This is a genomic window from Ruegeria sp. AB9, from assembly GCF_056542585.1.
This window is the reverse complement of record NZ_JBQGAA010000015.1, coordinates 54796-100374: the sequence shown is the minus strand read 5'-3', so window position 1 is coordinate 100374 and position 45579 is coordinate 54796. Positions and strand designations below refer to the sequence as shown.

General features: G+C 57.8%; 45 protein-coding genes. 15 read left to right on the top strand and 30 right to left on the bottom strand.

Annotated elements, in window-relative coordinates:
• The first annotated feature begins 121 nt into the window (after positions 1–121).
• The 4 genes from pta (at position 122) to ACR0K5_RS21370 (ending at position 5770) form a co-directional block, all read left to right on the top strand.
• Positions 122–1129 carry a phosphate acetyltransferase gene (gene pta / locus ACR0K5_RS21385; RefSeq protein WP_480631570.1) on the top strand — a complete coding sequence of 336 codons (1008 nt, stop codon included), beginning with the start codon at positions 122–124 and terminating at the stop codon, positions 1127–1129.
• A 90-nt stretch (positions 1130–1219) separates the two neighbouring features.
• Positions 1220–4039 (top strand): molybdopterin oxidoreductase family protein, encoded by a 2820-nt coding sequence (locus ACR0K5_RS21380; protein ID WP_480631569.1) that lies wholly within the window; start codon positions 1220–1222, stop codon positions 4037–4039.
• Between the two features lie 109 nt (positions 4040–4148).
• Positions 4149–4898: a 4Fe-4S dicluster domain-containing protein gene (locus tag ACR0K5_RS21375; RefSeq protein WP_480631568.1), complete on the top strand. Its 750-nt coding sequence runs from the start codon at positions 4149–4151 to the stop codon at positions 4896–4898.
• The gene (locus ACR0K5_RS21370) at positions 4898–5770 is read left to right on the top strand and encodes a dimethyl sulfoxide reductase anchor subunit family protein (RefSeq protein ID WP_480631567.1); all 873 of its coding nucleotides are present in this window, start codon (positions 4898–4900) and stop codon (positions 5768–5770) included. Before ACR0K5_RS21375 ends, ACR0K5_RS21370 begins: the two co-directional genes overlap by 1 nt.
• A gap of 133 nt (positions 5771–5903) precedes the next feature.
• Here the strand turns inward: ACR0K5_RS21370 and dapA are convergent, their stop codons facing one another.
• On the bottom strand, positions 5904–6776 hold the full coding sequence (dapA, locus tag ACR0K5_RS21365; RefSeq protein ID WP_480631566.1) for a 4-hydroxy-tetrahydrodipicolinate synthase: 873 nt from the start codon (positions 6774–6776) through the stop codon (positions 5904–5906).
• A gap of 133 nt (positions 6777–6909) precedes the next feature.
• Between dapA and ACR0K5_RS21360 the strand changes: the two genes are divergently transcribed.
• Positions 6910–8883, top strand: coding sequence for a lytic transglycosylase domain-containing protein (locus tag ACR0K5_RS21360; protein ID WP_480631565.1), 1974 nt, complete (start codon positions 6910–6912; stop codon positions 8881–8883).
• On the opposite strand, the gene ACR0K5_RS21355 is transcribed toward ACR0K5_RS21360, so the two are convergent.
• Both ACR0K5_RS21355 and mnmC2 read right to left on the bottom strand, forming a co-directional pair.
• Positions 8857–9726: a DMT family transporter gene (locus ACR0K5_RS21355; protein WP_480631564.1), complete on the bottom strand. Its 870-nt coding sequence runs from the start codon at positions 9724–9726 to the stop codon at positions 8857–8859. The two genes, ACR0K5_RS21360 and ACR0K5_RS21355, sit on opposite strands and share 27 nt — an antisense overlap.
• The gene (mnmC2, locus tag ACR0K5_RS21350) at positions 9723–10388 is read right to left on the bottom strand and encodes a tRNA (5-methylaminomethyl-2-thiouridine)(34)-methyltransferase MnmC2 (RefSeq protein ID WP_480631563.1); all 666 of its coding nucleotides are present in this window, start codon (positions 10386–10388) and stop codon (positions 9723–9725) included. Before mnmC2 ends, ACR0K5_RS21355 begins: the two co-directional genes overlap by 4 nt.
• Before the next feature lie 55 nt (positions 10389–10443).
• Here mnmC2 and ACR0K5_RS21345 point away from each other — a divergent pair, with 55 nt between their 5' ends.
• Complete coding sequence (locus ACR0K5_RS21345) at positions 10444–11478, top strand: NAD(P)/FAD-dependent oxidoreductase (protein ID WP_480631562.1); 1035 nt, start codon at positions 10444–10446, stop codon at positions 11476–11478.
• Here ACR0K5_RS21345 and ACR0K5_RS21340 read toward each other — a convergent pair.
• The 4 genes from ACR0K5_RS21340 to ACR0K5_RS21325 all read right to left on the bottom strand — a co-directional run bounded on the left by ACR0K5_RS21340 (position 11470) and on the right by ACR0K5_RS21325 (position 14442).
• Positions 11470–12261, bottom strand: coding sequence for an HTD2 family dehydratase (locus ACR0K5_RS21340; protein WP_480631561.1), 792 nt, complete (start codon positions 12259–12261; stop codon positions 11470–11472). The two genes, ACR0K5_RS21345 and ACR0K5_RS21340, sit on opposite strands and share 9 nt — an antisense overlap.
• Positions 12262–12276: 15 nt before the next feature.
• The gene (locus tag ACR0K5_RS21335; protein ID WP_480631560.1) at positions 12277–12819 is read right to left on the bottom strand and encodes an NADPH-dependent FMN reductase; all 543 of its coding nucleotides are present in this window, start codon (positions 12817–12819) and stop codon (positions 12277–12279) included.
• Positions 12820–12951: 132 nt separating this feature from the next.
• Positions 12952–13623 (bottom strand): YiaD family glycine zipper/OmpA-like lipoprotein, encoded by a 672-nt coding sequence (locus ACR0K5_RS21330; protein ID WP_480631559.1) that lies wholly within the window; start codon positions 13621–13623, stop codon positions 12952–12954.
• 126 nt (positions 13624–13749) lie between these two features.
• Positions 13750–14442 carry a helix-turn-helix transcriptional regulator gene (locus ACR0K5_RS21325; RefSeq protein ID WP_480631558.1) on the bottom strand — a complete coding sequence of 231 codons (693 nt, stop codon included), beginning with the start codon at positions 14440–14442 and terminating at the stop codon, positions 13750–13752.
• A gap of 105 nt (positions 14443–14547) precedes the next feature.
• Here ACR0K5_RS21325 and ACR0K5_RS21320 point away from each other — a divergent pair, with 105 nt between their 5' ends.
• The gene (locus tag ACR0K5_RS21320; protein WP_480631557.1) at positions 14548–14739 is read left to right on the top strand and encodes a hypothetical protein; all 192 of its coding nucleotides are present in this window, start codon (positions 14548–14550) and stop codon (positions 14737–14739) included.
• A gap of 2 nt (positions 14740–14741) precedes the next feature.
• On the opposite strand, the gene ACR0K5_RS21315 is transcribed toward ACR0K5_RS21320, so the two are convergent.
• Positions 14742–15389 carry an RluA family pseudouridine synthase gene (locus tag ACR0K5_RS21315; protein ID WP_480631556.1) on the bottom strand — a complete coding sequence of 216 codons (648 nt, stop codon included), beginning with the start codon at positions 15387–15389 and terminating at the stop codon, positions 14742–14744.
• A 96-nt stretch (positions 15390–15485) separates the two neighbouring features.
• Here ACR0K5_RS21315 and ACR0K5_RS21310 point away from each other — a divergent pair, with 96 nt between their 5' ends.
• Positions 15486–15896: a nuclear transport factor 2 family protein gene (locus tag ACR0K5_RS21310; RefSeq protein WP_480631555.1), complete on the top strand. Its 411-nt coding sequence runs from the start codon at positions 15486–15488 to the stop codon at positions 15894–15896.
• 2 nt (positions 15897–15898) lie between these two features.
• Entirely contained in the window at positions 15899–16609 is a 711-nt protein-coding gene (locus ACR0K5_RS21305) for an SGNH/GDSL hydrolase family protein (protein WP_480631554.1), read from the top strand.
• Here the strand turns inward: ACR0K5_RS21305 and rarD are convergent.
• From rarD to ACR0K5_RS21240, 13 genes are all read right to left on the bottom strand, one after another.
• Positions 16600–17505: an EamA family transporter RarD gene (gene rarD / locus ACR0K5_RS21300; protein ID WP_480631553.1), complete on the bottom strand. Its 906-nt coding sequence runs from the start codon at positions 17503–17505 to the stop codon at positions 16600–16602. The two genes, ACR0K5_RS21305 and rarD, sit on opposite strands and share 10 nt — an antisense overlap.
• Positions 17506–17767: 262 nt before the next feature.
• A complete protein-coding gene (locus ACR0K5_RS21295) occupies positions 17768–20221 on the bottom strand; it encodes a GcvT family protein (protein WP_480631552.1) in 2454 nt (817 codons plus the stop codon).
• Between the two features lie 90 nt (positions 20222–20311).
• Positions 20312–21289: a GlxA family transcriptional regulator gene (locus tag ACR0K5_RS21290; RefSeq protein ID WP_480631551.1), complete on the bottom strand. Its 978-nt coding sequence runs from the start codon at positions 21287–21289 to the stop codon at positions 20312–20314.
• Positions 21290–21297: 8 nt separating this feature from the next.
• Positions 21298–22191, bottom strand: coding sequence for a homocysteine S-methyltransferase family protein (locus ACR0K5_RS21285; RefSeq protein ID WP_480631550.1), 894 nt, complete (start codon positions 22189–22191; stop codon positions 21298–21300).
• 11 nt (positions 22192–22202) lie between these two features.
• Positions 22203–23255 carry an alcohol dehydrogenase family protein gene (locus ACR0K5_RS21280; RefSeq protein WP_480631549.1) on the bottom strand — a complete coding sequence of 351 codons (1053 nt, stop codon included), beginning with the start codon at positions 23253–23255 and terminating at the stop codon, positions 22203–22205.
• Position 23256: 1 nt separating this feature from the next.
• Entirely contained in the window at positions 23257–23733 is a 477-nt protein-coding gene (locus ACR0K5_RS21275) for a cupin domain-containing protein (RefSeq protein WP_480631548.1), read from the bottom strand.
• A gap of 18 nt (positions 23734–23751) precedes the next feature.
• Positions 23752–26202, bottom strand: coding sequence for a GcvT family protein (locus ACR0K5_RS21270; RefSeq protein ID WP_480631547.1), 2451 nt, complete (start codon positions 26200–26202; stop codon positions 23752–23754).
• A 15-nt stretch (positions 26203–26217) separates the two neighbouring features.
• A complete protein-coding gene (locus tag ACR0K5_RS21265) occupies positions 26218–26598 on the bottom strand; it encodes a GFA family protein (protein WP_480631546.1) in 381 nt (126 codons plus the stop codon).
• Between the two features lie 4 nt (positions 26599–26602).
• Positions 26603–27226 (bottom strand): LysE family translocator, encoded by a 624-nt coding sequence (locus ACR0K5_RS21260; protein WP_480631545.1) that lies wholly within the window; start codon positions 27224–27226, stop codon positions 26603–26605.
• Entirely contained in the window at positions 27226–27795 is a 570-nt protein-coding gene (locus ACR0K5_RS21255; protein ID WP_480631544.1) for a helix-turn-helix domain-containing protein, read from the bottom strand. Before ACR0K5_RS21255 ends, ACR0K5_RS21260 begins: the two co-directional genes overlap by 1 nt.
• Before the next feature lie 333 nt (positions 27796–28128).
• Positions 28129–28878, bottom strand: a complete 750-nt coding sequence (locus ACR0K5_RS21250; protein WP_480631543.1) for a hypothetical protein — start codon at positions 28876–28878, stop codon at positions 28129–28131.
• A 141-nt stretch (positions 28879–29019) separates the two neighbouring features.
• A complete protein-coding gene (locus ACR0K5_RS21245; RefSeq protein ID WP_480631542.1) occupies positions 29020–29475 on the bottom strand; it encodes a GAF domain-containing protein in 456 nt (151 codons plus the stop codon).
• Positions 29476–29551: 76 nt separating this feature from the next.
• Positions 29552–30724, bottom strand: a complete 1173-nt coding sequence (locus ACR0K5_RS21240) for a thiolase family protein (protein WP_480631541.1) — start codon at positions 30722–30724, stop codon at positions 29552–29554.
• Between the two features lie 103 nt (positions 30725–30827).
• On the opposite strand from ACR0K5_RS21240, the gene ACR0K5_RS21235 reads away from it, so the two are divergent.
• The 3 genes from ACR0K5_RS21235 to ggt all read left to right on the top strand — a co-directional run bounded on the left by ACR0K5_RS21235 (position 30828) and on the right by ggt (position 33430).
• On the top strand, positions 30828–31166 hold the full coding sequence (locus ACR0K5_RS21235) for an STAS domain-containing protein (RefSeq protein WP_480631540.1): 339 nt from the start codon (positions 30828–30830) through the stop codon (positions 31164–31166).
• Positions 31167–31187: 21 nt separating this feature from the next.
• Positions 31188–31637 (top strand): ATP-binding protein, encoded by a 450-nt coding sequence (locus ACR0K5_RS21230; protein ID WP_480631539.1) that lies wholly within the window; start codon positions 31188–31190, stop codon positions 31635–31637.
• 215 nt (positions 31638–31852) lie between these two features.
• Positions 31853–33430, top strand: coding sequence for a gamma-glutamyltransferase (gene ggt / locus ACR0K5_RS21225; RefSeq protein WP_480631538.1), 1578 nt, complete (start codon positions 31853–31855; stop codon positions 33428–33430).
• Between the two features lie 35 nt (positions 33431–33465).
• Here ggt and hspQ read toward each other — a convergent pair whose 3' ends face one another.
• Positions 33466–33792 (bottom strand): heat shock protein HspQ, encoded by a 327-nt coding sequence (gene hspQ / locus ACR0K5_RS21220; protein WP_050604943.1) that lies wholly within the window; start codon positions 33790–33792, stop codon positions 33466–33468.
• Positions 33793–33871: 79 nt separating this feature from the next.
• Here hspQ and ACR0K5_RS21215 point away from each other — a divergent pair, with 79 nt between their 5' ends.
• The gene (locus ACR0K5_RS21215; RefSeq protein WP_480631537.1) at positions 33872–34753 is read left to right on the top strand and encodes an AEC family transporter; all 882 of its coding nucleotides are present in this window, start codon (positions 33872–33874) and stop codon (positions 34751–34753) included.
• 61 nt (positions 34754–34814) lie between these two features.
• Positions 34815–35396: a transglycosylase SLT domain-containing protein gene (locus ACR0K5_RS21210; protein ID WP_480631536.1), complete on the top strand. Its 582-nt coding sequence runs from the start codon at positions 34815–34817 to the stop codon at positions 35394–35396.
• Between the two features lie 15 nt (positions 35397–35411).
• On the opposite strand, the gene ACR0K5_RS21205 is transcribed toward ACR0K5_RS21210, so the two are convergent.
• The 4 genes from ACR0K5_RS21205 to ACR0K5_RS21190 form a co-directional block, all read right to left on the bottom strand.
• Positions 35412–36008, bottom strand: coding sequence for a LolA family protein (locus ACR0K5_RS21205; RefSeq protein WP_480631535.1), 597 nt, complete (start codon positions 36006–36008; stop codon positions 35412–35414).
• Between the two features lie 39 nt (positions 36009–36047).
• A complete protein-coding gene (locus ACR0K5_RS21200; protein ID WP_480631534.1) occupies positions 36048–38978 on the bottom strand; it encodes a DNA translocase FtsK in 2931 nt (976 codons plus the stop codon).
• A gap of 14 nt (positions 38979–38992) precedes the next feature.
• Positions 38993–40174: an aminotransferase class I/II-fold pyridoxal phosphate-dependent enzyme gene (locus ACR0K5_RS21195; RefSeq protein ID WP_480631533.1), complete on the bottom strand. Its 1182-nt coding sequence runs from the start codon at positions 40172–40174 to the stop codon at positions 38993–38995.
• A 108-nt stretch (positions 40175–40282) separates the two neighbouring features.
• Complete coding sequence (locus tag ACR0K5_RS21190) at positions 40283–41611, bottom strand: amidase (RefSeq protein ID WP_480631532.1); 1329 nt, start codon at positions 41609–41611, stop codon at positions 40283–40285.
• A gap of 52 nt (positions 41612–41663) precedes the next feature.
• On the opposite strand from ACR0K5_RS21190, the gene ACR0K5_RS21185 reads away from it, so the two are divergent.
• Positions 41664–42926 (top strand): FAD-dependent monooxygenase, encoded by a 1263-nt coding sequence (locus tag ACR0K5_RS21185; protein WP_480631531.1) that lies wholly within the window; start codon positions 41664–41666, stop codon positions 42924–42926.
• On the opposite strand, the gene ACR0K5_RS21180 is transcribed toward ACR0K5_RS21185, so the two are convergent.
• The 4 genes from ACR0K5_RS21180 to ACR0K5_RS21165 all read right to left on the bottom strand — a co-directional run bounded on the left by ACR0K5_RS21180 (position 42923) and on the right by ACR0K5_RS21165 (position 45552).
• Entirely contained in the window at positions 42923–43108 is a 186-nt protein-coding gene (locus tag ACR0K5_RS21180; RefSeq protein WP_480631530.1) for a Trm112 family protein, read from the bottom strand. The two genes, ACR0K5_RS21185 and ACR0K5_RS21180, sit on opposite strands and share 4 nt — an antisense overlap.
• Positions 43105–43746, bottom strand: coding sequence for an LON peptidase substrate-binding domain-containing protein (locus ACR0K5_RS21175; RefSeq protein ID WP_480631529.1), 642 nt, complete (start codon positions 43744–43746; stop codon positions 43105–43107). Before ACR0K5_RS21175 ends, ACR0K5_RS21180 begins: the two co-directional genes overlap by 4 nt.
• Positions 43747–43773: 27 nt before the next feature.
• Complete coding sequence (gene trxA, locus ACR0K5_RS21170; protein WP_480631528.1) at positions 43774–44688, bottom strand: thioredoxin; 915 nt, start codon at positions 44686–44688, stop codon at positions 43774–43776.
• A 75-nt stretch (positions 44689–44763) separates the two neighbouring features.
• Positions 44764–45552 (bottom strand): exodeoxyribonuclease III, encoded by a 789-nt coding sequence (locus tag ACR0K5_RS21165; protein WP_480631527.1) that lies wholly within the window; start codon positions 45550–45552, stop codon positions 44764–44766.
• Positions 45553–45579 lie beyond the last annotated feature (27 nt).

The window sequence follows — 45579 nt, the reverse complement described above, 5'->3', positions numbered from 1 at the left end:
AACCAGGAACTCGGCGAACCCTTCCGCCGCGACGCTATGAAAAAACCCGTCGCTGTCGCGGGCGTCTCCGCAAACGACATGCAGGCGCAAGAAGTATAATTTCAGGACGAGGCCGGAGCGTATGACCCTGACACCTATTGAGCTGTTGCGTCAGAACGCCCCGGCCAACCGCCCTGTAATTTCCCTAAGCGAAGGCAGCGATCCCCGCGTTGTTGCGGGGGCGCTTGCCGCCCATCAGGCCGGTCTGGCCGATGTCATTCTGGTCGGTCCACAAGCCGAAGTTGAAGCCGCCCTGAAGGAACAGGGTGCTGCTCCCTCTCAAGGCGTTGCGGTTCACGACCCGGCAACCTCAGAGCTGACCGACGAGTTTGCCCAAACCTATTTCGAACTACGCCAGCACAAAGGTGTCGATCCGGCCAAAGCCCGCGCCGCCGTCGAAACACCGCCAGTCTATGCCGCCATGCTGGTCCGCAGCGGACGTGCCACAGGTACCGTTGGTGGCGCCGTCCACACCACTGGTGATATCGTCCGCGCGGCCATTCAGGTGATCGGAATGGCCCCGGACGCCGGAATGGTTTCGTCCTTTTTCCTGATGTACCCGCCGGAAAACCCTCGGCCCGGAGCGCGGGCAATGCTCTATTCAGATTGCGGTCTGGTCATCAATCCCACCGCTGGCGAGTTGAGCAAGATTGCCATCGCCTCGGCTAACTCGGCGCGGGCACTGCTGCAGGTTGACCCAAAAATCGCCATGCTCAGCTTTTCGACCATGGGCAGCGCAAAGCATCCCGATATAGACAAGGTGATCGAGGCCACTGAAACACTACGCCAGACTGCACCTGATCTGGAGGTCGATGGCGAGCTGCAGTTCGACGCAGCTTTCGTACCTTCGGTCGGGAATCGTAAGTCTCCCGGATCTTCGGTGGCCGGTCAGGCCAACGTGATGATTTTCCCCAATCTCGACGCCGGAAATATCGGCTACAAAATCACGCAACGGTTGGGTGGTTACGCCGCTATTGGCCCGGTTCTGCAGGGATTGGCGCAACCCGCCAATGATCTTTCCCGTGGATGCAGTGCCGAAGATGTGACCCAGATGATCGCCGTGACCGCGCTGCAAGCAACCAGAACGTAGCGCTCAGAATTCGTGTCGTTTCCAGAACGATGTTCTCAAATCGGAAGGAAAGTGACACAGTCCTCCCGACATAACCGACAGGACCCGCCAATGACCCATCAGCAGCCGATCCTTGATACGTCTCCGAAAGTCTCGGACGAGGTCCGCAAAACCACCTGCTATATGTGCGCCTGCCGCTGCGGCATCAACGTTCATATGAAAGATGGCAAGGTTGCCTACATCGAAGGCAACCGGGATCACCCGGTAAACAAAGGTGTATTATGTGCCAAGGGCTCTGCCGGTATCATGCAGGTCAATGCACCATCCCGACTGCGCAAGCCCCTGATGCGGGTTGGGCCGCGCGGCTCGGGCGAGTATCGTGAAATCGAATGGGACGAAGCGCTCAGCACCGCCGTTGGCTGGCTGAACGAACTGCACGAAACGGCACCTCAAAAGCTGGCATTCTTTACTGGTCGGGACCAGAGCCAGAGCTTCACGTCTTTCTGGGCCCAGAATTTCGGCACTCCGAACTATGCAGCCCATGGCGGTTTCTGCTCGGTCAACATGGCTGCAGGTGGCATCTATACAATGGGTGGCGCCTTCTGGGAATTCGGACAGCCAGACTGGGATCACACGAAGCTGTTTATGCTGTTCGGCGTGGCCGAAGACCATGACAGCAACCCAATCAAGATGGGCATTGGCAAAATCAAGGCACGTGGCGCGCGGGTGATCGGCGTGAACCCAATCCGCTCGGGCTACAACGCGGTTGCTGATGACTGGGTTGGGATCACACCTGGCACCGATGGGCTGTTCATCCTGTCGCTGATCCATGTGCTGATGAAAGCTGGCAAGATCGATCTGGATTACCTGAGCCGCTATACTAACGCACCTGTTTTGGTGAATGCTGCTGAGGGTCCGGAAAAAGGCCTGTTCCTGCGTGACGCCGACGGCAAGCCACTGGTCATCGACCGTGAAACAGGGGAACCAACGGCCTTTGACAAACCCGGCGTACGCCCTGACCTGTCGGCCACCTATGAAAAAGACGGGGTGACCCACCGCCCCGTTTTCCATCTGATGGCTGAGAAATATCTCAGCGACGAAAATGCTCCCGAGGCCGTTGCCGAGCGTTGTGGTATCCCCGCCAAACGCATCCGGGCCATCGCCGCCGAAATCGCCCGTGTCGCCTTTGACGAAGCTATCGAGTTGGATCACGAATGGACCGACTTCCGGGGCGAGACACACAGCAAGATGGTCGGTCGCCCGGTCAGTTTCCATTCCATGCGCGGCATCTCGGCCCATGCAAACGGGTTCCAGACCTGTCGCGCGTTGCATGTGCTGCAAATCCTTCTGGGAACGGTCGAGGTGCCAGGTGGATTTCGATTCAAGCCGCCCTACCCCAAACCGGTAGAAGCACACCCGACCCCTCATGGTGACCGCCGTCCCGGTCGCCCTCTGAACGGCCCCCATCTGGGTTTTCCACGTGGACCCGAAGATCTGCTGCTGGATGAAGAAGGCAATCCACAACGCATCGACAAGGCGTTTACCTGGGAAAACCCGATGTCGGCCCATGGGTTGATGCACATGGTGATCTCGAATGCAGCTGCGGGTGATCCCTACAAGATCGATACACTGTTCATGTACATGGCGAACATGTCGTGGAACTCTTCCATGAACACCAAGGGTGTGATGGAGATGCTGACGGCCAAGACCGAAGATGGCAAATACGTCATCCCGCGTATCATCTATTCAGACGCGTATTCATCTGAAATGGTTGCCTATGCCGACCTGATCCTGCCCGACACCACCTACCTGGAACGGCACGACTGTATCTCGCTGCTCGACCGTCCAATCTGCGAGGCTGACGCCGCTGCCGACGCCATTCGCTGGCCGGTGATCGAACCGGACCGGGACGTGCGCGGGTTCCAATCGGTACTGATTGAACTCGCCAATCGCATGAGCCTGCCGGGCTTTACGAATGAAGATGGCACTGCCAAGTGGAAAGACTACGCAGATTACATCGTCAACCACGAGCGTCGCCCCGGCATCGGCCCGCTGGCTGGCTTCCGGGGCCCGGAGGGTGACAAGGAAGGCCGTGGCGAAGTCAATCCGGACCAGCTGAACCGGTATATCGAAAATGGCGGGTTTTATGTGGCCCATATCCCGGAAGGCGCGGATTACTACAAGCCGTGGAACACCGCCTATCAGGATTGGGCCGTCGGGATGGGCATCTATGACAGCCCTCAGCCCTATCTGTTTCAGCTCTACTCCGAACCAATGCGCCGTTTCCAGCTGGCTGCCGAAGGCCATGGTGACCGCCAGCCGCCAGAGCACCTGCGTCAGCGCATCAAGGACACCATGGATCCGCTGCCGATCTGGTACGAGACCGACCAGCAGGGCAATGAAGGCTTCACCGTCAACGCCCTGACCCAACGCCCAATGGCGATGTATCACAGCTGGGGCACGCAAAATGCGTGGCTACGTCAGTTGCACGGTCGCAATCCGCTATATGTTCCGACCAAGCTGATGCGCGAACACAATTTGAAAAACGGTGACTGGGCCAAAGTCAGCTCTCCGCATGGTGAGATCACCGTACCGGTGATGGAAATGGCCGCGCTGAACGACAATACCGTCTGGACATGGAACGCGATCGGCAAGCGCAAGGGCGCATGGGCCCTGCAGGACGACGCGCCAGAGGCGACCAAAGGTTTTCTGCTCAACCACCTGATCCACGAATTGCTGCCATCCAAAGAAGACGGAATGCGTTGGGCGAACTCGGACCCAATCACAGGTCAGGCCGCATGGTTCGACCTGAAGGTCAAAATCGAAAAGGCTGATGCGCCTGCTGACGCGCAAAGCCAGCCGAATTTCGACCCAATCAATTCCCCCGTCGGCACTGGCCCTGGGAACTTGGCATGGAAGGTGGGAAAATGACCCGGATCCGCACTTCATCTGGCCAAAAATATCCCGGGGGTGAATTGAGCCGCAGGCTCAAGAGGGGGCTGGCTCCCTCACCCGCCTTCCACAGCAGAGGTTCAATGACATGACCCAGCTACCAAATTCCACCGACCGCAAGATGGGTTTGGTCATCGATCTGGACACCTGTGTTGGCTGTCACGCCTGCGTGATTTCCTGCAAGGGCTGGAACACCGAAAACTATGGTGCACCCCTTTCGGATCAGGACGCCTATGGCAGCAACCCTTCGGGCACATTCCTGAACCGTGTGCATTCTTACGAAGTGCAACCAGCCGACGGTCACGCGCAGCTAATCCACTTCCCCAAGTCCTGTCTGCATTGTGAGGACGCGCCCTGCGTTACCGTCTGCCCCACCGGGGCCAGCTATAAGCGGGTCGAAGATGGCATCGTGCTGGTCAATGAAAGTGACTGTATAGGCTGCGGCCTTTGTGCCTGGTCCTGCCCCTACGGAGCGCGGGAACTGGATGTGGCCGAGGGTGTAATGAAGAAATGCACGCTCTGCGTTGACCGTATCTACAACGAAAACCTGCCCGAGGTGGACCGTATCCCGTCCTGCGTTCGAACCTGCCCTGCGGGTGCAAGGCACTTTGGCGATCTGGGCGATCCTGACAGCGACGTCAGCAAGCTGGTTGCCGAGAGGGGCGGTATGGACCTGATGCCCGAGATGGGCACCAAGCCCGTCAACAAATACCTGCCCCCGCGCCCCAAGGACACGGTGGAAGACCAGATCGACATACTGGCCCCTCTGCTGGCACCCGTCGCTGAAGAGCCCAAGGGCTTCCTCGGCTGGCTTGACAAGACGTTGGAGAAACTCTGATGCATCCCGCACCCTCCGTCATCATATTCACCACCCTGTCCGGCCTGGGCTTCGGGCTGCTCTTTTTCCTCGGCCTCGGGTTGCCGACCGTCTCGGGTTGGGTGGCCTTCGTCTTCTTCGCCATCGCCTATGGTCTGGCCGTTGGTGGATTAATGGCCTCGACCTTTCATCTTGGCCACCCAGAACGGGCATTGAAAGCCTTCACTCAATGGAAAACCAGCTGGCTCAGCCGTGAAGGCTGGTGCTCCGTACTCGCGCTGATCATCATGGGGATTTATGCGACTGGCGTTGTGTTTCTGGGCCAAACGTGGAATCTGCTGGGTTGGTTCGGCGCTCTGTTGTCGCTGTTGACCGTGTTCACGACCTCCATGATCTACACACAGCTTAAGACCATTCCGCGCTGGAACATGAACCTGACCCCTGTCATGTTCCTCAGCTTCAGCCTGGCTGGTGGTGCGTTGCTGGCAGGTCAGACAAGCGCAGCTTTACCTCTGCTGCTGATCGCGGCGCTGGTACAGATGCTGTACTGGCGCAAGGGCGATCAGGCTTTTGCATCCTCAGGAACAGATCTGGGAACGGCCACCGGGCTTGCCGCACGCGGGTCCGTTCGCGCCTTTGAGCCACCGCATACCGGAACTAACTATCTGCTGCGGGAATTTGTTCACGTGGTGGGTCGCAAACACGCCGAGAAGCTGCGTATAATCTCGTTTGTTCTGGCCTTTGTGCTGCCGGTTCTGCTTCTGGTATTGCCGTTCAATCACTTCTTCGCCCTGTTGGCCGTGGTATCACATCTGGCAGGCGTAGCAACGTCGCGCTGGTTGTTTTTTGCGCAGGCCGAACATGTCGTCGGACTTTACTACGGGAAACGGTAGAGGGGGCTCTGCCCCCGCCGCGGCAGGCCGCAACTCCCCCGAGGTATTTTGGGCCAGATGAAGTTTGGATCAATCTATTAGAAAGGGCGGGCCTCGGAGTTCGAGGCCGCCCTTTTTTAATTTGGTTTCCTGATCAGATCAGATCGGCATGCGACATTGCTGTCTCAATCGCTGCCTTGGTGCTGTCTTCCAGCTCGGTCAGGGGAGAGCGGACTTCGGTGCTGCAGAGGCCCAGTTTGCTGAGCGCATACTTGGCACCGACAAGGCCCGGCTCGATGAAGATCGCTTCATGCAGCGGCATCAGTTTGTCCTGATACGCCAGCGCCTTTGCATAGTCTCCAGCCAGCGTGGCCTGCTGGAACTCGGCGCATAGCTTGGGGGCCACGTTTGCGGTTACCGAGATGCAGCCGACACCGCCATGAGCGTTGAACCCGAGGGCCGTGGCATCTTCGCCGGACAGTTGGCAGAAATCTGCGCCGCAGGTCGCGCGCTGCTGGCTGACGCGGGCCAAATCTCCAGTTGCATCTTTGACCCCGACAATGCGGGGAAGCTTGGCCAGTTCACCCATTGTGGCAGGCGCCATATCGATGATCGACCGGCCCGGAATGTTGTAGATGATGATCGGAATATCCGCGGCCTCGTGAAGAGCCTCGAAATGCGCGATCAGGCCGCGTTGCGTCGGCTTGTTATAATACGGTGTGACGACCAGAGCCGCATCCGCACCCACTTTTTCGGCGAACTGAACGAAACGAATAGCTTCGACCGTGTTATTCGACCCGGCGCCGGCAATGACCGGAACGCGGCCTGCAGCCGTTTTGACGACCTCTTCGATCACCGTCTCATGCTCATCATGGCTAAGCGTCGGACTCTCGCCTGTGGTTCCCACTGGTACCAGCCCGGTCGAGCCTTCTGATATCTGCCATTCCACAAGGTGTTTGAGCGTCTTCAGGTCCAACTCGCCGTTATTGAACGGGGTGACGAGGGCTGGCATAGAGCCTTTGAACATGACACGCTCCTTAAGGTGCAGTTTGCAAATTTAACGCTCCGGCACATCACATATCTTGCTTTGTGTGTTGATCCCGGCGGCGCACGGTTTATCCTCACAGGCTCTATCCTCGGTTGGTTGGGAAATGCAAGGGATGACACGCTTTCTAGCATTGATGACGGTTGTGATTCTGGTTTCAGTGGCAGCATCACAACCAGCGCGAGCAGATGCTGCGGCTGATTTACGCGCGGGGCTTTACGAAATGCGCAAGGGCGACTGGAATGCCGCATTGCGAGTTTCCGGCCAGCGCGGTTCCGTGTCGCGCGATATCATCGTCTGGCACTGGCTGCGCGAAGGCTTTGGCAGTTCGGGTGATGTGCTGGTGTTCCTTGAACGCCGACCGGACTGGCCCGGCCTTGCCTGGCTGCGCCGCAAGAGCGAGCCTGTCTTTACCGGTGCTGACCCCGACAGAGTTCTGAATTTCTACGCTGACATGCCCCCCCAAACTGCGGAAGGCGCGCTGAACTACGCAGTTGCCTTGAAAGCCAAGGGCCGCAATGGCGAAGCTGAGGCTGACATTGTGACTGCCTGGCGCACCATGCCAATGGGGTCGGGGCTGCAGAAGAACTATCTGGAGAACTTTGCCAAACTGCTAAAACCGCACCACGCGGCCCGACTGGACCGGATGTTGTGGGATGGTCATTTGGTGAGCGCCGGGCAGATGCTGCCTTTGGTCAGTGCGGATGAACGTAAACTGGCAGAGGCGCGGATCGCGTTACAGAAACGCCAACCAGGTGTGGATACCAAGGTGGCGGCAGTTCCCAAGTCATTGGCAGAGGCGCCAGGGCTCGCGTTCGATCGGTTTGTCTGGCGCGACAAAAAGGAACTGGATGACAGCGCCGTCGATCTGATGCTGGCGCGTTCAACCGGGCCTGACGCTTTGGGCGAGCCAGACAAATGGGCCGAGGGACGACGCCGTCTGGCGCGGCTTGAGCTGCGGTCCGGACGTGCGGCGCGCGCCTATGACGTGGCCGCCAATCACCACATGACCCCTGAAATGGGATACGGCTATGCCGATCTTGAGTGGCTGGCCGGATTTCTTGCCTTGCGCAAACTGAATGACCCGGCCACCGCCGTTCGCCATTTTCAGAACTTTTCGGACGCGGTCAAATCTCCGATCTCCAAAGGGCGTGGCGGATATTGGCTCGGGCGCGCTTACGCCGAACTGGGTGATGCGGACAAGGCTTATGACGCCTATGCGACGGGCGCTGATTACCAAACCTCATTTTACGGCTTGCTGGCTGCGGAACGGATCGGGCGACCGTTTGACACGGAACTGGCCAATCCGCGTCGCGCACCGCATTGGCGTCAGGCGGAGTTTGCCGATTCCAGCGTTCTGGAAGCTGGATTGCTGTTGCTGAAAGCCGGAGAAGCCAACCTGTCCGAAAGGTTCCTGACCCATCTGGTCGAAACCCTTGATCCTGTGCAGGCCAATCAGTTGGGCGATCTGGTGATTGAACTGAAACAGCCGCATCTGGCCGTGATGATCGCGAAGCGGGCGGCGACCACCGGTACTGTCCTACCTGCAGCCTATTACCCGGTCCATCCGGTGGCCGACATGCGCCTGCCAATGGCCAAAGAAATGACGTTGGCCATCGCGCGCCGCGAAAGCGAATTTGATCCGGTTGTCGTAAGCGGAGCGGGCGCGCGCGGTCTGATGCAGGTTATGCCTGCGACAGCCAAGCTGGTCGCGGGTGAGCTGGGTATTCTCAGCGGTCATCAGACGGGACGATTGACAAAGGACTGGCAATACAACGCAAAGCTTGGGGCCAATTACCTTTCGGGTCTGGCTGCCGATTTCAACGGCAACGTGGTCATGATGGCTGCGGGGTATAACGCCGGCCCAAGACGCCCGATCTCGTGGATGGAACGTTATGGTGATCCGCGTGCGGGCGAGATTGATATCGTCGACTGGATTGAGACCATACCGTTCAGCGAAACGCGCAATTATGTGATGCGCGTAACCGAAAGTCTGCCGGTCTACCGCGCCCGGCTGGGGCAGCCTGCCCTTCCGATCCCGTTCTCGCAAGAACTGATTGGATCATCTCTGGCGGCGTTCGCGCCATAGGGTGAACAGGCCTGCGGCCACGACAATGGTTGCGCCCGCCACAACTTCGGGGCGCAACGTTTCACCAAAGATTGAAATTCCCAGGATCGCGCTCCAGACCAGGTGGAAATAAGCAAAGGGCTGAACCGCACTGGCTTCGGCCATCTCATAGCATTTGATCAGCAACCAGTGCCCGAACGCTCCACTGACGCAAAGCAGCCCCATCCAGAGCCAGTCGCCGCGCGCCATCGGCTCCCAAAACCACATGCCAAACAAGGTCATCGCCACGGCACCGGCGACACCGGTCCAGAAAAAACTGGTCGCCGCGCTGTCCTGACGGGCGACGTATCGAGTCAACAAACCATAGATCGCAAACAGCAACGCAGAGATCAGGGGTATGACGGCCCATGGGTTAAAGACCCCGGCACCCGGTTGCAGAATGATCAGAACGCCAATGCATCCGACACCGATGGCAGCCCACCGCCGCCATCCGACCTTTTCGCCCAAAACAGGCCCGCTCAGCGCGGCGACAAGCAAAGGGTAGCAAATGAAGACAGCCATACTGTCGATCAGGCCAAGGACCGTAAAGCCAAACACCGCGATGCAGATTTCGGCGGCCAGCAACACGCCACGCACGATCTGCAGACCCAACTGGTTTGTTTTTGTGGCCGCTTTCAATCCTCCTGAGGCCCGCGCAGCCAGTGCAATGACAAAGGCTGCGAAGAACCAATAGCGGATCATCACCACCATATAGGTGTTGTAGGTTCCCGCCAGATGGCGTGAGATACCGTCCTGCAGGGCAAAGACAATTGTCGCGCCCACCATCAATGCGATGCCCGCACCCACATTGTTCTTCTGCGTCATGCTTTTTGTGCCTGCGTCATGTGACGCTTACGGCCATAGCCGGGCGTGCGGGAAACGTTGAAACCGGCACACTCCAGCCCCCGGCGCACAAAGCCTGCGGCCGTGTATGTTGCCGCCGTGCCCTCCGTGGCAGTGTGGTTTGCCACCTCCTGCATCAGGTCCGCGCCCCATAGTTCAGGGTTCTTGGCAGGCGAGAAACCGTCGAGGAACCAGGCATCCGCCAAACCTGTCCAATGCGGTAGAGTCTCGCGCGCGTCGCCGATAACCACCTCAAACTGAAGCGAGTCCAATGTACATGTGCGTCCCGTCCAGTGCGCCAGAAACCGGCTGCTCCACGGATGCAATTCTGGAAAAGCCTTGAGCGCGTGTTGCATGTCTTCCGCGGCCATGGGAAAGGCTTCGAAACTGGTGAAACGCAGTGGCCCCCGCTGACCGGACTTCTCCCACTCCGACCAGACTGTCAGCAGGTTCAGGCCGGTGCCGAAACCCAGCTCGGCAATGTGAAAACCAGGCGTGAATCGCGCAGGCAGATCATTTCCTGCCAGAAAAACATGGCGCGTCTCTTCCAGCCCGTTCTGCAACGAGTAATAAGGGTCATCGAACCGATCCGAGACCGGTATCTGATCCTCGGTCCACGTCAGTTTGGCGCGCTGGTCTGGCATCGGGGAATCCTGTAGCTAAGCGGCGCGACACTGAACAAGGAAAAGGAAATTTGCAATGGTCGATGTGACGGTTCGCGGGGCAGGAATTTTCGGCCTGTCCATCGCCTGGATTTGTGCGCGTCGCGGCGCAAACGTGCAGGTTGTTGATCCGTTCGGACCGGGCGCAGGATCCAGCGGAGGTCTGGTTGGCGCATTGGCCCCGCACGTGCCGGAAAACTGGAACGCCAAGAAAGCTTTTCAATTTGACAGTTTGATCATGGCTGAATCGTTCTGGCGACAGATCGAAGACACGGGCGGGGTTTCGCCCGGCTATGGCCGTCTGGGCCGTCTTCAACCGATCCAGGACGCGCGTGGTCTGGATCTGGCCCGACAGCGTGAAGGCACGGCAGATGAGCTGTGGCAAGGCTGCGCAGAATGGCGTGTTATCACCACGACACAGGCCGGTTCGTGGTGTCCACCCAGCCCCACCGGCTTTGTCATCCGGGATACGCTGACGGCACGAATGCAACCCCGGCGAGCCTGTGCCGCGCTTGTCGCGGCCCTTGAAGTCATGGGCGTCCATATTGTCAGCGACGCCGATGATAAGGGGCAGGTCGTTCACGCCACGGGCCTTGCAGGATTGCAGGAACTAAACGACGCCTATGGAAAAATCATTGGGAACGGCGTCAAAGGGCAAGCCGCCCTAGTGCGCTTCGACGCAGGAGAAGTGCCGCAGTTATTCGCCGACGCGATTCACATTGTGCCTCATGCAGACGGAACCCTTGCGATAGGATCAACCTCGGAACGGGATTATGACGACCCGACCAGTACGGACGAGGCTCTGGACGATGTGATCGACCGGGCCACGCGCGCCCTGCCGGTGTTGCACGGGGCCGAGGTGATCGAACGCTGGGCCGGTGTGCGCCCCCGCAGCAGAAGTCGTGCGCCGATGCTGGGGGTACATCCGTTGCATCAGGGTCAGTTCATCGCCAATGGCGGGTTCAAAATCGGTTTTGGCATGGCCCCCAAAATCGCCGAGGTCATGGCTGATTTGATTCTGGAAAACCGGGATGCAATCCCTGATGAATTCCGACCCGCAGCCTCATTGTGAAATGGCCACGGCTACCATGCACTGGCGGCCGTCCAAGCCACGCACCCACATGTCCTGACCGTCCCGGCACAGCTGGGCGGTCTCAAAGTGCATAAGCGGCGAGGTCGCACGGAAGGAAAACGACGTAAGCGGACCGCTCAGCTCAACCGCAAACAACATGAGAAGTTGCGCCAGCAACGGGCCATGCACAACCAGACCGCCATATCCTTCGACATCGCGGGCGTAGTCCAGATCATAGTGAATTCGATGGCCATTGAAGGTCAACGCCGAGTAACGGAACAACAGGGTTGAATCGAAGGTAACCTCGCGCAGGTCTGTTTCATCCGAACGCGCCTTGGGCGGCTGCGGGCTTTTCGTATCCGGCGCAGAATCTTCGCGATAGACGAGGTCCTGCCATTCCGTCAGGCACAACTGACCCCTCTGCCAGATCTCATGCCGCAAAGTGACAAAACCCAGCGGGCCGGACCGCCCCACCTTGGCGCTTTGCTTCTCGAGAACCGATATCTTTTCTGCGTCATTTCCAGCTACCAGAGGAGCATGGAATTCCAGTTTGCCCCCGGCCCACATTCTGCGCGGCAAACCCATATCCGGGATCAGGCCACCAACCTTGGGATGCCCGTCCCGCCCCAATGCTGAAGGCGGTTGTGGAGTCCAGAAATAGAGCTGATGAAAAAATGGCGGCAAAGCCGAGCCACTGGTTATTGTAGGCTCGGTGCCCAGCGCCACCTGAAATGCAGCCGCCCTGGCGGGGTCCAAAAGATCGGTCTGTCGCTCTACCTTCATTTCTCCGGCCCGAGTTCAGAAACCGGTCTCAGCCCGAAGTTTCTGCATCAACTTGTGCAATGACTTTTCGTAATGCTCTGAGAGTAACTTTCCCTGATCGTCAAATTCATTCGAACTGTTTGCCAGATGGATTTCAGGACCTTGCAGGATGCGCGGCTGAAAAGGAACCATAAAAGCCCGCAGGATCATCTGTGCCCGCTCTCCTCCGGCACGACCAGCGGCGGCCGACATCACGGCAACGGGCTTGTCGGCCCACGGATTGCCTTGCGTGCGGCTGACCCAGTCCAGCGCGTTCTTGAGAACACCCGACGGCCCTTTGTTGTATTCGGGGGTTGAGATGATCACCGCATCTGCCTGCCCGATTTGATCCGCCAGAACCTGAACGACTGCCGGAATTCCTTCGCCTTCTTCCAGATCACCATCGTAAAGCGGCAGGTTCAAATCCGCTTCGACAAAACTCACCGGATCGAACAACCGCGCTGCCTCGCGCAGAAGCTTACGGTTGGTCGCGTTCTGGCGCAGGGAACCGGACAGGCCGAGAAGGGTCGGTTGGGACATCAGGGAAACTCCGTTTCAGTGGTTCCCGCAAGTTAGACCGAGATCGCGCTGATCCAAACCCCATTTGACGCACAGTCAATATGCAAACAGGGCCGCCCTTTGGGCGACCCCGCACATCCAAGAAAACAGAAATTATGCGTTGCCGCTGGGTACAACTACAATCTCGACCCGACGGTTTTGCGATTTACCTTCCGGCGTCAGGTTAGACGCGACCGGGTTGTCTTCGCCCTGCCCGATCGTGCGGATACGGTTATAGCTGACACCGTTGGCCTGAAGGATGTCGGCCACCGCGTTTGCGCGGCGCTCGGACAGACCTTGGTTGTAGGTCGCGTCGCCGTCACTGTCGGTATGTCCAATGATCTGCACGTTCGAATTGGGATAGTTGACCAGATTTTGGCCAACCTTCACCAGATCAGACCGCAATGCCGGGCGCACTGTCGAACTGTCGGTGTCAAAGGTGATGTCATTCGGGACCGTTACAATCAGGCGGTCGCCCGCGTTGACAATTGTAATCCCGTCATTTGCCAGTTGCTGACGCAATTCCGCGGCCTGCTTGTCCAGTTGGTTGCCGACCAGGCCACCACCAGCTGCACCAATTGCAGCACCGGCCAATGCACCTAGGCCCGGATTGGAGTTATTGGCAATCGCCCCGATACCTGCGCCGACCAGACCGCCCAAAACAGCGCCCTGTTTGGTATTTTTGTTCGGGTCGTTCTGTATTGTCAGTGTGCCCGGGTCGGTACAAGCCGACAACACAAGGGCTGAACACAGTCCTGTGGCCACAAAAAACTTGGAAATCGTCATGATATCACCTTCTGCTCCAGCACCCGTTATTCGGGTGTGCTTCGTTTTTCTCAGTATATCACCGTGCATGCTTGCAGGCTCAAGCAACAATGCAGTGAGATAGGCGAATACTCGCCAAACGTGTTTTCACACCATTTCGACCAAGGTTTCAGCATTCTGCTGCTCTTGCCAGAGATCGCGCAGCGACCTGCTCTGTCCTGAAAAGCTTTCTTCTGTGCATTCGCTGGACCAGATACGGTCGGTGCGGAAATGGCGAAACCCGTTGCGCAGTTCGCACCAGCCTGCCAGCATCGTGCATTCGATATGATAGATCAGCGCCAGAGGACGCACGACACGAACCGTACGGTCGCCTTCGCCATCTTCATAGGTGATACGGATTTTCTGTTCTGCCCTAATGGCTTCGCGGTAGTGCGCGATTGAAACACAGCCCTTATCCGGATCGTCGCTGGGGGCACCCCATGGGGCAACCTGTAACCAGTCCGCAGGGCAATGCAGCGCATCGATCTTCTGACATATCCGACTGGCAGCCCGTTGAAGATGGCTGTCGCCCGTACGGGTCAGCAAGGACAGTCCAACCCACAAAGCCTCGACCTCTTCTGCGTCGAAATTCAGTGGCGGCAGATCGTAGCCGCGCCGCATCATGTACCCAATTCCGGCCTCGCCTTCGATGGGTGTCCGCTGGGCCTGCAACTCGGCAATGTCACGATACACCGTGCGTGTGGACACCTCTAGCTTGGTGGCCAGCGCCTCTGCCGTGACCGGAGCACCGGCCGCCCGCAGGATCTGGATGATTTCGAATAATCGGGTCGAACGGCGCATGGCATTCTCCTGTCAACATGCTGACACCCTAGCACACCCCACTGACAAGAGGGTGTCAGGAGTGATGGGGCAATTTGGAATGGCATCGAAAAAGGAACAGGAAAAATGCCATACCTCGACAACCACGTCATGATGACACTGAAACTTGGACGTTGGTCTCAGGATCACACATTGCGCGCCTTCGAGATTGAGCGCGAGATCGCACTAGAACGCCAACACAGGCAGCCCGTGTCGAAGAAAAGAACAAAACGGTTTTCGCTGGGCAACCTGAAGGTGCTTTGGACCAGCACAGCCTGAGATCAGAATTCGGGTCGGGCCTTGAACTTCATTGAAAGCCCGCCATCCGGGTGTTTCAGCCGCAGCTCTTCAGAGTGCAACATCAATCTAGGGAAATCCGCCGCTGCGCCGGTTGCATAGAACGGATCACCCAGGATCGGATGACCCAGCGCCTGCATATGAACACGCAGCTGATGAGATCGTCCCGTTTTAGGAAACAGACGAACGCGCGTTGTGCCGCCTTCGTATTTCACGACTCGCCAATCGGTGATCGCAGCCTTACCTGTGTCATGACACACCATCTGTCTGGGTCGATTGGGCCAATCAACGATCAGCGGCAGGTCAACGGTACCGGTCTTGGGTTCCAGCAGCCCCCAGACACGGGCAACATAGGTTTTACGGGTCTGGCGCTGCTCGAATTGCATGCTCAGATTGCGCTGTGCGTGCGGCGTTTGGGCAAAAACCATGACACCGGACGTGTCCCGGTCCAGCCGGTGCACCAGCAGTGTTTGCGGAAAAGCCTCCTGTACACGGGTCAAAAGGCAATCGGAAAGATACTCTCCTCTCCCCGGAACAGAAAGCAAACCCGAAGGTTTGTTTACCACAATCAGCTGTGCGTCTTCGTGCAACACATCCAGCGGGGTTTGAGGGGGATCATAGGTTTCGCTCATACGGGGTGCCTATCCCAGCTCGTGACCTCCCGCAACGTCGTCCTTGCGTACCCGCCCATGTTCGGTGACCTTCTCCCCAAAAGCGGAGGAGATGCCATGCACCCGACAATTGAACGCATGCAAGAGGTTGTCGCGAAGGGCGATGAGGCCTTGATCCACGAGCTCTTGGCCGAAGATGTGCAGTTCCTGCCACCAACCTACTACAGCACCTGGACAGGGCGCGCTCCGGTCGCGGCCGTTCTGGGGCATGTCGGGCAGGTGTTTTCAGATTTTCGTTACAGGCGCGTCATGGGCAACGGAAACGATTGGGCGTTGGAGTTTCAGTGTAAAGTCGGCGATCTGGATGGCATCGGCGTGGATCTTATTACGCTAAACGGCGACGGATTGATTCAGACTTTCGAGGTCGTCATGCGCCCCTACAAAACAGTGGGTGCATTACGAGAAGCGATGATGGCGCGGGTCATGACCGACGCCCGTTTTCTGGAATTCAAAAACGCGCTGAGCTGACAATGCCTCGTTCTTTAGCTGCTGATCAAATTCTGCGGGTGCCGTTGCTGCCTGTGCTCGCCGCGCAGGGTCTATCGGTGCGGCGGAACGCTCAGTTGCTGCCGGAACCGACTGGCCCGCGTGAGGGCCGCACGGGGCGCGGTCCGCGTCTGCGGCTTCTGATCGCCGGGGACAGTTCAGCGGCCGGAGTGGGCGCAGGTACGCAGGATCAGGCGTTGTCCGGTCATCTGGTCAACCGGCTGGCCAAGCACTACTCGGTCGAATGGCGGTTGGAAGCAACTACCGGACACACGACCCAGGACACAATTGATCGCCTGTCGGAAATTACTGGCGAGTTCGATGCAGTGGTTACGGCATTGGGAGTGAATGACGTCACCCGCGCCGTGACAGGTCGGCAATTTGCAAGCCGCCAAACCCGCCTCATTCGCTTACTTTCAGAAGACTTGGGGGCTCGGCGCATCGTCCTCACCGCCGTCCCGCAGATGAACAGGTTTCCGGCCTTACCTCAGCCGCTGGCCTGGGTTCTTGGACGCCAGGCTGCGCGGTTGGATCAAGGGCTGCGAGAGGTTGTATCGGCATTTCAGCATGTTCAACACCTGCCGCTCGAGCTACCGGACGACCCGGCGCTGGCTGCGCCGGATGGCTACCATCCCAGCCCCCAGGCGTATGCGCTTTGGGCGGATGCAGCGGCGCGTCTGTTGCTTCAGGCGTGACTGCGTGCCTGTCGGATCATAGGGATCGAATACACGACCAGAGCCGCCCAGATCAGGGGGAATGCGATCAGCCGGCCTGTGTCTATCCTTTCACCGAACAGGGTTATCGCGGTAATGAAAATCATGGTCGGCGCGATGTATTGCAGAATGCCCATGGTCGATAAACGCACCAGCTTGGCGCCGTTTGCATAGACCAGCAATGGCACCGCGGTCACAACTCCGGCGCAAGACAGCAATAGAGTGTCTGACATCACCACGCCGAAATGTCCGGTTCCCTGAACGCCTAGCCAGGTGACATAGACCAAGGCCGGGATCAAAAGGATCAGGACCTCAAGCAGGAATCCCTGGTTTGGCCCAATCGGAAGCGAGCGCTTGAAAAACGCGTAGAATCCCCAAGTGACCATCAGCCCAAGGGCCGCCCAAGGCAACCGACCGGCTTCCACCACAAGTACAACCACACCCAGTGCAGCCAGCCCAACCGCGAACAGTTGCGTCCGTGTCAGGGGTTCCCTCAACAGGATCGCCCCCAGCGCAATACTGAACAGAGGGTTGATGTAATATCCCAGCGCCGCATCCAGTGCGTGACCCGTGGAGATGGCCCACACGTAAATTGCCCAGTTCACGGAAATAAGTGCGGCTGTCAAAGCGGCCATGCCCAACATTTTCGGGTTGCCAAGCGCGGCCTTCAGATCTCGGGTTCGTCCCAATACGATCAGCAACAACCCGGCGACGGGCACTGACCAGATAACACGATGCGCCACAACCTCGACCGGACCCATATGATCCAGCGCTTTCATGTACAGAGGCAGAAACCCCCACAGGACGTAAGCCGTGACTGCCAGCGCAAGCCCTTTTGGTGTGTCCGTATTCTGAGAAGGTAAAGGCGCGTCTGCCACATCGGGTCTCCGGTTGATACCGGTTCGGTTTACGGCAGAACTGAACGGGTTGAAAACTCTGAAAACAGTGAAGTGTCACATAACGATGTTTGATGAGTTACCAGACCGCTCCTCTTTGGTGCCGTCGGAAAGGCGAGGCCCTGCCTCGCGCTCCGAGGTATTTTGGGCAGATGAAGAACGGACCCTCTGCTTCATCTGGCTCAAAATACCTCGTGGGAGCCGCCCGGCACGGGCGGCGGGGACAGAACCCCTGCCCTGTGTGTCAGACTTTCACCCGTTCGGATTTCGGGTCGTACATGGGTTTGAGAGACGCTTCGGCTTTGACCTTCACACCACAAACGTCGATCTCGTATGTTGAGGCCAAAACGTCTGCGGCCTTCTCGCCTTCGCAGGGCACATAGCCCAAACCGATAGCACCACCGAGAGTGTGGCCATAGTTGCCGGAACTCAGATAGCCAACATATTCCCCATCGCGCACGATCGGTTCATTGTGGAACAGCAACGGCTCGGACTCCGTCAGGCGGAACTGCACCAGTCTGTTCTTGGGACCGCTTTCTTTCCGTGCGATCACGGCCTCACGCCCAATGAAATCGCTGCCCTTATCCACCTTGACGGCAAAGCCCAGACCAGCGTCGACGACATGATCTTCGCAGGTAATGTCGTGACCGAAATGGCGGAAACCTTTTTCGATCCGGCAGCTGTCCATCATGTGCATACCGCAGAGCTTTAGCCCTATGTCCTGCCCGGCTTCGTACAGAGTTTCGAACACGTGGCCTGCCATGTCGGAAGAGACATATATTTCCCATCCAAGCTCACCCACATAGGTCACACGATGGGCTCGGGCCAGGCCCATACCGATCTCAATCTCTTGCGCGGTGCCAAACGGATTGGTGGCGTTCGTGAAATCGTTGGGCGAGACTTTTTCCAGCAGCGCACGTGCGTTCGGACCCATAACGGCCAAAACGCCTTCACCGGCAGTCACGTCGGTGATGACCACGTTAAAGTCACCTGCGTGACGCATCATCCAGGTTTGATCCGCCAGACGGGTCGCCGCCGGAGTTACAACCAGATACGCGGTTTCAGTCAAGCGCGTCACGGTCACGTCCGCTTCAATCCCGCCGGTACGGTTCAGGAATTGGGTATAGACGATCTTGCCGTTGGGCACCGAGTAGTCGCCGCCGCCGATGTAGTTCATGAACTTCTCAGCATCGGGGCCTTCGACACGGATTTTCCCGAAGGACGACATGTCATACATGCCTACATTCTCGCGCACGGCCTTGTGTTCGGCGGACGAATTCTCGAACCAGTTCTGGCGTTTCCAGCTGTACTGGTACTCGCGCTCCTGCCCTTCATTCGCGAACCAGTTGGCGCGTTCCCAACCGGCTAGCTCACCCATGACAGCGCCCTGTTCCAGCAGGTAGTGATGGAACGGCGTCCGGCGCACACCACGCGCGGTGGCTTTCTGGCGATAGGGGTAATGGTCGGCGTAAAGCAGGCCCAGCGTCTCTTTCGAGCGTTCGAACAGATATTGTTTGTTACCCTGAAACGGCTGCATCCGGCTGACGTCCACGTCGCCAAGGTCAAAGGGCTTCTCGCCCGTGTCCATCCATTCGGCCAGCGCCATTCCCGCGCCACCGGCGGACTGAATGCCGATCGAGTTGAAACCCGCCGCGATCCAGACGTTGTCCATCTCAGGCGCCAGACCCAGATGGTAAGCGTCGTCCGGGGTGAACGATTCCGGACCGTTGAAGAAGGTGTGGATACCGGCCTCGGCCAGCATCGGCATCCGTTCACAAGCGGCTTCGAGGATCGGTTCAAAATGGTCGAAATCCTCGGGCAGCTGGTCAAACTCGAACGTGTCAGGGATACCATCCATTGCCCAGGGCTTTGCGTTGGGTTCAAACGCGCCCAGCAGAATTTTCCCAGCATCTTCCTTGTAGTAAGCACATTCATCCGGCACACGCAGCACTGGTAGCTGTGTCAGGCCATCGATGTTTTCGGTCACGATATAGAAATGCTCACACGCATGAAGCGGTACGTTTACACCAGCCATCCGGCCGACCTCGTGACCCCACATACCAGCGCAGTTTACCACCATGTCACATTCGATGTGACCCGAGGCGCTACCGTCATCCGCGACCCAATCCACGCCGGTCACTGACCGGCCCTGCTTGACGATGTCGGTAACCTTCACCCTCTCTTTTACCACACCGCCGCGCTGACGCGCGCCCTTTGCAAGGGCCAGCGCAATGTTGGCGGGATCGCCCTGCCCATCCAATGGCAGGTAAACGGCGCCTTTGACGCCCTCGAGATTGATATGCGGATACAGCTCCTGCACGCGCTCGTTCGAGATTTCTTCGACCTCGACACCAAAAGCCCTTGCCATCGCAGCCTGGCGATAGATCTCTTCCTTGCGTTCTTCGGTCAGGGCCACGGTGATCGACCCGCAGCGCTTGAAACCCGTCGCGACGCCAGTTTCCTCTTCCAGCGAGCCATACAGTTCCTGGCTGTACTTCGCCAACTTGGTCATGTTGGCGGTGGCGCGCAGCTGCGCAATCAGACCAGCCGCGTGCCAGGTGGTGCCGCTGGTCAGCTGCTTGCGTTCCAGAAGTACGACATCCTTCCAACCTTTCTTGGTCAGATGATACGCGACCGAGCATCCGATGACGCCGCCGCCGATGATGACCACTCGGGCCTTGCTGGGAAGATCAACCATTGTGACGACTCCGCTAAAGTTAGATTTTGGGCAGAATGCCACGAAGGATCGACAACAAATGCATCAAAAGCGTCATGACATCTGGGAAAATCATCTTTGTGCGGTTTGGCGCTTTTCCCGTCTCATGACGAAGGGCGTGACGCCGAAAAAGCTTTTGTAGACCGACGAGAATCCGTTTGGAAATCCGCAGGCCATGCCGATTTCACGTACGCTCATGGTCGTGTTCATCAACAGATTGTTGGCCTTGGCCAGTCGCATTTCACGGTAGAAGCCGTTTGGAGTGGTGCCGAAGACAGATTTGAACTTCCGCTCGAGCGAGCGATTCGACAGGTTCAGATCCTCGACAATATGGCGGATTGGCAGCGGGTCTTCGATATTCTCCTGCATCAATTTGATGCACTGATCCAGCTTAGCGTCTCCGGTAGCGGTGGTTTTAGCCCCGGAAAATGGCTGCATCGATGAGAAGTCGCGGATTTGTTCATGCAGCAGAATATCCGCGACGGTCATCTTCGCTGGCCCCGAGATATGCCGCCCGATGACGGCCAGCGCGATGTCCGCCGTGGCACCCATTCCTGCGCAGGTCACGACAGGTCCGTTTTCCGTAGCGATCAAAAGCTTTGCCTCAAACCGCGCGCCGCGTTCCCGCAAAAACGACGCGTTCTCCCAATGCGTTGCCAAATCATCGGTGCCCTGTTCATCTATGTACCGGCTTGCTGCCTCGGCCAACAGAAAGACCTGTGCGCCGCGATAGGTGTAGTCAGAAACAATCCGACCGAGCGACAGATCAGGCTGATCCGGGTCGCTATTGCCGATAACGAAAAGGTAATCGGCTTTGGGTTGCGCAGCGACCGGTTCGGTCGAAACAACCGCGTCACTACTGCTGGCAACAGGGCCACCTCGCCGCGATCTATATGTGTAGGTGAAAGGCGGTGACGGGCAAACACGGTTGGCCACCCGCAGAACATCCACAAGCGATGCCAGCTCTAACAGCACAAAGCCCGGCGCGACGAGGATGTCGAAATGCCGGACGGCCTGTTTTAGTGGTGCATGGGTTGGTTTTGCGGCCATTTTCCTGCTCAGACGATGTTATATCCGGCGGCCCGCAATCGGATTGCCAGTTCTTCGATATGATCCGGTCCGATTTCGCAGCATCCGCCGACAATCGTTGCCCCTTGATCGACCCACCGCATTACCTGATCCGCGTACGCGCTGGGGCCGAGGTCATGGCGTTGTTCCAACGCGTCCACGGTCGGCGCATCCTCAAGGAACCCATCCGAGATATGCGTGAAGCCATTGGCATAAGCGCCATAAGGTCGGTTCATGCCCGACAGGATTTCCAGCGCCGCCGGAATCGCCTCGGGGCGCGAGCAGTTGATCAGCAAGGCGTCCGGCCCATGCTGCTCAACCAGCGGCGCGATGTCGTCCAGCGACTCGCCAGACCGCAGCCGTGTGCCGTCTTCATCCATCACGGTCAGCGCCAGCCAGACCGGTTTTTGGCACCCGGCCGTCCCCAGCAATGCACCCTCAGCCTCCTGTACCGAGGACACGGTTTCGATCAGGAACAGATCGACACGGTTTTTCATCAGCGCGACCAGTTCGCCGTATTTCGTCGCGGCGTCTTGCGGGTTGGGGTTCAGATCGGGTCGGTACGAGGCCAGCAGCGGCCCGAGCGATCCGGCAATACGGCCGCTGTGACCCACGCACGCGCGATCCGCCTGCGACAGGGCAGTGTCGACCAGCGTGCCTATCTGATCCTCCATCCCCGCGCGGGCAAGGCGCGAGCGATGGACGGCATAGGTATTTGTCGTGGCAATCGTTGCGCCGCGGCGGAAATACTCGCCGTGAACCTCACCGACCAGATCGGGATGATCGATCATCACGCGCGTCGACCACAGCGGTGTCGCCCGGTCACCGCTGCGCTTGACCAGTTCCTGCCCGATCGAACCGTCCAAAAGTGTGATATCTGTCATGTCATCGCTCCTCAGGGCACCAGCACCAGTTTGCCCGGAAGGGTCTTTTCCTGAAAGTCCGCCTGTGCAAGGGCAATATCCTTTAACGGATAGGTCTGGGAAACCAGCGGCTTGATCCGTCCTGTGTTCACCAGTTCAACAAGACGACCAAAGACTTCGGGCGCCTGATGCGTGCACCCGTGAATGGTGATGTCGCGCAGGTAAATGTCGCGCAGATCAGCCTCGACAACCGGGCCTGCTATTGCCCCCGAAACGGCATAATGCCCACCAGATTTCAGGGCAAGGATCAGCGATGCCCATGAGGGTCCACCTACAACATCTATGACAACGTCGAACATGTTCTTCGGCAGCGGTTCGTTCCGGTCAAACGTACCCTCTGCCCCTTGCGATCTGACGACCTCTGCTTTCGCAGCCCCCGTTACCCCCCAAACCGACGCTCCCCGCAATGCGGCAAGTTGCACTGCTGCGAGGCCGACGCCTCCTGACGCGCCGGTGATCAGTACTTTTTGCCCTGCGGTCGCACCGGCGCGGGTCAGCAGGTTCTCGGCCGTGCCAAAGGCGCAGGGGATGGCCGCTATCTCCACGTCTGACAGGGGTGAAGCGCTGACATCATAAAGGTCATCCGCATCAATCAGGCAGTATTGAGCAAAGGCCCCGTCGATTTCGGACCCGAGTGCGATGAAGCCCTGAGGGTTTCCGGGGCGCGGGCGCGGCAGGTTGATCGGACAGGTCACACGTTGACCCAGTTCGAAACCTGATCCTTCACCTACTGTCTCTATTATTCCGCACAGATCCCCACCCTGAATGCGGGGGAAGTTCAGTGCTCCACCCCAACCACCGGCTTCTACGTCCTGATCGACGGCATCTGTGGTCCCGGTCACATCCGATGAGTACCAACCTACCCGTGTATTGATATCCGTGTTGTTCACACCCGCAGCGGCGACCCGGACAAGCGCCTGACTTGGCCCCGGTTCAGGAATCGGAATATCGTCACGCCAGTCCAGAACCTCGGGCCCACCGTGACCTGTCAGGTAGACGCCCGACATGGTTTTAGGAATGGCCATCTCAGACCTCATCATCCGGATGTGGTGGCATGGGCCCTATGGGAACGATGTCGTACCGCGCATTGAGCTCAGCCATCTTCGCCTCGTCCGCAAAATCCGCCTCGCTCATCGTCGCGAGTTCGGCAAGGAACTCATCGAACCCCGACGGTTGAAAGATCATAAGCATCCTGGCCGGCGCATCACCTGCAACTCGAGAAGCGTGGGGCACTCCGGGCGGCACATGTAGTGTCGTGCCCTGCCCGCAACGATGCCAATCGCCATCGACAAAGAAATCAACCTCGCCTTCCAGAAAATAGAACGTCTCGGCATGGGTATCATGACGATGAAGGCCAAGCGCGAAGCTGGCCTTCAGGTTGTCTTCCATGAGCGTATATGCGCCATCTGTATCCTGACCCGACACCTTCACGAAGGTATGGTCATTTTCCCAGTCATAGTTGGGGCCTTCGCCAGGCCCCAGTTTAGCGTATCGTTTGCTCATGGCAGTCTCCGTGAGAAATTAAGCGCGCAACCGCTCGTTCTCGGGGTCCCAGAGCGGCTGATCCTGCTCTACCACAGCGCGGCACTTTTGGCCGTAGATTTCGACCTCAAGCTCGGTGCCAGGGTTGGCAAGTTCAGCCTTGATCATGCCCAGCGCGATGGATTTCCCGACGCGATAGCCCCATGCCCCCGACGTGGTCTCGCCCACGATCTCACCATTCCGCCAGATGCAGGACATGTACGGCGCGTCGCAATCACCAGCCTCAACAGTCAGGGTGACGAATGACTTCTTCACGCCTTGCTGCTTTTCGTTGAGGATCGCGGCCTTGCCGGGAAAGTCCTGTGGCTTGTCCAGTTTGACGAACCGCTCCAAACCTCCTTCGAGCAGCGAGTAGTCGGTCGACAGATCGCCCTTCCACGCGCGATACCCTTTTTCGATCCGCAGCGAGTTCAGAGCGTACATCCCGAACGGTTTGGCACCAGCGTCAATGATCGCCTCATAGATCGCTGGCATGTGCTCGTTCAGGGCGTGTACTTCCCATCCAAGCTCGCCAGCGAAGGACACGCGGATCAGATGGACGGGCTGGCCAGCGACGGTTGCAGACTGATGCGTCAACCATCCCGAGGTCAGATCGGCATCCGTCAGACCTGACAGGATCTCACGCGACTTAGGCCCTGTAACGATTAGGGTATCACGTGTGGTGGTGACATCTTCGATTGATACCCCAATGGGCATTGCCTTCATCAGGATGTCGCGATCATGCCACTGCGCAGTTGCCGCCGTGATCATCATGAACTCATCCTCACCCAGACGGATGCAGGACATTTCGGTCAGGATGCGACCGCGGTCGTCAGAGACGTAGATGAGGTTCATCCGACCGACCTTAGGCAACCCTCCGGTTGCGAGGCCGCGCAACGCCTCGGCGGCGCCGTCTCCCTTGACCATGAAACGCGAGAAGCCAGGCAAATCCAACACGCCACAATGGTCTCTCACAGCCTCGCATTCTTCTTGGATCCGCAGCTCCCACGGGCCGGAACGACCCCAGGTATGGGTCGTCTCAAGCGACGTATCATCGCCCGGCTGCGCGAACCAGTTGGCACGCTCCCATCCATTGTAGGCACCCATCACGCCGCCCAGCCCTTTGACCTTGTCATGCACCGGCGACAGTTTCATGTCGCGGGCTGCAGGCCATTCGTGATGGGGGAAGTGCATGGCGTATTCGTTGCCGTAAACCTCCATGCCCTTTTGGTTGCAGTAGTCCTGGTCAGTGTAATCAGTATAGCGGCGCGGATCGACCGCCCACATGTCCCACTCGGTCGCACCATCGACGATCCATTCGGCCAAAACCTTGCCAGCGCCACCACCTTGAGCGATGCCAAAAGTGAAGGTGTGCGCCTCGAATGCGTTTTTCACACCGGGCATCGGGCCGATCAGCGGCAGACCATCCGGCGCATAAGGGATCGGCCCGTTAATGACTCGCCCGACGCCCGAAGTGGCCATCAGCGGCACACGCTCCATTGCGTCGGTCACGATGTCTTCGATCCGGTCCAGATCGTCATTCCAAAGCTGGAAGCTGAAATCCTCGGGCATCGGGTCATCTTCGGTCATCCAGTGGCCCTTGCAATTCGGTTCATACGGACCGAGGTTGAAGCCGTTCTTTTCCTGCCGCAGATAGTACGAGACGTCCACATCGCGCAGCAGCGGGAGTTTCTTGCCTCCGTTCGCCTTGGACCACTCCTCAATTTCTGGCACTTCATCCGTCAGCAGGTACTGGTGGCTCATCACCATTGCAGGAACGGTACGACCGCCAAAGGGCTTGAACCACTCACCCACGCGCTGGGCGTAATAGCCAGCTGCGTTCACCACATAATCACAATCGATGTCGCCCTTGTCCGTGTGAACCGTCCAGGTGCCATCGTCGTGCTGGGTTACGCCGGTCGCCGGGCAGAAGCGAATTATTTTCTGCCCCATGTCCCGGGCGCCCTTTGCCAGCGCCTGCGTCAGCTGGGCCGGGTCGATGTCACCGTCACTTGGATCGAACAGCACACCTTCAAGATCATGGGTTTCAAGGAATGGATACTTCTCTTTGGCCTGCTCGGGCGTCCACATCTCCATCTCGATGCCCTGATAGCGACCCATCGCACATGCGCGTTCAAACTCCTGCATCCGTTCCTTGCTGTGCGCCAGACGGATCGATCCCGAGACGTGGTAGTTCATCGGATAATCGACCTCTTCACCCAGACGCGAATACAGCTCGGTCGAATACCGCTGCATGTTCATGATCGCCCAAGAGGTCGAAAAGGTCGGAACGTTACCCGCCGCGTGCCAAGTCGAGCCTGCGGTCAGTTCGTTCTTTTCCAGCAGAACACAATCGGTCCAGCCTTTCTTGGCTAGGTGATACAGTGAGGAAGCCCCCACTACACCGCCACCGATAACAACCACGCGGGCTTTTGTCGGAAAATCACTCATGTGTCTTGATCCCTGTTACTGTGCCTCTTGAGGCAGATCGTCCGTGATGTCGTAGTAATCGCCCTTGTCAGCCACGAAGATGTGCTTTGAGAGCTTAAGGCCCGTGGGTGCATCAAATGCGCCCATGGAAATCGAAATTGTGTCCTCTTCGTTATGTTGCCAGAAGAGAAACGAGCCACATTTGCTGCAGAACCCGCGCCGTGCGATGTCTGACGCCCGAAACCAGCTCAGCGTGTCACTGGCCGAAAAACTCAGGTTATCCTGATGGGTCGAGGTCGAAGCCCAGACATGGCCGGATTGTTTTCGGCACTGTCCGCAATGGCAGACCGAAGGCGGTGAGAGATTTCCGTCGACAGTGAAAGCGACTGAACCGCAAAGGCAGGACCCTTTGTGCATCTGACTACCCCCTTGCTGTGGGCGTGGTGCTGGTGCCCAACAACACGCCGTAGATTACAAAACAAGCCGCCATCACCCGGCGCACCCAGATATTGAACACCGCACCCAGCGCCGCCTTGCCCATCAAGGCGCCGAGCACCGTAAAACCGGTATAGCTGAGTGTCGTGATGATCAGCGCGGTTGGCATGATCACACCCATCTGCTGCCAGATCGGAACCTCGGGCTGAACGAACTGGGAAAATGCGGCCAGATACCCGGCGACGCTCTTGGGGTTGATCGCGGCCACCGCCAGCGCGTGCAAATACACGTGCCTGGCCGGGCGTTCAGAGGCCGGTGCGGGCTTTGTTGCGTTCATCCAGCCACGAATGCCCAGCCAGATCAGAAAGCCCGCTCCGAGTAGCTTGGCCACGAAGAAACCGGTGGGAAAAGCGGCAATCAGAGCTGTGATGCCCAGCGCAGACAGGATCAAAAAGACGCTGGCCTGTGTCAGGATGGCCAGAACACCCAGCATGGCCTTCGGAAACGGCAGGCTCATCCCGTTCGAGATGCAATTGACCGCATTCGGTCCCGGTGTGGTGACGAATACCATCCAGAACAGCGCGAATATGGTCCAGGCCTCAAACGACATCAATACACCGGCGGGGCGATAACCCAGATGGCCACGGCAGGCTCATCATAGGGGTTCGCCCATTGATAAGGTTCATGTTTGATCCGGAAGCTGTCACCTGGCCCAACCAGAAATTCACGCGACCCGATCATCAGGTTCAATCGGCCCGAGATCATGTAACCCACTTCCTGCGTCGGGCGATTGGCTGGTGTCTGCATCCGCGAGTTTGGCTCGAAAGTGGAATGTACCATTTCGAAATCGTCGGTCAGATCCGGCGAGAGCAGCTCTTCGATCAGCCCTTCTTCACCCGAACCCATCGGGCGACGCGACCCGGCACGCACGATATACCCCTGTTCGTCTGCGGGGGCCGCTGTATGCGCAAACAGCATCGACATGGGTACGCCAAGGCACTCGGCAATCTGACGCAGATCCGAAATTGAGGGGTCTGACAGGTCACGTTCAACCTGGCTCAACCACCCGACAGAACGATCCAGTCGCGCCGCAATCTCGGTCAGGGTCAACCCTCGGGCTTTGCGCAAGGCCCGCAGGTCAGCACCGAGTGTCGCGCTTTGGGGGGCCTGGCTGTTCAACGGTCACTCCGAATCTCGTGAAATTTTCTTCTCGTTTTTCACGATGGAGCAAGTTGGTGAAATTTCCAAGCGATTTTTCACGTCCAGCTTTCGCTTGGATATTGACCAGTACAGTTTACCAAAAACAGAATGAATGGCCTGCAGGCGCGCAAGGCCATGAAGCACCACATGTCGCTGATTTTCAGAAGTTAGAGTTCATTGATTTTCGCGCAGTGATTTCATTTCGGAAAGACATCACACGCCGCCCCCCGCCATGCCTCGACGGGATCAACGATTCTTCACGCCAATGGTATTTCTTGAAGATTCCCTTAATCTCGGAAACTCTATTTAGCTTTAGAATTCCAGGCCTGCAAAAATCTTCACCTCATCCAACACATGTTGCGGCCAACGACGGGTGAAACTGTCAGCAATCGTTTCACGCTTCTCCGGCTCCAGTCCGGCGAGCAAGCTGGGAAAGCGGCGTCGGTTTCTGGGCAACGTCCACAATTCAATGTCATTTTCGAAACAATAGCGGGCAAAACGCACGTCGACAAACTTCTCGCTGCCCTCCATGTAATCCAGGCTCGGGAACAGCGAACCGGACAACATAACAGTTCCGGTTCCCAGCTGGTGCACTCTCGTCGAGTAGTCCAGCCGCTGATTCATGCGTAACAACGTGCGCTGCCGTATCGACTTGGGCGTCGGGTTTGTGAACGTCGTAGCGTGATATCCGAAGGCGCGCTTATCCAACCCGACACCTCGTGCCCGGCGTATGGTCTGGCGGACATAGTTGTCAGCATATTCGATATCGTCGTCGACAAGAAAAACGGTATCTTCAGGATCAGGTTGGAAAATAAATTTGCCGACATCCTTATAATCCCGCTCGGGTATCACCGCCATCACATTGTCGAATTCGTTCAGAAAGTCGGGCACATCCTGATATTCGTTCAGGCAAATGAAAACCCTGTCGACCTGCGGCGCGATGCTTGCCACCGCATGGGGCAACACGCCGACGCGATCCGGGAATGTCGCCATATGCGCGCGTCTGATCCCTTTTTTGGGCGCCTCATCCGTGACCGCCGGATTGATTTCAGACTCTTGCATCCCTGAGAAACACCCTGAAAAGAAATTTCGCTATGGATTTTGATAGGAGATCGCTGCGAAGCCTGCAAGGCGAAGTCAGCCGGGCCGATCAATCGCCTGAAATTCCTCGGTTTTGATGCAAGACCGCAACGACGCCGACGGCTAGTGCCCTGCAAACACGGCGGTCAGAATGTCTTCCAGGTTTTGCGCATCCTGCGGTGTGAAAGCACCTGGCTGGTCGCTGTCGATGTCAAATACGGCTATGATTTTACCCGACGAATCCCGTACTGGCAGAACAAGTTCAGATCGCGTTGAGCTGGCGCAGGCAATATGACCCGGAAAAGCGTCTACATCCGGCACCAGTTGAGCCTCGCCTGTTCTTGCAGCGGCACCGCAGACGCCCCTTTCGAACGGGATAACCAAACAACCATGTCCACCCTGATACGGGCCGATTTTCAGAACTCCCGGTTCGGTGACACGATAGAACCCGGTCCAGTCAAACCGATCGTCAGAATGGTGAACCTCGCAAGCGACGGTGGCCATGAGTGCGACCTGATCCCTTTCGCCTTCCGTCAGGGCTGCAATGGTTTTGGCAAGCGTTTCGTAATCGGCAGTCATTGATTTCAATCCCATTGGAATGCTCGGGGGCGGCGCGGCCCCCGAACCCCCGAAATATTTGGAAAAAGATGAAGGGTCAAACGCGTTCGATGGCAATGGCTGTGCCTTCACCCCCGCCAATGCAGATTGCCGCGACGCCCCGCTTCAGGTTACGTTTTTCCAGCGCATTCAACAACGTAACGATGATACGGGCACCAGAGGCACCGATGGGATGGCCCAGAGCACAGGCACCGCCATTCACATTCACTTTGTCACGCGGCAAGCCCATTTCGTGCATGAATGCCATCGGCACAACGGCGAAGGCCTCGTTAACTTCCCACAAGTCGACATCATCTTTGTTCCAACCAATGCGTGACAAGAGCTTCTGCGCCGCCGGAACCGGAGCCGTCGTGAATAGGCCGGGTGCCTGGGCATGGCTCGCGTGACCCAGAATCCGGGCCCGAACAGTCAGATCTTGCGCCTGGGCCGCTTCTGCCGACGCAAGGACAAGCGCGGCGGCACCGTCTGAAATTGAGGAAGAATTTGCGGCCGTTACCGTGCCGTCCTTGCGGAACGCCGGTTTCAACGTCGGAATTTTCTCGGGACGGGCGGATTTCGGTTGCTCGTCCGAGTCCAGCAAGATTTCGGCCTTGCGCGTCCGGACTGTAACAGGCGCGATTTCCTGATCGAAGGCACCGCTTTCCTGAGCGGAAAGCGCGTTGGACAGTGATTGCAGCGCGTATTCATCCTGCGCCTCGCGGGTGAACTGATAAGCCTCGGCACAATCTTCGGCAAAAGTCCCCATCAGACGCCCCTTGTCATAGGCATCTTCAAGACCGTCGAGGAACATATGATCAACCACCTGGCCATGGCCAATGCGGGCACCGCCGCGCATCTTGGGCAGCAGATACGGCGCGTTGGTCATGCTTTCCATGCCACCGGCGACCATCGTGTCTGCGTGGCCCAACGCGATCTGATCAAAGGACATCATTGCTGCCTTCATCCCCGACCCGCACATCTTGTTCAGCGTTGTGGCCGGAACCTCTTCGCCCAATCCCGCCGCGAATCCGGCCTGCCGCGCTGGTGCCTGGCCTTGCCCAGCGGGTAAAACGCAACCCATCAGAACTTCGTCAACCGTTTGTGCCCCAGCCTGCTGCAGTGCCACGCGAATTGCTTCGCCCCCAAGGTCAGCTGCTGCAACACCGTCAAACATGCCCTGAAACCCGCCCATCGGTGTACGCGCGGCTCCTGCAATCACAACATCTCTCATCCGGGTTTTCCTCCTGCTTTCCGGCTCTTGAATACCGAATGGTAAGAATTGCCGTCTAGCGTATTTCTACGACTTATTTTTCAGTTTGGAGGGCGGCCGGATCATGGGGCTGACCAGCAAGACGACCGGCGCAACTCAGGTCATCACCGTTCATTCTGACCGGATCGATGCCGCAATGGCCATTCAGTTCAAAGAAGACATGCGTGCCAATACCAAGGACAGCGCAGATCGTATCGTTCTTAATCTGTCCGGCGTCCAATTCATTGACTCCAGCGGTCTGGGCGCAATCGTGGCGTCGATGAAACAATTGGGGAAGCACCGGAGGCTCGATCTGGCCGGGCTGCAGCCAGTGGTCGAAAAGGTCTTCCGCCTGACGCGCATGGATACGGTGTTCAGACTGTTTGCGACGCTGGATGACGCGTTGTCAGACACGGACGCGTGACTGCAGCAGGGGATAGTTGGCGTGGAGCCCATTTGCAACAAGACCTGTCTGGAACTGACCTTCCCCGCAACAGAATCAGAAGCAAGTGCAGGTATTGCACAGCTCAGCACCGGTCTGTCGAAACGGGGGTTGCCGCCCCGAAAGGCCGATGATGTGAAAATTGCATTGGCTGAAGCCATCAACAACGTCGTGGAACACGCATATAACGGCGTCGCCTCTGCCAAGGTTCAGGTCACCTGCCGATTGGATCGGGACCGACTGGACATCCTGATCTCGGATACGGGCCGCCCGCTGCCGGGATATCAGCCACCGGATGGCACCCTTGCTCCGCTTGGATCTGAACTCCAGGACCTTCCTGAAGGCGGGTTTGGTTGGTTCTTGATACAACGCCTCACCAGCGGCATCCGGTATGAACGACGCGACGGATGCAATCGGCTCTCCTTACGGTTTAACTTTGACCCGAATGAGTGACTTGTCGCAATTGGTCACAATAAGGCCATTATCGAAACATTGTCGCGCCGCAAACAACCATCATATAGTGACTCGTAGCTCAGATAGCTTCCCTCGGCGCCTCATATCACAGCCCCCACCCAGTGAATGGCGCCGAGGAACTTCTCTCCTGAAATCGCTGGACAATCGCTGATCAAGGAATAGCTTTCCCTTGTTCAAAAGAGAGAGAATTCGCCATGCGTGATCTGCATAGCCCCGGCCGGTCTGAAGTTTTCGCAACGCAAGGAATGTGCGCGACGTCGCACCCGCTGGCGGCCAAAGTGGCAATCGATATCTTAGGCCAAGGCGGTAACGCAATGGATGCTGCGATAGCCGGGGCTGTTCTTTTGGGGATCTGCGAACCACAGATGACCGGATTGGGCGGCGATTGTTTTGTTCTGTTCAATCGCGCAGGCGAAAACCAGATACGCGCGCTCAATGGATCCGGCCGCGCGCCGGCTGTCGCGCAATCACAGATATTACGAGACAAGGGTCTGTCGACTGTCCCTTTGAACGGGCCGGATGCCGTGACCATACCCGGTGCGGTGGATGCCTTCTGCCATCTGGCGGAAAATGAAGGGCGCTTGGGATTGGACACGATCCTGCGCCCCGCGATTCACTATGCAGAACAGGGCGTTCCGGTGGCACCCAGGGTCGCTTTCGATTGGAAGACCGGGGCGGCATCCCTCCAAGGTACCGCGCGTGATCACTATTTGATCAATGGGCAAGGTCCAACAGTCGGGCAGGTCTTTAGCTCTCCCGGGCAAGCTGAAGTTCTGCGACAGATCGCCAGCCATGGTCGCGACGCGTTTTACTCTGGCGATATCGCGGAAGACATGATTGCTGCGCTTTCAGCAATGGGCGGCGTTCACACGGCCGATGATTTTCAAAACACGAAATGCACGGAAACGGAGCCGATGCGTGGGGACTATAACGGCGTAGATCTGGTGGAGCATCCACCGAATGGTCAGGGCGCAACCGCAATTTTGCTGCTGAACATCCTCAAACACTTCGATCTGGCCAATATGGATCCGGTCGGAGCAGACCGGATCCATATCGAAGCAGAAGCGACCAAACTGGCGTATGACGCACGCAACCAATTCATCGCAGATCCGGACCATATGGCCAGAACAGAGCGCTTCCTTGACGCCAATATCGCCGCCAAGCTTGCCGCTCTCATCGATCCCAAAAAGGCGATGCCAGCGGCGGCGCCTTTGACGGAAGCCATCCACAAGGACACCGTGTACATCACTGTTGTCGACCGCGATCAGATGGCCGTATCCCTGATCTATTCGATCTTTCACAGCTTTGGTTCCGGTATCGCGTCGGAAAAGTACGGCATCTTGTTGCAAAACCGCGGGGCAGGATTCACCTTGCAACCCGACCACCCAAATGAGCTTGGCGGGGGTAAACGCCCGATGCACACTATCATTCCGGGAATGCTGACCGAGAACGGTCGCGTCACGATGCCTTTTGGTGTCATGGGCGGGGCCTATCAACCAACCGGCCACGCGCGTTTCGTTTCAAACCTCACCGACTTCGGGATGGAGTTGCAGGAAAGCATCAATGCGCCGCGCGCTTTTTTCGACGGGTCGGTTCTAAAACTCGAGCGTGGGTATCCCGAGGATATCGCGAAACAATTATCCGAGATCGGCCACAATATTGAAATACCGGAAACGCCACTTGGCGGAGCGCAAGCGATACGAATCCGAAAGGACGGTGTTTTGGAAGGTGCCAGCGATCCACGCAAGGATGGCTGCGCCCTTGGATATTGATCAGCGGCAGACCTATGCCCGCCGGTTTGGCTCACCTAGTTCAGGTGGAAATGCAGGGGGTACGCACCGTCTTCGAACGGTCCGAACATATTGGGTATATCCGGATGCTCGACGGGTTCTCCGGAATAGTCGGCAACAAGATTTTGTTCTGAAACATAAGCAACATAGAAGGATTGGTCGTTCTCAGCCAACAGGTGGTAGAACGGTTGCTCTTTCCTTGGGCGGCTGTCTTCTGGAATGGCCTGATACCATTCTTCGGTATTTGAAAACTCAGGATCCACGTCAAAAATCACCCCTCGAAAAGGGTGTTTCTTATGACGGACCACCTGGCCTAAGCCGTATTTTGCACGTGTCTTCAGCATTGTTTCAGCCCCCATGGCTTTTTTACCCGTTTCCGGGCCGAAAAGCCAATCATTGATATGAATTTCAGGGAAACAGTCTGTGAACCTTATACTGACAGTATTCGAAATCGTGGCGCCGGTTTTTCTGCTGGCGGGCATTGGATTTACCTGGGTTAAGCTGGGGTTTGAATACCGTCTGCAATTCGTGACGCGTTTTGCAACGACTCTGGCAATGCCCAGCCTGATCTTTGTTGCCCTCATGCAAACCGAAATCCCGGGCGGAGATCTGTCGCGCTTTACAATGGCAACTCTGGTCGCAAATCTTCTGCTGGCAGTACTATTCTGGCTGATCGTTCGAGGCTTGAAACTGGACCAGCGAACGTATCTGTCACCTTTGATTTTCGGCAATACCGGCAATCTCGGCCTGCCGCTGTGTATCTTTGCCTTTGGTCAGATTGGCCTGGGGTATGCGGTCATCTTTCTTTCTGTAACCGCACTGTTTTCTTTCACCTATGGGATTTATCTGGTCGCCGGTAAAGGTGCATGGAGGCAGGTCCTGCGCCAACCAATGGCCTGGGCGACGATCCTTGGCGCAGTGTTTCTGTGGCAAGGGTGGCGGACACCGACATTTCTGACCAACACGCTGGAGCTTCTTGGGCAAATGGCTGTCCCGCTGATGTTGGTTACGGTGGGTGTGGCAATCGCCCGCCTGACGTCGCGCAGCCTGGGTCAGGCGCTCTGGTTGTCGGCATTGAAGCTGACAGTGTGCTTTGCGCTGGGTTGGGGGATCGGGGAATGGTTTGATCTGGATACGATCGCATTTGGCGTTCTGGTGCTGCAGATCTGCACGCCGGTTGCCGTGACCTCTTACTTGTTGGCAGAACGCTTTGGAGCCGATTCCGATGCGGTCGCCGGAATGGTCATGGTGTCCACCGTGCTTTCCGTAGCGGCGTTACCGGTTATTCTGGCTATTGTTTTATAGCGATTGTGATTTCCTCAGCGCTCAATCTGCGCTAGAATGCTCAAAAAAAGGCACGAGGCACATGAGCAGAATTCTATTCGTACTCCTAGGGGTGCTGCTTCTGGCATCCTGTGGGGGCGGTTCCAAGCAGCCGCCCAGCAGATTAAATGACGCGTGCAGTATTGCGCGTGAAAAGCCTGACTATATCAAGGCTTTCAAGAACACCGAACGCAAATGGGGCGTTCCCGTTCACGTTCAGATGGCCACCATCTATCAGGAAAGCCGCTATCGTCACGATGCACGTACGCCGCATCGGTATGTTCTGGGTGTCATCCCCATGGGTCGCCAAAGCAGCGCTTACGGATTCAGTCAGGCCCTGGATGGCACATGGGATCAATATCAGCGTGAAACGGGCAAGCGGCGGGCCAAACGGGATCGCATCCGCGACGCGTCGGACTTCATTGGCTGGTACATGAACAAAAGTTACGAACGCAACGGCATTCATCCGGCCGACACGCGCAACCAGTACTTAGCTTACCACGAAGGCCATACCGGGTACGCACGGGGTAGCTACAACAGCAAATCCTGGTTGCTGAATGTGGCCAGTGATGTGGACGCACGCGCCAAGCTTTATCAAGCGCAGCTGGCAAACTGCCGGTACTGAAAAACCCACGGCGGGTCAGCGATTGCCTGACCCGCTTCTTTTTCTGTTCGAGAACAGGCCCTGGTCAAGGCGACCGCCTTCGTTCAACGCGCCCAAAAGAACCGTGGTCTGGCTTCCGGCATTGTCGTGAATCACCCATTTGCGCAACTCGACCGGATCATCCGTAAACATCAATTCGATCCGGCCCGACTCAGGGTTCTTGGGGTCCTGCGCGGTGACCACGGTGGCGGTCCCGTCAAAACTGTGACCTACAACCATATTAGCTTGACTCAGGTTCACGTTGCGCGCGAGTACGAGGGAAAGTGGTGTGCGCTTCAGCGGGTATTGCTCGGGCGGTTGGTTTGATTTGGGATCAAATATCTGAACGGTGCCGGACCGCGCCAGTACAACGGCGCTGTTGGGCGGATCATATTCGAACCGCATTTTTCCCGGACGTTGTATCCACAATTTTCCGGTGCTCAGCGAGCCGTCATCATTTACCTGCGTGAAGGTCGTCTGAACTGTTTTCAATCCGTTCAGGTAATTGGAAATCTGCGAAAGCGGCAGCTTGTCCGCCGCCCAAGCGGCAGGTGCGGCCAGTGTCAAAGCAAGGGCAAAAGCAATCTGTTTCATGCCGTACAGATAGGTCTTCTGCCCTTGTTATTAAATATCCTATTGCTCGGGGACGAGGATTTCACGTTTCCCGACATGATTTGCCGCAGAAACAACACCTTCGTCCTCCATTTGCTCAACAAGCCGCGCAGCTTTGTTGTAGCCGATGGCGAGTTTCCGCTGGATATACGACGTCGAACACTTGCGATCCTTGATCACGATCGCCACGGCCTGATCGTACAAGGCGTCCTCTCCGTTGGTGTTGCCACCTGTGTTCAGGCCCAGAACGGCGTCGATATTGTCGGCCTTTTCCTCGGCCGGGCCATCGACCACGCCGCTCATGTAATCCGGCGGGCCAAACTGCTTCAGGTGGTTGACGATTTCCTCGACTTCCTCATCCGAAACGAAGGGTCCGTGGCAGCGGGTGATCTTTGCCCCGCCCGCCATATAGAGCATGTCACCCTGCCCCAGCAGCTGCTCGGCCCCCATTTCACCCAGAATGGTGCGGCTGTCTACTTTCGAGGTCACCTGGAACGAAATCCGCGTCGGGAAGTTCGCCTTGATCGTACCAGTGATCACGTCGACCGAGGGGCGCTGAGTGGCCATGATCAGGTGAATACCCGAGGCCCGTGCCATTTGCGCCAGACGTTGGATGCAGGCTTCGATCTCTTTACCTGCGACCATCATCAGATCAGCCATCTCATCGACGATCACGACGATATAGGGCATCGCTTCGGGCGCAAATTCCTCAGTTTCGAACGTCGGTTCGCCGGTTTCGTCGTCAAACCCGGTCTGCACCGTGCGGCTGAACATCTCGCCTTTGTCCAGCGCGTCTTTCACGCGGCCATTGTAGCCCGCGATGTTACGGACGCCCATTTTGGACATCTTGCGATAGCGATCCTCCATCTCGCCCACGACCCATTTCAGGGCCACAACCGCCTTTTTCGGATCGGTTACAACAGGCGAAAGCAGATGCGGGATGCCGTCATAGACGGACAGTTCCAGCATCTTCGGGTCGATCATGATCAAACGGCATTCATCCGGGGTCAGCTTGTACAGCAGTGACAGGATCATCGTATTAATCGCCACCGACTTACCTGACCCGGTGGTACCCGCGATCAGCAGGTGAGGCATCTTTGCGAGGTTCGCCACAACGGATTCGCCGCCGATATCCTTGCCAAGCGCTAACGGCAACGCGTGGTTGCCATCCCCAAAGTCCCGGCTGGCGAGGATTTCGCGCAGAACGACCATTTCCCTGTTTTCATTGGGCAATTCAATGCCGATCACCGAACGCCCCGGCAGGGTCGAAACACGGGCTGAAAGCGCCGACATCGATCGGGCAATATCGTCGGCCAGGCCGATCACGCGGCTGGCCTTCAAGCCCGGAGCCGGTTCCAGTTCGTACATGGTAACTACCGGGCCGGGGCGGACGCTGACGATCTCACCCTTGACGCCGTAATCGTCCAGAACGTTTTCCAGCATCCGCGCGTTTTCCTCCAACGCTTCATCGCTCAGATGGTGGCGCTGAATGGCGGACGGGTTGGACAGCAACCCCAGCGGCGGCAATTCGAAGTCAGAATGCCGTTCTTCAAAGGACAATGCCGGCTGCGCTTCGGCTTGTGCGCGGCGTGAAGGTTGCGGCGTGCGGCGCACCGGTTGCGCGACCACGGGCTTTCGCGGTTCGGCCACTGGGATTTTCATCGCCGGGCGTGGTTGAGGTGCGGGCTCTTCAACATCTTCGAAGACCAGGTCGTCCTCGACTTCCGACTCAGACGCATAATGATCCCGTATCGGTTCCGGCGCATATTCCGTTGGCCTCGAATCTTGCCACTCTGTAGCGACATCCGCTGAAACCGGAGCCGGAGGCTCGGGCGGCAGGCCCGCAGCTGTCACCGGCGGCTCCATCGGCAGACCATCCGGCTGGCTTGTATTCAGGATCAGCGGACCGGGGCGGCGGCCACGGCCTTTGGTCAGCGGCAGGTTCGGATCCGGTTCGGGCGTCACCTCACCTGTGGCCACTTTACGGTTGCGCACGGCGGCCGAAATTTTCGACCGGATACGATCTTCGCCCGGCATTTCGTCGAAACCCGCGATCGGTTCGGGATCGACCAGCTCAGGTTCGGGCATAGGGTCAGGGCGGCGGATAAGCGACGGCATGCGCGACAGCAGGCCGCCTTTTACAGCAGGTTCCGGGCTTTCCAGCTCGGGCTCTTCAAAGATTGGATCGGCAAAAGCCAGATCGTCTTCAAACACGGCCTCAGCCGCCTCGGTACGCGCAAGTTTGCGTTCTTCCCACTGCGTTCGGCGATCTCGCGCAGCCTGCGCAGCCGAGGCCGCACCACGCCCCATCAGGGTCATCAGCATGTCGTATGACATCACAAGCCCCAGCAAGAAGGCTCGGAAGCCTTGCTTCACGTCAGCTTTGGTAAAGCCCAGCACAAAAATGCCCAGCGCAATCATCCCGACCGCCATAGCCAGAGACATCAGTTTCACCAGAAAATGTGATGAAATCGGCAACAACGTCAGCAAAGCGCCCATGACCGTATCGCCAAACAAACCACCCAGACCATAGCTGTGGGTTGCACGCCAGTCAGCATCAGGAACAAGGGTCGCTGCATAAACCGAGACGACGGCAATCCAGATCGGAGCAAAGATCAACCGCGCAATTGCCCGATCTTCCCCGAAATGACCGGCAAACCGAATACCCCAGCCGATCAAGACTAGCGCGATGCCCCAGCTTCCCCAACCGACGATCATGAACAAGGGTGCAGCAATCGAGGCTCCAATCCGCCCCATCCAGTTCTGTACCGGCGCGTCGGTTGACACCATCCAGTTCGGATCGTCGGGCGTGTAGGACCAGATCATCGCGGCGGCGGCCAAACCCAGCAGGATCAGGGCAATACCGATCAGTTCCTTACTGCGTCGTTCCAAAGCGGCCTGTGTTGTGCTGTCCAGCAATGGATCGCGGTTGCGCGCGTTATATGATGCCATTTTGCCCTCGTACCTCACGAATAGATGCTGTCGCGGAGTGTGATCAGACCACGCTGCAACTCTTTTTTTGGGGCCACCAATGCAGCCCGGATAAAGCCTTCGCCCGGGTTATTCCCCGGATCACCTTGTGAAAGATATGCGCCCGGCAGGACCCGAACCCCGGTATCCTTCCAGACCTTCAATGCGGTGTCTTCGCCATTCTCGACTGGCAGCCACAGAAAGAACCCAGCCTCTGGCGACATGTAACCCTGCACGCCCGCGAATACCTCATCCGCGATCGCATATTTTTCCTGATACAGCGCGCGGTTTTCGCGGACATGCTCTTCATCTGCCCAAACCCTGGTTGCGGCAGCCTGCAAGGGCAGCGGCAAGGGGGAGCCGGCATAGGTTCGCAATTGCTTGACCTGTTTGATCGTCTCAGGCCCACCCGCGATTAGGCCCGAACGTAAACCGGCCAGATTCGAACGCTTGGACAGCGAGTTGAACAGCGTGATCCGCTCAGGGTCTGCACCCAACTCTTGCGCGACGGTCAGAATACCTGTCGGGGCCTTGTCACGGTAAATCTCCGAATAGCATTCATCCGCGAAAATGCGGAAATCGTACTGCTCGGCCAGACGGATCAGTTCGGCCCAGTAATCACGCGAGGCAACAGCCCCCTGCGGGTTTGCAGGCGAACAGATATAGGCCACGGCGGTGCGGTTCAGCACATCCGCAGGCAGGCCGGTATAATCCGGCAAATGGCCCGTCGCGGCAGTGGCGGGCACAAAATAGGGCTGCGCACCGACCGAAAGCGAGGCGACCATGTAAACCTGATAAAACGGATTCGGGCACAGGATGATCGGCTGCTTGCCGTTCTTCTGTTCCGGACACAGCGCCATGGCGGCGTTGTACAACCCTTCACGGGTGCCGTTTAGCGCCATAACATTGGCATCTGGGTCCATCTGAACCCCGTAACGCCGGTGAATCCAGCCAGTGATTGCACCGCGCAGTTCGTCCGAGCCTTCATTCGGAGGATATCCCTGAAACCCGGCGGCGTTTTCCATGATGACACCTGTCACCCAAGCTGGAAAGTCATGCGTGGGTGCGCCAATGGTCATGTGAACGACGTCACCGCCCGGCTGATGGTGATCCAACAGGGCGCGCAGACGCGGGAATGCATAAGCCGGTAGGTTCGAAAACCGCTCGGGGAAATCCATAATACTGCCTCAATATCGGGGTCATTTGCGCCCCGTTTTTTTGGCAGATTACAGCCCGAGCACCTCTTCGTCCAGACAAAGAGGTTCCGAATCAGGGGATTGTGGCATTCAGGCCAGCACCGATTCTGCGACAGAACCCAGCCGCAAAAGCGCTTCTTCCGAGCCAGGGTAGCCGAGCATCATCAATCCGCAACTGGGGGTTCCGGTGGGCAGGCTCAGCGCCGCGAGCCCCATCAGATTGCCGATCCTTGTGTTGCGCAGGGCCAGCAGATTCTCGGTCACGTAATAGTCATGATCGCTCATCAAACGTTCCAGATTGGGCGGCAGAATCGGGGCTGTGGGTGCCAGAACCGCATCAAACCCGGCGGTTGCTGCGTCCCACGCGGTGCGGCAAGCCTTGAGCTTGGACCAAGCGGCCACATAGTCAGGGCCGGAAAACTCCATTCCGATGCGGAAACGTTCAAGAATCTCTGGATACATCGCCTCGGGGTTGGCCTCGATCACATCGCGCCACAGCCCATAGGCCTCGGTTGTGTATACGATGCTGGTCAGGGTCATGGCCTCATTCAGCTCGGGCACTTCCAAAGGCACGATCTCGGCCCCCGCATCCGCTAGTTTCGCAACGGCTTCGTCGTACGCTTTGCGCGGCGTGTCCCGCAGATCGTCCTTGGCAATGTTTTGCAAATCAGCAAAGCGACGTCCTTGCAGCGAAGCGCCGCGCAGATCAGCAGGCGTTCCGCCCTCGAGCAAAGCCAGCATATGTGCTGCGTCCTCGACGGACCGCGCCAGAGGCCCGACTGTATCGAATCGTAGGCAGAGCGGCACCACCCCCTCCAGGCTCAGCCGCCCGGCAGTGGTTTTCAGCCCCACCAGATCGTTCCATGCCGCCGGGATACGCACCGACCCGCCTGTATCCGACCCAATCCCGCAAGCGGCGAGACCCCAAGCAACCGAAGCCCCGGCCCCCGACGACGATCCGCCCGGTACCGCAGCTTCGTTGTGAATGCAGGGCGGGGTTTCGGTGATCGGGTTCAGCCCAAGGCCGGAAAAAGCCAGCTCACTCATGTGCGTCTTGCCCAGACAGACCGTTCCCATCTGGGTCGCATTGCGCAAAACAAGCGCATCCGCGTCCGGCACACGGTCCTTCAGCAAGGCCGAACCGGCTTCGGTTACAGATCCGGCAGTGTCGAACAGGTCTTTCCAACTGATCGGAACGCCGTCCAGCAAAGACCGACGCAGACCCAGTTTCGCGCGCTGCTGTGCAGCTTCAGCCTCAGACCGGGCGCGGTCATGGGTGACACGGGCATAGATGCGGTCGCGATGTGGATGGGCGTCAATAGCGGACAGGTAGGTTTCCGTCAGTTCGACCGGATCAATCTGACCCATCCCAATGCCACGGCCCAAATCACACGCGGTCATGGTCAACCAGTCCTGCATCTCACCCCTCCTGATTTTTTGGCTTTGGGTGACGGTAGCGACAGGACTGCACATGGACAATCCCGAAAGGGCGCGCATATTGCAGGGCATGACACAGGCATCTGACATTCTGATCGTGGGTGGCGGGCTGAACGGCCCTGCTTTGGCGCTGGCACTGGCACAAACCGGTCATACGGTCACGGTTATCGATGCGTTGGCTGAAAAGATGCGTAAAAACGCGGCATTCGACGGACGCGCGTATGCCCTGGCCTTAGCGTCACAGCGGTTGCTGGCTGCTATCGGTGTCTGGGGCCGCGTCGCCGAACATGCCCAGCCAATGCTGGAAATCAAGGTCACCGACGGTCATGCGGGCGCAGGACCATCACCATTTTTCATGCATTTCGACCATGCCGAGATCGAAGAAGGCCCCATGGGCTATATGATCGAGGATCGCCACCTGCGCCGCGCCTTTCTGGATGCTATGGCAGAGGAGCCCCGCATCACCCAAATAAGCGGTAAGACGGTCGTGTCACAAATGGCTGAAGCGACCGAAGTGACCCTGACGCTGGACAACGGTACAACCGTGCAAGGCGGGCTGCTGGTCGGGTGTGACGGTCGCCGCAGTGGCACTGCGTCACGGGCGGGCATCAAACGCACCGGATGGGATTATGGCCAAACAGCACTTGTCTGCGCCATCGAACACGAGCTGCCACATAGTGGCATTGCGCATCAGTTCTTTATGCCGCCCGGTCCGTTGGCAATCCTGCCGCTGACCGGCAATCGCAGTTCCATCGTCTGGAGCGAGCGCACCGAAGCTGCGCATCAAATCAACGCTCTGCCCGAGGAAGAATATCTGCAAGTACTGCGCCCGCGATTCGGCGATTTCCTTGGCGAAATCAATCTGGCAGGTGACCGTTTCACTTATCCGCTGAACCTGACCATCGCCAATTCCTTTATCAGCGACCGTATGGCTCTGGTTGGGGATGCCGCTCATGGGATGCACCCTATTGCCGGCCAGGGCCTGAATGCTGGCCTGCGCGATGTCGGTGCTCTGGCCGAGGTTCTGACTTTGGCGGGACGGCGCGGCGAAGACATAGGATCGCTTTTGGTGCTGGCGCGCTATCAGGAATGGCGGCGCTTTGACACCGCCTCGCTTGCGATGGCGACAGATGTCTTCAACAAGCTGTTTTCCAACGACAATCCGCTGCTTCGTCTCGGACGTGACATCGGCATGGGAATTGTCGGCTCTATGCCCGGGCTACGGCGCGGTTTCGTTCGCGAAGCTGCGGGGTTGACCGGAGATCTGCCCAAGCTGTTGCAAGGGCGGCCGATTTAATCCAATTGCCGCGCCTCGTCGACAAGCATGACCGGAATGCCGTTACGGATCGGAAAAGCCAGACCCGCCGCTTTGGACACAAGCTCTTGCTTTTCGGCGTCATAATTCAAGGTCGTATGTGTCTGCGGGCAGATCAGCGCCTCAAGCATGTGACGATCAAAAACGTGTTCAGGGTTGGTCATTGCAGTTTTTCCTCACTCGATCCGCCGCGCATGGCGAATTCAATCAGCGTTACCAACGTCTCGCGCCGGGTGCGCAGGCAGGGGGCCTCAAGCAGGGCCTGTTTATCTTCGGGGTCAAAATCCAGAAGCATCGACAGAGAATTCACCAAAAGCTCATCCTCGGCGTCTTTGAGTGAATCCCAATCGGTGGACAACTGACGGGACGAAAAGAAACGTTCCAGCAGGGTCAGGAATTTCGTGCGGTCGAACCCGTTGTCTTTTTCGGCCTTGCCAAGGTCACGGTCGAACCCGTCCCACGACACAGCGCAACGCCGGTAAGGTGTGAACGCGTCCTGTTCCGAAAGCACCCTGAACCGGGATACGCCGGTCAGTGTGATCAGATACCGACCATCTTCTGTTTCAGAAAACTGCGTCACACGACCTGCACAACCGATCCGATGCAGCTTATCTTCATCGCTGATCGAAGGGTTCGGCTGAACCATCGCGATCAACCGTTCCTTGGTTTTCAGCGCATCATCCAGCATCTGCAAATAGCGCGGCTCGAATATATGCAGCGGCAAGCGCGAGCGGGGCAACAGCAGCGCCCCGGGCAATGGAAAAACGGATACCGTATCCGGCAGGTCGGCGGGATGCATCATGTACCCAATTCTAGCTCTGATCTGAGATTAGGCAAATATCATCGAGCTGAGTTTGCGACGGCCGTTCAGAACAATCGGGTCATTGGCTTTGAGCGCATCGAAGATGGTAAAAAGCTGAGACTTGGCCGCGCCCTCATTCCACTCACGATCCCGGCGGAACAGGTCCAGTAATTGCGCCACGGCTTCTTCCACGTCGCCATTCGCGTGCAACGCCTGCGCCAGATCAAACCGGGCCTGATGGTTATCTGGATCGGCTTCGACAGCTGCCGTCAGCTCGGCAACGGGACCTGCATCAGCTGCCTGCCTGGCGAGTTCCAGCTGCGCGTGTGCAGCCTCCAGTTCGGCAGATGTGGAAATCTCGGCCGGAGCGCCGTTCAGGATCGCCTCAGCCTGCTCTAGATCCCCGGTGGCGATATGCGCCCGTACCAACCCGCCATAGGCTGCCGCGTGGTTTGGATCTTCGCCCAGAATGGCGGCAAAAGTCTGCGCCGCGTCCGCAGCGGCGCCTTCGGTCATCATTTCTTCGGCGGCTTGCACTGCATCATCCAGCTGACCGCCCGGGCTTTCACCGCCTGCGGCTTCGATCACACGGTCCACAAACGCCTTGATCTCGGACCCCGGCAGCGCACCCTGAAACCCATCAACCGGCTGGCCCTTGAAAAAGGCATAGACGGTCGGGATCGACTGGATGCGCATTTGCGCAGCGATTGCCTGCGCCTCATCCACATTGATCTTGACCATCTTCACTGCGCCTTTCGCGGCTGTCACAGCCTCTTCCAGCATCGGGCCGAGGGTCTTGCACGGGCCACACCAAGGTGCCCAGAAATCGACGATCACAGGCGTTTCCTGCGAGGCTTCGACCACATCGGCCATGAAAGTGGCCTCGGTCCCGTCTTTGATCAGATCGGTGGCTGGGGCGTCTGCGCCGTTCAGAAGGTCCATGGCAATCACTCTCTCGTTCGAACTTGCGCCCTATATGCAATTGCTTGCGGCAGAAACCAAGGGCTGAGTTTCACCTCAGACATCAAACGTGGCAAAGACCGGAGCGTGATCACTGGGCTTTTCCCACCCACGGGCATCCCGCAGGATACGGCTGGAATGTCCCGCGTTCGAGATATCGGGCGTGGCCCAGACATGGTCCAATCGCCGCCCCTTGTCCGCCGCGTCCCAATCGCGCGCCCGATACGACCACCAGCTGTACAACTGACCCTCTGGAATGTCTTGCCTGGTGATATCGACCCAGCCGCCTGCATCCTGTGTTTCGGCTAAATGCTCAACTTCGATCGGTGTGTGGGAAACAACCTTGAGCAGCTGCTTGTGCGACCAGACATCATCTTCGCGCGGAGCGATATTCAGGTCGCCGACCAGTATGGATTTCTCGGGCTTTTCCGCGCGGAACCAATCGCGCATATCAGTCAGGTAGTCGAGCTTCTGCCCGAACTTCTCGTTCTTCTCGCGATCCGGCACGTCACCGCCTGCCGGGACGTAGAAGTTGTGGATCGTGACGCCATTTCCCAACCGTCCTGCGATATGGCGCGCATGGCCAAGGCCGGCGAAATCCTTGTCGCCCACCTCTTCCAACGGCAAGCGCGACAGGATGGCGACGCCGTTGTAACCCTTCTGCCCCCGCGCGATCATGTGGGTGTAACCCAGTTCGGCAAATCCTTCGGTAGGGATCTTCTCAACGGGTGATTTACACTCTTGCAGGCACAATACATCAGGGGCTTCTTCCTGCAGCAGTTTCAGCACGATGGGCTCACGCAGGCGAACTGAATTGATGTTCCATGTGGCAAGGGTAAAGGGCATGTCGGGGATTCCTTTGTCGCGATTTGC

Coding starts and splice junctions, on each gene's coding strand:
- ACR0K5_RS21295 (WP_480631552.1), bottom strand. CDS start 20,221: ATGGTTGATCTTCCCAGCAAGGCCCGAGTGGTCATCATCGGCGGCGGC.
- ACR0K5_RS21375 (WP_480631568.1), top strand. CDS start 4,149: ATGACCCAGCTACCAAATTCCACCGACCGCAAGATGGGTTTGGTCATC.
- ACR0K5_RS21260 (WP_480631545.1), bottom strand. CDS start 27,226: ATGTCGTTTGAGGCCTGGACCATATTCGCGCTGTTCTGGATGGTATTC.
- ggt (WP_480631538.1), top strand. CDS start 31,853: ATGCGTGATCTGCATAGCCCCGGCCGGTCTGAAGTTTTCGCAACGCAA.
- ACR0K5_RS21165 (WP_480631527.1), bottom strand. CDS start 45,552: ATGCCCTTTACCCTTGCCACATGGAACATCAATTCAGTTCGCCTGCGT.
- ACR0K5_RS21250 (WP_480631543.1), bottom strand. CDS start 28,878: ATGCAAGAGTCTGAAATCAATCCGGCGGTCACGGATGAGGCGCCCAAA.
- ACR0K5_RS21200 (WP_480631534.1), bottom strand. CDS start 38,978: ATGGCATCATATAACGCGCGCAACCGCGATCCATTGCTGGACAGCACA.
- ACR0K5_RS21380 (WP_480631569.1), top strand. CDS start 1,220: ATGACCCATCAGCAGCCGATCCTTGATACGTCTCCGAAAGTCTCGGAC.
- ACR0K5_RS21315 (WP_480631556.1), bottom strand. CDS start 15,389: ATGAGCGAAACCTATGATCCCCCTCAAACCCCGCTGGATGTGTTGCAC.
- ACR0K5_RS21370 (WP_480631567.1), top strand. CDS start 4,898: ATGCATCCCGCACCCTCCGTCATCATATTCACCACCCTGTCCGGCCTG.
- ACR0K5_RS21245 (WP_480631542.1), bottom strand. CDS start 29,475: ATGACTGCCGATTACGAAACGCTTGCCAAAACCATTGCAGCCCTGACG.
- ACR0K5_RS21175 (WP_480631529.1), bottom strand. CDS start 43,746: ATGATGCATCCCGCCGACCTGCCGGATACGGTATCCGTTTTTCCATTG.
- ACR0K5_RS21180 (WP_480631530.1), bottom strand. CDS start 43,108: ATGACCAACCCTGAACACGTTTTTGATCGTCACATGCTTGAGGCGCTG.
- ACR0K5_RS21340 (WP_480631561.1), bottom strand. CDS start 12,261: ATGAAGGTAGAGCGACAGACCGATCTTTTGGACCCCGCCAGGGCGGCT.
- ACR0K5_RS21345 (WP_480631562.1), top strand. CDS start 10,444: ATGGTCGATGTGACGGTTCGCGGGGCAGGAATTTTCGGCCTGTCCATC.
- ACR0K5_RS21240 (WP_480631541.1), bottom strand. CDS start 30,724: ATGAGAGATGTTGTGATTGCAGGAGCCGCGCGTACACCGATGGGCGGG.
- ACR0K5_RS21335 (WP_480631560.1), bottom strand. CDS start 12,819: ATGTCCCAACCGACCCTTCTCGGCCTGTCCGGTTCCCTGCGCCAGAAC.
- ACR0K5_RS21320 (WP_480631557.1), top strand. CDS start 14,548: ATGCCATACCTCGACAACCACGTCATGATGACACTGAAACTTGGACGT.
- ACR0K5_RS21275 (WP_480631548.1), bottom strand. CDS start 23,733: ATGAGCAAACGATACGCTAAACTGGGGCCTGGCGAAGGCCCCAACTAT.
- ACR0K5_RS21310 (WP_480631555.1), top strand. CDS start 15,486: ATGCACCCGACAATTGAACGCATGCAAGAGGTTGTCGCGAAGGGCGAT.
- ACR0K5_RS21205 (WP_480631535.1), bottom strand. CDS start 36,008: ATGAAACAGATTGCTTTTGCCCTTGCTTTGACACTGGCCGCACCTGCC.
- ACR0K5_RS21325 (WP_480631558.1), bottom strand. CDS start 14,442: ATGCGCCGTTCGACCCGATTATTCGAAATCATCCAGATCCTGCGGGCG.
- ACR0K5_RS21285 (WP_480631550.1), bottom strand. CDS start 22,191: ATGACAGATATCACACTTTTGGACGGTTCGATCGGGCAGGAACTGGTC.
- ACR0K5_RS21305 (WP_480631554.1), top strand. CDS start 15,899: ATGCCTCGTTCTTTAGCTGCTGATCAAATTCTGCGGGTGCCGTTGCTG.
- mnmC2 (WP_480631563.1), bottom strand. CDS start 10,388: ATGCCAGACCAGCGCGCCAAACTGACGTGGACCGAGGATCAGATACCG.
- ACR0K5_RS21360 (WP_480631565.1), top strand. CDS start 6,910: ATGACACGCTTTCTAGCATTGATGACGGTTGTGATTCTGGTTTCAGTG.
- ACR0K5_RS21270 (WP_480631547.1), bottom strand. CDS start 26,202: ATGAGTGATTTTCCGACAAAAGCCCGCGTGGTTGTTATCGGTGGCGGT.
- dapA (WP_480631566.1), bottom strand. CDS start 6,776: ATGTTCAAAGGCTCTATGCCAGCCCTCGTCACCCCGTTCAATAACGGC.
- ACR0K5_RS21210 (WP_480631536.1), top strand. CDS start 34,815: ATGAGCAGAATTCTATTCGTACTCCTAGGGGTGCTGCTTCTGGCATCC.
- ACR0K5_RS21280 (WP_480631549.1), bottom strand. CDS start 23,255: ATGGCCATTCCTAAAACCATGTCGGGCGTCTACCTGACAGGTCACGGT.
- ACR0K5_RS21265 (WP_480631546.1), bottom strand. CDS start 26,598: ATGCACAAAGGGTCCTGCCTTTGCGGTTCAGTCGCTTTCACTGTCGAC.
- pta (WP_480631570.1), top strand. CDS start 122: ATGACCCTGACACCTATTGAGCTGTTGCGTCAGAACGCCCCGGCCAAC.
- hspQ (WP_050604943.1), bottom strand. CDS start 33,792: ATGCTGAAGACACGTGCAAAATACGGCTTAGGCCAGGTGGTCCGTCAT.
- trxA (WP_480631528.1), bottom strand. CDS start 44,688: ATGGACCTTCTGAACGGCGCAGACGCCCCAGCCACCGATCTGATCAAA.
- ACR0K5_RS21185 (WP_480631531.1), top strand. CDS start 41,664: ATGGACAATCCCGAAAGGGCGCGCATATTGCAGGGCATGACACAGGCA.
- ACR0K5_RS21190 (WP_480631532.1), bottom strand. CDS start 41,611: ATGCAGGACTGGTTGACCATGACCGCGTGTGATTTGGGCCGTGGCATT.
- ACR0K5_RS21235 (WP_480631540.1), top strand. CDS start 30,828: ATGGGGCTGACCAGCAAGACGACCGGCGCAACTCAGGTCATCACCGTT.
- ACR0K5_RS21330 (WP_480631559.1), bottom strand. CDS start 13,623: ATGACGATTTCCAAGTTTTTTGTGGCCACAGGACTGTGTTCAGCCCTT.
- ACR0K5_RS21290 (WP_480631551.1), bottom strand. CDS start 21,289: ATGGCCGCAAAACCAACCCATGCACCACTAAAACAGGCCGTCCGGCAT.
- ACR0K5_RS21195 (WP_480631533.1), bottom strand. CDS start 40,174: ATGGATTTCCCCGAGCGGTTTTCGAACCTACCGGCTTATGCATTCCCG.
- ACR0K5_RS21355 (WP_480631564.1), bottom strand. CDS start 9,726: ATGACGCAGAAGAACAATGTGGGTGCGGGCATCGCATTGATGGTGGGC.